Origin of the sequence: Variovorax paradoxus (assembly GCF_000834655.1) — a bacterium.
Lineage (GTDB): Bacteria > Pseudomonadota > Gammaproteobacteria > Burkholderiales > Burkholderiaceae_C > Variovorax > Variovorax paradoxus_F.
This window is the reverse complement of sequence record NZ_JXQQ01000037.1, coordinates 1-45,964: the sequence shown is the minus strand read 5'-3', so window position 1 is coordinate 45,964 and position 45,964 is coordinate 1. Positions and strand designations below refer to the sequence as shown.

42 protein-coding genes and 1 pseudogene are annotated in these 45,964 nt (G+C 68.6%); 20 read left to right on the top strand and 23 right to left on the bottom strand.

Annotation, left to right across the window (positions count from 1 at the left end; translation table 11 throughout):
- Nucleotides 1-469: pseudogene (locus tag RT97_RS16835) on the top strand (MFS transporter); the annotation flags it as partial.
- A 70-nt stretch (nucleotides 470-539) separates the two neighbouring features.
- Nucleotides 540-899, top strand: a complete 360-nt coding sequence (locus RT97_RS16830; protein WP_042579943.1) for a DUF1428 domain-containing protein — start codon at nucleotides 540-542, stop codon at nucleotides 897-899.
- A gap of 202 nt (nucleotides 900-1,101) precedes the next feature.
- Here RT97_RS16830 and RT97_RS16825 read toward each other — a convergent pair whose 3' ends face one another.
- Both RT97_RS16825 and RT97_RS16820 read right to left on the bottom strand, forming a co-directional pair.
- Complete coding sequence (locus tag RT97_RS16825; RefSeq protein WP_042579942.1) at nucleotides 1,102-1,860, bottom strand: sulfite exporter TauE/SafE family protein; 759 nt, start codon at nucleotides 1,858-1,860, stop codon at nucleotides 1,102-1,104.
- Between the two features lie 75 nt (nucleotides 1,861-1,935).
- The gene (locus RT97_RS16820; protein ID WP_042579941.1) at nucleotides 1,936-2,775 is read right to left on the bottom strand and encodes an intradiol ring-cleavage dioxygenase; all 840 of its coding nucleotides are present in this window, start codon (nucleotides 2,773-2,775) and stop codon (nucleotides 1,936-1,938) included.
- A gap of 370 nt (nucleotides 2,776-3,145) precedes the next feature.
- Between RT97_RS16820 and RT97_RS16815 the strand changes: the two genes are divergently transcribed.
- From RT97_RS16815 to RT97_RS16805, 3 genes are all read left to right on the top strand, one after another.
- Nucleotides 3,146-6,073, top strand: coding sequence for a hypothetical protein (locus RT97_RS16815; RefSeq protein WP_042579940.1), 2,928 nt, complete (start codon nucleotides 3,146-3,148; stop codon nucleotides 6,071-6,073).
- A 199-nt stretch (nucleotides 6,074-6,272) separates the two neighbouring features.
- Nucleotides 6,273-7,202, top strand: a complete 930-nt coding sequence (locus RT97_RS16810; protein WP_042579939.1) for a LysR family transcriptional regulator — start codon at nucleotides 6,273-6,275, stop codon at nucleotides 7,200-7,202.
- A 221-nt stretch (nucleotides 7,203-7,423) separates the two neighbouring features.
- Entirely contained in the window at nucleotides 7,424-7,894 is a 471-nt protein-coding gene (locus tag RT97_RS16805) for a DoxX family protein (RefSeq protein WP_042579938.1), read from the top strand.
- A gap of 9 nt (nucleotides 7,895-7,903) precedes the next feature.
- Here RT97_RS16805 and RT97_RS16800 read toward each other — a convergent pair whose 3' ends face one another.
- Entirely contained in the window at nucleotides 7,904-8,626 is a 723-nt protein-coding gene (locus RT97_RS16800; RefSeq protein ID WP_042579937.1) for a Crp/Fnr family transcriptional regulator, read from the bottom strand.
- Between the two features lie 62 nt (nucleotides 8,627-8,688).
- On the opposite strand from RT97_RS16800, the gene RT97_RS16795 reads away from it, so the two are divergent.
- Together RT97_RS16795 and RT97_RS16790 are read left to right on the top strand one after the other, a co-directional pair.
- Nucleotides 8,689-10,359, top strand: a complete 1,671-nt coding sequence (locus RT97_RS16795; protein WP_042579936.1) for an adenylate/guanylate cyclase domain-containing protein — start codon at nucleotides 8,689-8,691, stop codon at nucleotides 10,357-10,359.
- Between the two features lie 114 nt (nucleotides 10,360-10,473).
- Nucleotides 10,474-10,857, top strand: coding sequence for a hypothetical protein (locus RT97_RS16790; protein WP_042579948.1), 384 nt, complete (start codon nucleotides 10,474-10,476; stop codon nucleotides 10,855-10,857).
- A gap of 74 nt (nucleotides 10,858-10,931) precedes the next feature.
- On the opposite strand, the gene RT97_RS16785 is transcribed toward RT97_RS16790, so the two are convergent.
- The 6 genes from RT97_RS16785 to RT97_RS16760 all read right to left on the bottom strand — a co-directional run bounded on the left by RT97_RS16785 (nucleotide 10,932) and on the right by RT97_RS16760 (nucleotide 17,080).
- Nucleotides 10,932-11,993, bottom strand: coding sequence for a maleylacetate reductase (locus RT97_RS16785; protein WP_042579935.1), 1,062 nt, complete (start codon nucleotides 11,991-11,993; stop codon nucleotides 10,932-10,934).
- Nucleotides 11,994-12,090: 97 nt separating this feature from the next.
- The gene (locus RT97_RS16780) at nucleotides 12,091-12,501 is read right to left on the bottom strand and encodes a DoxX family protein (RefSeq protein ID WP_042579934.1); all 411 of its coding nucleotides are present in this window, start codon (nucleotides 12,499-12,501) and stop codon (nucleotides 12,091-12,093) included.
- Nucleotides 12,498-13,889: an MFS transporter gene (locus tag RT97_RS16775; RefSeq protein WP_253278250.1), complete on the bottom strand. Its 1,392-nt coding sequence runs from the start codon at nucleotides 13,887-13,889 to the stop codon at nucleotides 12,498-12,500. Before RT97_RS16775 ends, RT97_RS16780 begins: the two co-directional genes overlap by 4 nt.
- Nucleotides 13,886-15,097, bottom strand: a complete 1,212-nt coding sequence (locus tag RT97_RS16770; RefSeq protein WP_042579933.1) for a 3-hydroxybenzoate 6-monooxygenase — start codon at nucleotides 15,095-15,097, stop codon at nucleotides 13,886-13,888. Before RT97_RS16770 ends, RT97_RS16775 begins: the two co-directional genes overlap by 4 nt.
- 1 nt (nucleotide 15,098) lies before the next feature.
- On the bottom strand, nucleotides 15,099-16,070 hold the full coding sequence (locus RT97_RS16765) for an amidohydrolase family protein (protein ID WP_042579932.1): 972 nt from the start codon (nucleotides 16,068-16,070) through the stop codon (nucleotides 15,099-15,101).
- A 17-nt stretch (nucleotides 16,071-16,087) separates the two neighbouring features.
- Complete coding sequence (locus RT97_RS16760) at nucleotides 16,088-17,080, bottom strand: Bug family tripartite tricarboxylate transporter substrate binding protein (protein ID WP_042579931.1); 993 nt, start codon at nucleotides 17,078-17,080, stop codon at nucleotides 16,088-16,090.
- Nucleotides 17,081-17,153: 73 nt separating this feature from the next.
- Between RT97_RS16760 and RT97_RS16755 the strand changes: the two genes are divergently transcribed.
- On the top strand, nucleotides 17,154-17,603 hold the full coding sequence (locus RT97_RS16755; protein WP_042579930.1) for a MarR family winged helix-turn-helix transcriptional regulator: 450 nt from the start codon (nucleotides 17,154-17,156) through the stop codon (nucleotides 17,601-17,603).
- Nucleotides 17,604-17,625: 22 nt separating this feature from the next.
- On the opposite strand, the gene rtcA is transcribed toward RT97_RS16755, so the two are convergent.
- From rtcA to RT97_RS16730, 5 genes are read right to left on the bottom strand one after another with little or no spacing between them, the layout of a single operon-like run.
- Entirely contained in the window at nucleotides 17,626-18,663 is a 1,038-nt protein-coding gene (gene rtcA / locus RT97_RS16750; protein ID WP_042579929.1) for an RNA 3'-terminal phosphate cyclase, read from the bottom strand.
- Nucleotides 18,660-19,505 (bottom strand): nucleotidyltransferase domain-containing protein, encoded by an 846-nt coding sequence (locus RT97_RS16745; protein ID WP_042579946.1) that lies wholly within the window; start codon nucleotides 19,503-19,505, stop codon nucleotides 18,660-18,662. Before RT97_RS16745 ends, rtcA begins: the two co-directional genes overlap by 4 nt.
- A gap of 20 nt (nucleotides 19,506-19,525) precedes the next feature.
- Nucleotides 19,526-20,170 carry a zinc-ribbon domain containing protein gene (locus RT97_RS16740; protein WP_042579928.1) on the bottom strand — a complete coding sequence of 215 codons (645 nt, stop codon included), beginning with the start codon at nucleotides 20,168-20,170 and terminating at the stop codon, nucleotides 19,526-19,528.
- Nucleotides 20,171-20,219: 49 nt separating this feature from the next.
- Nucleotides 20,220-21,440, bottom strand: coding sequence for an RtcB family protein (locus RT97_RS16735; RefSeq protein WP_042579927.1), 1,221 nt, complete (start codon nucleotides 21,438-21,440; stop codon nucleotides 20,220-20,222).
- Between the two features lie 37 nt (nucleotides 21,441-21,477).
- On the bottom strand, nucleotides 21,478-21,978 hold the full coding sequence (locus RT97_RS16730; protein WP_042579926.1) for a hypothetical protein: 501 nt from the start codon (nucleotides 21,976-21,978) through the stop codon (nucleotides 21,478-21,480).
- Between the two features lie 359 nt (nucleotides 21,979-22,337).
- On the opposite strand from RT97_RS16730, the gene RT97_RS33165 reads away from it, so the two are divergent.
- Nucleotides 22,338-22,652 carry a hypothetical protein gene (locus RT97_RS33165; protein WP_155403828.1) on the top strand — a complete coding sequence of 105 codons (315 nt, stop codon included), beginning with the start codon at nucleotides 22,338-22,340 and terminating at the stop codon, nucleotides 22,650-22,652.
- Between the two features lie 264 nt (nucleotides 22,653-22,916).
- Here the strand turns inward: RT97_RS33165 and RT97_RS16725 are convergent, their stop codons facing one another.
- Nucleotides 22,917-24,476: a vWA domain-containing protein gene (locus tag RT97_RS16725; RefSeq protein WP_042579925.1), complete on the bottom strand. Its 1,560-nt coding sequence runs from the start codon at nucleotides 24,474-24,476 to the stop codon at nucleotides 22,917-22,919.
- 214 nt (nucleotides 24,477-24,690) lie between these two features.
- On the opposite strand from RT97_RS16725, the gene rtcR reads away from it, so the two are divergent.
- From rtcR to RT97_RS16700, 5 genes are all read left to right on the top strand, one after another.
- Nucleotides 24,691-26,304, top strand: coding sequence for an RNA repair transcriptional activator RtcR (rtcR, locus tag RT97_RS16720; RefSeq protein WP_042579924.1), 1,614 nt, complete (start codon nucleotides 24,691-24,693; stop codon nucleotides 26,302-26,304).
- 16 nt (nucleotides 26,305-26,320) lie between these two features.
- Nucleotides 26,321-26,662, top strand: a complete 342-nt coding sequence (locus RT97_RS16715) for a low molecular weight protein tyrosine phosphatase family protein (protein ID WP_042579923.1) — start codon at nucleotides 26,321-26,323, stop codon at nucleotides 26,660-26,662.
- Nucleotides 26,663-26,713: 51 nt separating this feature from the next.
- A complete protein-coding gene (locus tag RT97_RS16710; protein ID WP_042579922.1) occupies nucleotides 26,714-27,568 on the top strand; it encodes an alpha/beta hydrolase in 855 nt (284 codons plus the stop codon).
- Complete coding sequence (locus RT97_RS16705; protein ID WP_042579921.1) at nucleotides 27,565-28,509, top strand: ornithine cyclodeaminase family protein; 945 nt, start codon at nucleotides 27,565-27,567, stop codon at nucleotides 28,507-28,509. Before RT97_RS16710 ends, RT97_RS16705 begins: the two co-directional genes overlap by 4 nt.
- A 254-nt stretch (nucleotides 28,510-28,763) precedes the next feature.
- Nucleotides 28,764-29,033 carry a hypothetical protein gene (locus tag RT97_RS16700; RefSeq protein WP_042579920.1) on the top strand — a complete coding sequence of 90 codons (270 nt, stop codon included), beginning with the start codon at nucleotides 28,764-28,766 and terminating at the stop codon, nucleotides 29,031-29,033.
- 40 nt (nucleotides 29,034-29,073) lie between these two features.
- On the opposite strand, the gene RT97_RS16695 is transcribed toward RT97_RS16700, so the two are convergent.
- On the bottom strand, nucleotides 29,074-29,802 hold the full coding sequence (locus tag RT97_RS16695) for a class I SAM-dependent methyltransferase (RefSeq protein WP_042579919.1): 729 nt from the start codon (nucleotides 29,800-29,802) through the stop codon (nucleotides 29,074-29,076).
- A 101-nt stretch (nucleotides 29,803-29,903) separates the two neighbouring features.
- Nucleotides 29,904-30,329 (bottom strand): hypothetical protein, encoded by a 426-nt coding sequence (locus tag RT97_RS16690; protein WP_042579918.1) that lies wholly within the window; start codon nucleotides 30,327-30,329, stop codon nucleotides 29,904-29,906.
- A gap of 251 nt (nucleotides 30,330-30,580) precedes the next feature.
- Between RT97_RS16690 and RT97_RS16685 the strand changes: the two genes are divergently transcribed.
- The 3 genes from RT97_RS16685 to RT97_RS16675 all read left to right on the top strand — a co-directional run bounded on the left by RT97_RS16685 (nucleotide 30,581) and on the right by RT97_RS16675 (nucleotide 34,035).
- Complete coding sequence (locus tag RT97_RS16685; RefSeq protein WP_042579917.1) at nucleotides 30,581-30,952, top strand: VOC family protein; 372 nt, start codon at nucleotides 30,581-30,583, stop codon at nucleotides 30,950-30,952.
- 72 nt (nucleotides 30,953-31,024) lie between these two features.
- A complete protein-coding gene (locus RT97_RS16680) occupies nucleotides 31,025-33,415 on the top strand; it encodes a DNA polymerase II (protein ID WP_042579916.1) in 2,391 nt (796 codons plus the stop codon).
- Nucleotides 33,416-33,609: 194 nt separating this feature from the next.
- Nucleotides 33,610-34,035, top strand: a complete 426-nt coding sequence (locus tag RT97_RS16675) for a hypothetical protein (RefSeq protein ID WP_042579915.1) — start codon at nucleotides 33,610-33,612, stop codon at nucleotides 34,033-34,035.
- On the opposite strand, the gene RT97_RS16670 is transcribed toward RT97_RS16675, so the two are convergent.
- The 5 genes from RT97_RS16670 to RT97_RS16650 all read right to left on the bottom strand — a co-directional run bounded on the left by RT97_RS16670 (nucleotide 34,013) and on the right by RT97_RS16650 (nucleotide 40,691).
- Nucleotides 34,013-35,071: an RNA methyltransferase gene (locus tag RT97_RS16670; protein WP_042579914.1), complete on the bottom strand. Its 1,059-nt coding sequence runs from the start codon at nucleotides 35,069-35,071 to the stop codon at nucleotides 34,013-34,015. The genes RT97_RS16675 and RT97_RS16670 overlap by 23 nt on opposite strands.
- 80 nt (nucleotides 35,072-35,151) lie before the next feature.
- Nucleotides 35,152-35,784, bottom strand: coding sequence for a hypothetical protein (locus tag RT97_RS16665; RefSeq protein ID WP_042579913.1), 633 nt, complete (start codon nucleotides 35,782-35,784; stop codon nucleotides 35,152-35,154).
- Nucleotides 35,785-35,800: 16 nt separating this feature from the next.
- Nucleotides 35,801-36,148, bottom strand: coding sequence for an immunity protein Imm33 domain-containing protein (locus RT97_RS16660; protein WP_052810681.1), 348 nt, complete (start codon nucleotides 36,146-36,148; stop codon nucleotides 35,801-35,803).
- 18 nt (nucleotides 36,149-36,166) lie between these two features.
- Nucleotides 36,167-38,920, bottom strand: a complete 2,754-nt coding sequence (locus RT97_RS16655) for a hypothetical protein (RefSeq protein ID WP_042579912.1) — start codon at nucleotides 38,918-38,920, stop codon at nucleotides 36,167-36,169.
- An 85-nt stretch (nucleotides 38,921-39,005) separates the two neighbouring features.
- The gene (locus RT97_RS16650) at nucleotides 39,006-40,691 is read right to left on the bottom strand and encodes an InlB B-repeat-containing protein (protein WP_052810680.1); all 1,686 of its coding nucleotides are present in this window, start codon (nucleotides 40,689-40,691) and stop codon (nucleotides 39,006-39,008) included.
- A gap of 215 nt (nucleotides 40,692-40,906) precedes the next feature.
- Here RT97_RS16650 and RT97_RS16645 point away from each other — a divergent pair, with 215 nt between their 5' ends.
- The 3 genes from RT97_RS16645 to RT97_RS16635 all read left to right on the top strand — a co-directional run bounded on the left by RT97_RS16645 (nucleotide 40,907) and on the right by RT97_RS16635 (nucleotide 43,873).
- Complete coding sequence (locus RT97_RS16645) at nucleotides 40,907-41,323, top strand: hypothetical protein (protein WP_042579910.1); 417 nt, start codon at nucleotides 40,907-40,909, stop codon at nucleotides 41,321-41,323.
- 103 nt (nucleotides 41,324-41,426) lie between these two features.
- The gene (locus RT97_RS16640) at nucleotides 41,427-42,035 is read left to right on the top strand and encodes a response regulator transcription factor (protein WP_042579909.1); all 609 of its coding nucleotides are present in this window, start codon (nucleotides 41,427-41,429) and stop codon (nucleotides 42,033-42,035) included.
- On the top strand, nucleotides 42,032-43,873 hold the full coding sequence (locus RT97_RS16635; protein ID WP_042579908.1) for an ATP-binding response regulator: 1,842 nt from the start codon (nucleotides 42,032-42,034) through the stop codon (nucleotides 43,871-43,873). The genes RT97_RS16640 and RT97_RS16635 overlap by 4 nt, the downstream gene beginning before the upstream one ends.
- Before the next feature lie 30 nt (nucleotides 43,874-43,903).
- Here RT97_RS16635 and RT97_RS16630 read toward each other — a convergent pair.
- A partial coding sequence (locus RT97_RS16630) for an autotransporter family protein (RefSeq protein WP_042579907.1) occupies nucleotides 43,904-45,964 on the bottom strand: 2,061 nt, incomplete at its 5' end.

Genomic DNA, 45,964 nt, shown 5'->3' with positions numbered 1-45,964 from the left:
GCCGCTCGCGGCCGGGCTGTGGCTCGCGGCGATCGGCCTCGCGCTCTTCGCGCGCGCGCCGGTCAACGGCAGCTTCGTCGTCGATGTGCTGCCCGGGATGATGCTGCTGGGCCTCGGCGCAGGCATGGCGTTCAACCCGGTGCTGCTGGCGGCGATGAGCGAGGTCGACCCCGCCGATTCGGGCCTGGCCTCCGGCGTGGTCAACACCGCCTTCATGATGGGCGGCGCGCTCGGCCTGGCCGTGCTGGCCAGCGCCGCCGCGGCGCGCACCGGGGCCATGGAAGCGGCCGGCGCACAGATGCCGCTCGCGCTCACCGGTGGCTACAACCTGGCATTTCTCGTCGGCGCCGTGTTCGCGGCACTGGCGGGTTTGATCGGGGTCCTGCTGCTTCGCACCGCACCGCCGGCGCAAATGCAGAACAACGAAGAAGCGGCCCCCCGCGGGGCGGCGGGCGAATCGGCATCGTGATGTGCACGACGCCATGCAGCCGCCGCTGTTTTTCCTTCAACGTTTTTATCTTTCCTTCAGGAGATCTCCCATGGCTCGCTATGTAGACGGTTTCATCGTTGCCATTCCCACCAAGAACGTCGAGGCGTATCGCAAGCTCGCACGCAAGGCCGGCAAGGTCTGGATGGAGTACGGCGCGCTCGAATACGTCGAGTGCATCGCCGACGACGTGAAGCCCGGCAAGCTCACCTCGTTCCCGCAGAGCGTGAAGCTCAAGGCCGACGAGACCGTGGCCTTCTCGTGGATCGTCTACAAGTCGCGCAAGCATCGCGACACGATCAACAAGAAGGTGATGGCCGACCCGCGCATCGCGTCGATGGACCCGAAGACGATGCCGTTCGACGGCAAGCGGATGATCTTCGGCGGGTTCAAATCCATCGTGGAGCTTTGACTCGCCCCCAGGCTTCGCGCACTTCGTGTCGCTCCGCCTACCCCCTACCGGGGGCAACACCTGAGGCCCGGAAGGACTGGGCTCGCCCCCAGGCTTCGCGCACTTCGTGTCGCTCCACCTACCCCCTACCGGGGGCAACACCTGAGGCCCGGCAAAGCCGGTTCCTCGGTGTTTCACGAAGGGGCCGGGCCTGCGGCCGGCCTCAGCCGATGAAGCCGTCGTAGACCAGCTTCAGGCCCGTGAGCAACATCCCGAGATACACGAAGCGATAGAACCAGATCGCGTCGATGCGCCGGGCGATGCGGATGCCCACCCACACGCCCAGCGGGGCGAACGGCATCAGCGCGACTGACGTGGCCAGCGTGCGGAAGTCGATGAGGCCGAGCCACGCGTAGGGAATCCACTTGCTCAGGTTCACCACGAAGAAGAAGTACGCCATCGTCGCGGTGAACACCACCGGCTTCAACCGGAGCGGAATCACGTAGGCGTTGATCGGCGGGCCGCCCGCATGGGCGATGAAGCTGGTGAAGCCCGACACCACCGTGAGCGCCGCGCCCACGCCGCGCGAGGGCAGCGGATCGTCGGGCTTGGGCGGAAACACGAGCCGCTGCGCCAGGAAGAGCAGCGTGAACACCCCGACGATGCCCGCCACCGTGTGCGCCGACAGCACCCGGAACAGCAGCGTGCCGACCACGGTGCCGATCAGGCCGAACGGGATCAAGAACTTGAGCAGCGATTTGTCGAAGTCGCGCCGGAACGCGGCGAGCCCCAGCACGTCCATCAGCAGCAGCAACGGCATAAGGATCGCGGCCGCCTGCGGCACGGTGACCGCGAGCGCCATCAAGGGCACTGCGAGCGAGCCGAAGCCGGCGCCGAAGCCGCTCTTGCTGATGCCCAGCAGCAGCACGGCGGGAATGGCGACCGCATAGAAATGCGGGTCGGTGATAAGGGGGAAGGCCATGGGATGTGACGGAGCGCAGAAAAAAGCCCGCCGTCGCGGCGGGCTCAGAGAGCGTAGCAGGCCTGGTCCGATGCTTCAGGCGGGCTGCTTCAGCGGGTTCAGCACGAAGTCGAAGTCCAGCCGCCAGCGGCCGTTTTCCTGCTGCTTCCACGGCGCGACGAGCGACTGGCGCACCGCGAACACCGCGTCGGAGTCGAGCCACTGGTCGCCTTCGCGGAACACGTGGGTGATGAGGTGCTCATAGCCCGGCGCCTCGATCTTGAAATGCAGGTGCGCGGGCCGCCAAGGATGGCGCCTGGTCGCGCGCAGCAGGTCGCCCACGGGGCCGTCGACCGGGATCGGATACGCCTCGGCCAGCACGCTCCGGAAATGCAGCGAGCCGTCGGCCGCGGTGCGCAGGCGCCCGCGGTTCTCGGCGTGGCCGAGCCCCGCTTTCTGCACGTCGTAGTGGCCGCCTTCGTCGGCCTGCCACACATCGACGACCGCGTTGGCCACCGGCTCGCCATCGAGGCCGCGCACCGTGGCGTACACGTCGCAGGGTTCGCCCGCGGCGCCGTTGGCCACGTCGTCGCCGTGCGCGTATTCGGGCGCGCCTTCGACGTAGAAGGGCCCGAACACCGTGGCCTCGGTGCAGCCGTCCGGCTTGCCGTTGTTCATCGCGATGGTGAGCATCGACAGGCCCAGCACGTCCGACAGCAGGATGAACTCCTGGCGCTTGTCGTCGCACATCTGGCCGGTGGCCGTGAGGTACTGGATGCCCTGGAACCACTCGGCCTCGGTGAGCTTCACCTCGCGCGCGAAGGCGTGCAGGTGCTGCACGAGGCTGGTCAGGATCTCGTGCAGCCGGGGGTCGGGCGTATCGGCCAGGCGCGCAAGCACGGCCTGGGTGATGTTGTCCTGGTTGAGGTTGCGCATCGTGGCTGTCTCCTTGTGCTGCGGTCGCTGTGTGTCTGTATGTCTCGGGGTGCCGAGGAATGTAGGCCGCGCGCCGCGCGCCCGGAAGCGTCACGGCGCAAATGATTTTTCCGCCCAGCGGAACGGTCGGCGCGCCCGGCGTGTTTCATCGCCCATGGGCGCGGCCGGCGTTCCGGGAAAAAAGCGCGCGGCGTTACGTAACGAATCGCGAAAGCAGCCCGTTCCGGCGCTGGGGGTTTGCCCCGGTCTGCGCGAGAAAGTCTTTTCAAATCAAGCAGATAGGTCGTTTGCGGAGGCGCGGCGGTGGGCAGGTGCAAAGGCGGCACGCATGTTGCGCTTTGCAGTCACTTATTCCTCGAGGAGGCCTCCCATGATCACCCCCCAAGCACCCATCCTTTCGACCCCGGCGATGGCCGAGAACGATGCGGCCCCCGTGGTCCTGGCGCAGGCCAGCACCACGCCGATCGCGCCCATGGGCTCGGCCGCGATGGCCTCGCCCTCGATGCCCGCGGGCCTGGGGTCGCTGTCCAACGCCACGCCCGGCACGGTCGTCGTGCGCGACGGCGTGCGGATTCCGGTGGACGGCACCCAGACCCTGATGGCGGGCGACCGCGTGATCGTTCCCGACGGTGGCCATGCCAACGTGCTCTTCCCCGGCTCGGCGGCCAACAAGGCGCCGCTCGCGGGCGTCTTCCAGGGCGGCACTGACGCCACCATCGGATCGACCAAGCTGCCCGGCGGCCTGGAGCAGGTGAATGTCGATGTGGCGGCAGGCAACCTGGAAGTCACGCCGGCCGACAGCGATGCGGACGCCGCCGCCGTGGCCGTGACCAAGAAAGCCGCGGGCGGCAGCGGCATCGGCCTGGGCGAATTCGGCCTCGGCGCGCTGGGCGCTGTCGCGCTCGGCGCCGCGCTCAGCGGCGGTGGCGACGGCGGCGGCAGCGGCCTTTCCTTCTTCGCTCCAGGCGTCGGCGAAACCGACGCTGACGCTGATGCGGATGCCGATGCCGACGCGGATGCGGACGGAGATGCGGATGCAGACGCGGACTCCGATGCCGATGCGGACGCCGATGCGGATGCAGACGCCGATGCAGATGCAGATGCCGACGCGGATGCGGACGCCGATGCCGATGCCGATGCCGATGCCGATGCCGATGCCGATGCCGACGCCGACGCCGATGCAGACCACCTGCTCGACCCAGGCGACGGTGCCGCCGGCCATCTGGTCGGCGCACTGGACGACCTCCTCGGCCTGGGTGGCACGGGCGGCGCGGCCGTGCGGGGCGCCGGCAGCTCCTCCGGCACGCTGGGATCGCTGATGCCCTCGGTCGACGGCCTGACGGACCTGGTGGACGACGTGCTCTCGCCGATCGCGGGCAACGAGTTCACGGCCAACGACCCGAATGAATTCGATCCGGTGGACGACGCCGTCGAGAACGTGGTCGTCGACATCGGCGGCGTGCTGACCCCCGTGGTCGACGGCCTGCTGGGCAACGGCCTGACGGATGCGCTGGTCGGCTCGCTGATCGGCCAGGTCGACTACCTGACCGATGCGCTCGGCAACGTCCTGGACAACGTGCTCGGCAGCGACGGCCTGCTCGGCGGCGTGACCACCGGCCTGGGCGTCGACGGCCTCGTGGACGGACTGCTCGGCGACGACGGCGTGGTCGGCCAGGTGCTCGAAGGCCTGCTGGGCGACAACGGGCTGGTCGGCGGCCTCCTTGGCGACGACGGACTGATCGGGCAGTTGCTGGGCGGCGATGGCTTGCTGGGTGGGTTGCTCGGCGGCGAAGGTGGCCTCCTTGGCGGCGTGCTCGGTGACGACGGCCTGCTGGGTGGTCTGCTCGGCGGCGAGGGTGGTCTCCTTGGCGGCGTCCTCGGCGACGACGGCCTGTTGGGCGGCGTGCTCGGCGGTGAAGGCGGCCTCCTTGGCGGCGTCCTCGGTGACGACGGGCTGTTGGGTGGCGTGCTCGGCGGTGAAGGCGGCCTCCTTGGCAGTGTCCTCGGCGACGACGGACTGCTGGGTGGTTTGCTCGGCGGCGAAGGCGGCCTCCTTGGCGGCGTCCTCGGCGACGACGGACTGCTGGGCGGCGTGCTCGGCGGTGAAGGCGGCCTCCTTGGCGGCGTGCTCGGTGACGACGGACTGCTGGGCGGCGTGCTCGGCGGTGAAGGCGGCCTCCTTGAGGGCGTGCTTGGTGACGACGGACTGCTTGGTGGTCTGCTCGGCGGTGAAGGCGGCCTCCTTGGTGGCGTCCTCGGCGACGACGGACTGCTGGGTGGCGTGCTCGGCGGTGACGGGGGTCTGCTGGGTGGCGTGCTGGGCAACGACGGCTTGGCCGGCGGCCTGCTTGGCCAGGATGGAGTCGTTGGCGGATTGCTTGGCGGCGAAGGCGCACTCGCCGGTGTGCTCGGCAGCGAAGGCCTCTCCGGTGGGGTGCTCGGCGAGGGAGGCCTCGTGGACGGACTGCTCGGAACCGACGGCGTCGTCGGCAACCTGCTGAGCGATGGACCGTTGACCGGCCTGCTGGGCGGTGACGGTGGTCTCCTCGGCGGTGTACTCGGCGACGACGGCATCGTCGGCGGCGTGCTCGGCGGCGACGGCGGTCTCCTCGACGGCGTGCTCGGAGACAACGGCATCGTCGGTGGCCTGCTCGGCGGCGACGGCGGCCTCCTTGGCGGCGTGCTCGGAGAAAACGGCATCGTCGGTGGCCTGCTCGGCGGCGACGGCGGCCTCCTTGGCGGCGTACTCGGCGAAAACGGCATCGTCGGCGGCGTGCTCGGCGGCGACGGGGGTCTCCTCGGCGGCGTACTCGACGAAAACGGCATCGTCGGCGGCGTGCTCGGCGGCGACGGCGGTCTCCTCGGCGGTGTGCTCGGTGAAGACGGCATCGTCGGCGGCCTGCTCGGCGGCGACGGCGGCCTTCTCGGCAGCGTCCTCGGCCAGGACGGCCTCGTTGGCAATCTGCTCGGCGGCGTGCTGGGCGGCAGCGGCCCGACGGCGAACATCCTGGAGCCGGTCGCGTCGCTCACCGATGCGATCGGGCCGATCGCAGCCAGCGTGGTGCATGCCGCGTCCGACATCACGTCGCCCGTGACCGACATCCTGGCCGGCTCGGCTGGGCCCGGTTCGGGCTCGGGGTCGCCGCTCGCCTCGCTGCCCGGCGTGGTGGTGGACCTCGGCCATGCGGTCACTCCGCTGGTGGCCGAAGTCGTGGCACCCATCACCAGCCTGCTCGATCACGGCGCCGGTGGCGCGACGTCTCCCGTGACGAACATCCTGCACGGCCTGCTGGGCTGATCCAGGGTCGCGGCTTCACGGCCGCACGCGCAACGCAAGGAGGGACCGGCAACGGTCCCTTTTTCCTTGCCTGCGCTCCAAGCCCGCGCCATCGCGCCGGCGCGAAGGTCGCCCCTAGAATCGCCGGCTCGATGACGCTTGGGGACCAGGGCCGATTCCCCGCATCGACCGCCCAGGACAAGCCCCGGAGACACCCGCCATGGACCGCTGGACCGAAATCGCCCTGCTCGTGCAGATCGCCGATGCCGGCAGCCTGAGCCGCGCGGCCGAGGCGCTGGGCCTCTCGAACGCCGCCGCGAGCCGCCACCTGAGCGGGCTCGAAGCCCGGCTCGGCGCACGTCTGGTGGAGCGCAACACACGGCGCCTGTACCTCACCGACACCGGCCGCGAGTTCTGCGCACGCGCCAAGACCATCCTGGCCGACCTGGCCGATGCCGAGTCGACGGTGAACGCCACCGCGCTCAACCCCACCGGCGTGCTGCGCGTCACGGCCTCGCTGTCGTTCTCGATCCACCACATCGCGCCGCTCCTGCGCGAATACACGCAGCGCTACCCGGGCGTGACGGTGCACGTGGAGGCGGCCAACCGCTACTTCGACCTGATCGACAACAACATCGACGTGGCGATCCGCACGCGCGAGTACGAGCCCGATTCGAACGTCACGATCCGCCGGCTCGGCGAGACGCGGCGCATCCTCGCGGCGTCGCCGCGCTACTTTGCGCAGCACGGGTTTCCGAAGACGCTGGATGAGTTGAAACAGCACAAGCTGCTGATCTACACGCACGCCAACAACCCGAACGAGCTGCGCTTCACGCGCAAGGGCGAGACGCGCACGGTGTCGATCGCCGGCCTGCTCGAATCGAACGATGGCCAGGTGCTGCGCGCCGCCGCGCTCGACGGCATGGGCATCCTGGTGCAGCCGACCTACATCGTCTACGACGACATCGTGGCCGGCCGCCTCGTGCCCACGCTGGACGACTGGGACCTGCCGCACCTGGCGATCAACCTGGCCTACCCGAGCCGCAAGCACCTGTCGGCGAAGGTGCGCAGCTTCATCGATTTCATGGCCGCTCACTTCCAGAAGATGGACTACGAGCGCAAGTGGACCAGCCACTTCGGCGCGCACTGACGGGCCGTTGCACTCGAAACCAATGATCCGTTCACGCCGAGCGTGTCGAAGCGCCGCGCAGGGCTTCGACAAGCTCAGCCCGAACGGCTGATGCGGTTCGCGCCTTTCGCCCAAACATGTGCGTAAACGCACATCCCGCTTTCCGGCAGATCCGCACACTGGAACCGCAACCGCCGCAATCCGTGGCGGACCCTTCCTTTTTCAAGTTCCAAGGATCTGCCATGAACACCGTAGCCGCCAACACCTCGCGTGCGCCGATCGCACCGTCGTCGCTCGCCTCGCCCTCCCCCGCCGCGCGGGACGATGCCGGCAAGCTGCTGTTGCGCCTGACGATCGGCGTGCTCGTGCTGCTGCACGGCGTTTTCAAGCTGTCGGCGGGCGTGGGCTTCATCGGCGGCATGCTGGCCAAGGCGGGCCTGCCGGGCAGCCTCGCCTACCTCGTGTACGTCGGGGAAATCGTGGCGCCGCTGCTGCTGATCGCCGGCTTCTGGACCCGCGCCGCCGCGGCCGTGATCGTCATCAACATGATCGTGGCCCTGGGCCTCGTGCACATGGCCGACCTGTTCGCGCTCACCAAGCAAGGCGGCTGGGCGCTGGAACTGCAGGGCCTGTACCTGTTCGGCGCGCTGACCGTGGTGCTGCTGGGCGCGGGGCGCTTCAGCGTCGGCGGACGCAACGGCCGCTGGAACTGACCTGCCGGTTCAGCCGGCGTCGCCCCGTACCTGCGAGACCATCGATTCCAGGCGAGCGGCGTCGGACACCAACAAAGCTTTTCCGTCCTTGCGCAGCACGCCGCTGCGCATCAGCACATTGAGCTCGCGCGTGACCTGCTCGCGGTTCGTGCTGATCTGGCTGGCCAGCGCCGCGTGCTTGGGGGCCGGCTCCAGCCGGGCCTCGTTGCCCTCGACGCCGGCCGCGCGTGCGAGGCGCAGCAACTCGGCATGCAGCCGGTTCTGCACGCCCAGGGTGCTCAGGTCGATCACGCGCTCGGAGAGCTGGCGCACCAGCGAGGCCAGCCGCTGCATCACGCGCTCGGCCACCAGGGGCTCGTCGCGCAAGAGGGTCCTGAACGCGGAGCGATCGAGGCTCGCGACCACGCTGGGCTCCAGCGTCACCACGTCGGCGGAGCGCGGGCCGCCGTCGATGGCGGCGATGTCTCCGAAGTACTGCCCGGCCTCGGCATCGCGGAAGGTGACCTGCCGGCCATTGGCCGAATAGGTCGTCACCCGCACCCGGCCCGAGACCAGCAGGAACACCTCGCCCTGCTGCTCGGCGCGCAAGAGCAGCGGCTTGCCTGCTTCCACGCTGTGCCACAGGCATTGCTGGGCGAGCAGGTCCAGGCGCTGGTCGGAGAGACCTTCGAGCAGCGCGATCTGGCGCAGCGCGAGGCTGGAGCGGGGGGTGGGTGGTTCGGGTGTGGCCATGCCGGTCGATCGAGGCGCCTGGGGCGCGCGCATTATGCTCGGGTGCCGCTTCGAACCCGTTCATGGACAGTCGTTCCCCGCCACCTCCTCGATCCTCCTTTTCGCTGAGAACGCCGACCCGGCGCAATCTCCGCTGGGCGAGCGGACTGGTGCTGATGGGCTACGTGACGGTGCACCTGCTGAACCATTCGCTGGGCATCCATTCGTTCCACCTCGCCGAGAGCGTGCTGCGCGTAGCGCAGAAGTTCTGGCACAGCCTGCCGGGCACGGTGCTGCTCTACGGCGCGGCCCTCACGCACCTGGCGCTCGCCGTCGTCGCCCTCTGGGAGCGGCGCACGCTGCGCATGCCGCCGCTGGAGGCCCTGCGCGTGCTGCTGGGCTTTGCGCTGCCGCTGCTCATCGCCACCCACCTGACGGCCATACGCGGCGCCTACGAGGCCTACGGCATCGACGGCTCCTACGTGCGCGTGGTGTGGGGCCTGTGGAGCCTGCCGGGTGCAGCCGCGCAGTTCGGCCTGATGCTCGCGGCCTGGAGCCACGGCTGCCTCGGCCTGCACTTCGCGCTCCGGGCGCAGCCGCTGTACCGGCGCTTCTCGTACCTGTTGCTGGCCATTGCGGTGGTGCTGCCGCTCACGGCGGCGATGGGCTTCATCTCCATCGGGCGCGAGTTCCAGTGGACCGGCGTGCCGACCGTGCCGGTGCCCACGGCCGCGCAAGGGCAGGCGCTGAATGAAGCCGAACAAGGCCTGAAGTGGCTCTATGTGCTCGCATTGCTCGCACTGCTCTCGGCACGCTGGGGACGCAACCGGTTCGCGCGCCTTTCGCGCGAACCGTCGATCGCGCTGCGCTACCCCGACCGCACGGTGCAGGTGCCGCGCGGCTGGAGCGTGCTGGAGGCGAGCCGTTCGCACGGCATTGCGCACGTGTCGATCTGCGGCGGCCGCGCGCGCTGCTCCACCTGCCGCGTGCGCGTGGTCGGCGCGCCCGAGCACATCGGCGAGCCGGGTCGCGACGAGCAGCGCACGCTCGAACGCGTGCGCGCGCCAGCCGACGTGCGCCTGGCCTGCCAGCTGCGCCCGCGCGGCGACATCGAGGTCACGCCGCTCTTCGCGCCGCTGCCCAACGAGGGGCGGCCCGCGCCGGTCGGAAGCTTCGGGCGCGAGCGCGACGTGGCGATTCTTTTTGTCGATCTCCGGCGCTGGTCGGGCCTGTCGGAGCGGCAGTGGCCCTTCGACCTCGCCTACGTGCTCGACCGCTACTTCGCCACCGTCGGCGCGGCCGTGCGCGAAAGCGGCGGCGTGCCCAACCAGTTCATCGGCGACAGCGTGATGGCGATCTTCGGGCTCGAATGCGACCTGCCCACCGCATGCCGGCAGGCACTGCATGCGACCACGCTGATCGCCCAGCGCATGGACGCATGGAGCGAAGGCTTCGAGGCGCAGTTCGGGCAGCGCCTGGCGTTCGGCATGGGCCTGCATGCGGGGCGCGCGGCGGTCGGCGAGGTGGGCTACCTGGAGACCACCACCTTCACCGCCATCGGCGAAGTGGTGAACACCGCGAGCCGCCTGCAAGACCATTCGAAGACGGCCGCATCGCGCCTGGTCGTCTCGCTGTTCGCGGCCGAGCAGGCCGGTGTTGCAGGCACGCTGGGCCCGGCCGAAGCGCTCACCGTGCGAGGCCGCTCCGAGCCCCTCCAGGTGCTGTATCCGCAGCCCGCGCCCCTGCCCTTGTAGTTGACGAAAGCGGTGCGCAAACGCACAGCGCGAACCACGATGCGGTTTCACACTGCATCCCGTGGCAACGACGAATGTCCGCCGACCACACCGTCATCCAAAGGGACCTTGATCATGAACACCAAGCAACGCCTCGCCCTGACCGCCGCCGCATTCGCCATGCTGGGTGCGGCAGGCGCCGTGCATGCCGAAACCTACGAAGGCGTGCAATCGATCGCCTCGCAGGCCAGCCGCGCCGACGTGCGCACCCAGGCCGTGGCCGCCGCGCGCAGCGACAACCCCTATGCCGAAGGCGCCAATGCCGGCCCGGCCCCGGTGATCGCTTCTGCGACCAGCCGCGCCGCGGTCCGCGCCGAAGCCGTTGCCGCCGCGCACAGCGACAACCCTTACGCCGAAGGCGCTTCGTCGGGCGTGGTGTCGCTGGCCGGCACGGTTGATCGTGCGGCGGTGCGCGACGCCGCACGCGCGGCCGCCCGCGGCGACGCACTGCCGCTGTAAGCGGTTCGCGGCGCCCGTCCTGCTACGGCGGGCGTCCGCACCTCAGCCTGCCCTTGCGAAGACCGGGTAGCGGCTCAGGGCCGCACGCCTTCCCACGCGTCCTGCAGCAGGGCACGGATCGCATCGCGCTCCAGCGGGCGCGGATTGGGGTATTGATTTTTTAGCGCATGCGCGCAGGCCACGTCGAGGTCTGCCTCCTTCATGCCGATGTCGCGCAACGCGACCGGCGCGCCGTTGTCGCGCGCGAGGTCGAACACGGCCTGCGCCGCGTTGTCTTTGCCGAGCGCCTTCGCGATGCGCGCCATCGCCTCGGGCGCCGCCGCGGCGTTGTAGGCCAGCGCATGCGGCAAGACGATGGTGTGCGTCTCCGCATGCGGCAGGTTGAAGCTGCCGCCCAGCGTGTGGCACAGCTTGTGATGCAGCGCCATGCCGACGTTGCCGAGCACCGTGCCGCAGAGCCATGCGCCGTAGAGCGCGTCGCTGCGCGCGGCCGCATCCTGCGCCGAAGCACGGATGGCGGGCAGCGCGCGGCCCAGGGCGGCGATGCCCTCCTCGGCCATCAGGTCCATGACCGGATTCGCATCGGTCGCGTACAGGCCTTCGGCCGCGTGCGCGATGGCGTTGATGCCGCTCGTCACGCTCATGCCCACTGGCAAGGTCATCGAGAGCTCGGGGTCGTAGATCACGGTGCGCGGCAGCACCTTGAAGTCCTTGCCGGTCTTCTTCATGCCGGCTTCGGTGATGCCGTAGATCGGCGTCATCTCGGAGCCCGCGTAGGTGGTCGGTATCGCAAGGATCGGCAGGCCCGAGTCGAGCGCGATGGCTTTTCCCAGGCCCGTAGTCGAGCCGCCGCCGATGGCCACGGCGCAGTCAGCGCCCAGGCGCTGCGCCACGTCCCTGGCTTCGCGTGCGGTCTCGATGGGCACGTGCATCACGGCCCGGTCGAACACGCCGGCCGCGTGCGCGCCCAGCATGTCGGCGATGCGCTCGGCCTGCGGGCGCTGCTCGGGCGTGCAGAGCACCAGCGCGCGGCGCGCGCCGAGCGCATCGATCTCGCGCGCCAGGTGCTGCAGCGACCCCGCACCGAAGACCACCCGCTGCGGAGCGCTGTTGTATACGAAGGATTGGACAGGCATCGCTCGATCTTTCGTGAAAAGGTGCGGGCGAGTGTCCACCCGCCCCGCGGGCGGTTCAACCATGCGGGTGGAAAGGAGTTTTCCAGCCTGCACGCGCTCAGGGGGCCGTGCGCTTGCGCTCGCCGCCGGAGGCCTGGACGATCAGCAGCAGGAAGCCGCCCGCCATCGCCACGTTCTTCAGGAAGTTGTTGAGCTGCGCCGAGAACTGCGCCGCATCGGCGGACCAGAACGCATGCGCCGTGAAGGCCGTGGCCAGCGTGAACAGGGCCAGCGCGCTCGCCACCCACTGGAGGCGCCAGCCAGCGATCAGCAGCAGGCCACCGCCGATCTCCAGCGCGATGGTCAACGGCAGCACCACGTCGCCCAGCGGAATGCCGAGCTTGGCGAAGTAGCCGAGCGTCGCGCCGTAGGTCATGAGCTTGCGCACGCCCGCGACCAAGAAGATCGCTGCCATCAGCACGCGGGCCGCCAGGTTCCAGGCGGAAGAATGGTTCGTTGTCGTCGTCATGCCGTTTCTCCTGGGCGCGCAGCGGCGCCCGTGAATTTCAATCGCCCCATGCAGAGCACCATTGCGCAGGACAGCAGCGCCGGCACGGCGGCTGCGATGAAGAGCGCGCTGTTCGTCCAATGCAGCCCGATGAGCCAGCCCGCCAGCACCGGCCCCACGATGGAGCCCGCGCGGCCGATGCCCAGGCTCCAGCCCATGCCGGTGGCGCGCACCGTCGTCGGGTACACGCTCGAGGCCAGTGCGATGAGCGCGGGCTGCGCACCCACCACGCAGAAGCCGCTCACGGCTACCACCGCGAGCAAGAGCGCAAGCGGCAGCGCCGGCTGGCCGATGACGCCGATGGTCAGCACCGCGATCGCGAAGATGGGCACCAGCACGCGGTAGAAGCCGATGCGGTCGATGAGCGGCCCCATCGCCACCGTGCCGACCACGCCGCCCACCTGCAGCAGCGTGCCGACCAGCACCGCCGTGCCGCCGCTGTAGCCCGCCTCGGTCGCGATGGTGGGCAGCCAGTTCGCGAGGAAGAACAGGTTCAGCAGGTTCATGAAGTTGATGCCCCACAGGAGCAGCGTGGCCGGGCCGCGCCCCGCGCGGAACAGCTCGGCGACCGGGGCGCCGTCCTGCTTCGCTTCATGCACCACGTAGCGGGTGCCGGGCCCCATGCGCACTTCGGGCGCGATGCGCTGGAGCCACCCAGGCACGCGATCGAGCTTGCGGCCGCGCAACACGAGGAACTGCATCGACTCGGGCATGTAGCGCCACATCAGCGCGGCGATGACCAGCGGCACCACGCCGCCGAACACGAACACCGCCTGCCAGCCGCCCCGCGGAATGAGCACGGCGGAGATCAGCCCGCCCAGCACCGCACCGCCCGTGAAGCCGCAAGACACCCACATCATCAGCGTGACGCGACGGCGGTGCGGGCTGTATTCGCTGGCCAGCGCGCTCGCGTTGGCCATGATGCCGCCCAGGCCGATGCCGGTGACGAAGCGCATCGCGAGCAGCTGGTTCAGCGTGTGCGCGAAAGCCGTGGCGAGCATGCACAGCGCGAAGAACACCGTGGCGCCCAGCAGCACGGGTCGCCGTCCGATGCGGTCGGCGCAGATGCTCAGCACCAGCGAGCCGACCAGCATGCCCAGCAGCCCCGCGCCGAACACCGGACCGAGCGCGGCCTTGTCGATGCCCCAGGCGTGCACGATGGCCGGCGCGACGAATCCCATCGCCTGCACATCGAAGCCGTCCATCACCACGGCGCAGCCGACCAGCAGCAGGATCCACTTCTGGAAGCTGCTGACGGGGTGGCTGTCGATCAGCGCGGGGATGTCGATGGCGGCTGTCGGGCCGCTGCCGCCCGCGCTCGCTTCGAGCGAATCGGGGAATGCCTTCACGCCGTCGCCTCGTCGAGACACGTGGCGGCCGTCCAGCCGTAGAGCCATTCGAGCGCGTCGTAGAAGCGCTCTTGCGGGCGCCCGTTCCACATGCTGTTGCGCACCAGGCGCTCGACGCCCTTGGCGTGATAGATGCGCCCCATCTCGCGCGCCGACAGCACCACGCGCGCGGTGCGTGCGACGCGGGCGCGCTCGTACAGCGCGAGCGCTCGCGGCCAGTCGCCGCCTTCGCGGCGCAGCGCGAGGCCCAGCGCCACCGCGTCTTCGCAAGCCGTGCAAGCGCCCTGCGCGAGGTACTGCACCATCGGGTGCGCCGCATCGCCCAGCAGCGTCGCGCGGCCGAAGGTCCATTGCTCGATGGGGTTGCGGTCGGCCGTCGAATAGCGCTTCCAGGCCTTCGGAATGCGCAGCAGTTGCTGCACCTGTTCGCAGGTGATGCGGAAGTAACGCTGCACCTCGGCCGGGTCGCCGTCCATCGAGCCCCACTCCTCGGGCTGGTCGCTGTGGAAGGTGACGGCGATGTTGAACTTGTCGCCGCCCTTGAGCGGGTAGTGCACCAGGTGGCAGTTGGGGCCGACCCAGATGCACGGCGCGGTGAAGCGCAGCGCCTCGGGAAACTCGGCCGTATCGACCACCGCGCGAAACACGACGTGGCCCGAGACGCGGATGCTGTCGCCCACGTACTGCTGGCGCACCGCCGAGCGCACGCCGTCGCAGCCGATCACGGCCTGGCCTTCGTGCCGGCCGCCTTGCGCATCGATGAGCGTCACGCCGCGGTCGTCCTGCTCGATGTGCACGACCTTGGTCGAGGTGAGGAACTCGATGCCGTCGGTCGTTGCCTTCACCCCTTCGAGCAGCGCGCCGTGGATGTCGGCGCGATGGATCACCGCGTAGGGATTGCCGAAGCGCGCGCGGAATTTGTCCGAAAGCGAAATGCTCGCCACGCGCTTCGCATCGATGGCGTCGAACATCACCATCTCTTCGGTGTAGACCGCCTTGGCGCGCAGGTGTTCGCCCACGCCGAGCGCGTCGCAGGCCGCGAAGGCGTTGGGGCTCAGCTGGATTCCCGCGCCGATCTCGCCGATCTGGCCGGCCTGCTCGATCACCTTCACGCGATAGCCTTCGCGGACCAGGGCCAGCGCGGCGGCTAGGCCGCCGATGCCGCCGCCGGCCACGAGCACGGGGCGGGTGTCTTTCGCGGCGCTCATGTCACTTCAGCCCGAAGAGCTTGCGGGCGTTGTCGCGGCCGATCTTCTGGCGATCGTTCTCGCTGATCTCGCAGGTGTCGAACCAGCGGGCGGCGTCCTCGTGCTTCTCGAAGGGGTAGTCGACCGAATACATGATGCGGTCCGACCCCACCTCGAGCATCGTCGACAGCAGCGTCGGCGTGCGGAAGTTGCCGCTGGTGGTGATGTGCACGTTGCTGCGCAGGTACTCGCCGATTTCCTTGTCGCACGGCATGCCGCGGCGGCCCTTGCGCAGGATGTGGTCGACGCGCCAGATGTTGAACGGAATGCCCTCGCCGAAGTGCCCGAGGATCATCTGCAGCGCGGGGTGGCGGTCGAACATGCCGCTGGACATGAGGCGCAGCGCATGGATGGCCGTTTCCATCGCAAAGGCCCAGGTCGGGCCGGTGAGCCAGTGCGCGCCGTCGTAGATCGGCTCGCGAGCGAGGAGCGGATCGCGCGGGTGCATATAGAAAGGCTTCTTCAACGCGGCGGCGGCGGTCCAGAAATCGTTGAAGCGCGCGTCGTCGTAGTAGACGACGGTGTTCTCGTCGCCGACCTGCGAGAAGCCGTTGACCAGGAAGCCGTGAAAGCCCAGCTCGTTGACGCAGCGTTCCAGTTCGCGTGCGGCGACCTCGGGGTCTTGCATCGGCAGCGCGGCGAATCCGCCGAAGCGTGTGGGGTGACGCTTGATCTGCTCGGCCAGCACGTCGTTGGCGCGCCGCGCTACTTCGATGGCGCGCTTCGCATCGGGAATGCCCTGCACCGCCGGCGAGTTGAGCGACAGGATCGACAACTCGGTGCCCCACTCGTCCATCTTCTCCAGGCGCTGCTGCTCGAAATCGAGCAGGTTGCTCTTCAAGCCCTGCCACACCTCGGGACGGGCGTAGACCTGCGAGTCGGCGATCGTGAGGTCGATCGCGAAATGCTCTTCCAGGGCGATCTTGTTCTTCATGGGGTTCATTGGGGTGGTCACTCCGGTTTGATGTTCAGTTTGTCCAGCACGTCCTGCCAGGTCTTGCGGTCGTCGGCGATGTAGCGCGCCAGTTGCTCGGGGGTGCCGGGGCGCGGGTAGGTGCCCAGCTCGCGCGACTTGGCGACCACGTCGGGCAGCAGCAGCGCCTCGTTCATGTCCTTGTTGAGCTTCGCGAGCACGAGCGGATCGACGCCCTTCTTCGCGATCACCGCGAACCAGCCGTGCGCCACCGCGCCGGGCACCGTCTTGCTCGCGAGCGGGAACGACTCGAGGCCCGCCTCGACGCGGTCGCCCATGCTGGCCAGCACGCGCATGCGCCCGCCCTGCACGTTGCCCGCAACCACGTTGTAGGTCTCGACCATCATCTGCGTCTGGCCGCCCAGCGTGGCCTGCATGGCCTGCGCGCCGCCGGGGTAGTGCACCTCGAGGAACTGCGCGCCCGATTGCAGGCCGAGCAGCGCGGATGCCAGGTGCGGCGCGGTGCCGCGGCCGTTGTCGGCCACCTCGATGCCCTGCGGCCTGGCGCGTGCAGCGGCGATGAAATCGGCGAGCGTCTTGTAGGGCGAGTTGGCCGGCACGGCGAGCATGAAGGGCGCGACCGCGGCGAGCGTGACCGGCACGAAGTCGCGGTTGAAGTCGTAGCTCACGCCCTTGATCGTGCTCGGTGCGACCGAAATGGCCGAGCCCTGCACGAAGCCGAAGGTGTAGCCGTCGCTCGGCGCCGCGAGGATCGCGTTCATGCCGATCACGCCGCTGCCGCCGGGCTTGTTGTCGACGATGACGCCCTGGCCCCACTTCTCGCCGAGCTTGGCGCCCACGTGACGGATCAACACGTCGGGCGCCGAACCCGCGGGGAACGGCACCACGAACCGCACCGCCTGCACCGGCCACCTGGCGGCAGCTGCGCTTTGCGCATGCGCCAGCGGCGCCGCCGACAGGAGGGAAATCAGCACCGCGATGGCGCTTCGGCGCGTGGGCTTCAGATTCATGGTCGTCTCCGTTTTGCTTGATTATTCAAGTAATTGCGGCGGACTATATACTTGAATAATCAAGCACGTCTAGATGAAAACCCTGCACCCCGATCACGACCTCGAAAAGGCCATTCCGTTCCTGCTCGCACGAGCGGGTGCCCGCATGGGCAACGCCTTTGCGAAGGCGTTGAAACCCTATGGGCTCAGCCTGAGCGAGTGGCGCGTGTGCGCGTCGCTGCAGCACACGCCACGGCAAACGCTGTCCGAATTGGCAACGCACGCCTCCACCGACCTGTCGGCGCTGTCGCGCATCGTCGACCGGCTGGTGGCGCATGAATTGATGGCGCGCGAGAAGTGCGACACCGACAAGCGCGCGGTGCGCATCGATCTGACAGAACGCGGATTGGCGCTGACCTGCGAGCTGATTCCGCTCGCGCAGCACTACGAGGCGGTAGCGACCTCGGACTTCAGCGCGGCCGAGGTGAAGACGCTGCGCGCGATGCTGCTGCGCCTCTACGCCAACGCGACGCCGCTCGCCTGAGCGAGCGGGCGTCGTCCTTCCATCAGGCCGGGGAGACCTGCACCGTCGAGGCCGCGCGGCTCTCGGCGATTGCGAAGCGCACCGGCAGGAAGCGCTCGATCACCGCGCAGTTGGTGCGCGTGTGCGCCGTCACCTCGCAGCAGGTGAACGCGGCGGGCTTGCGGCTCTGCCAGGTGGCCAGCGCCAGCAGCAGCGCGAGCTGATCGGCCAGGTGCGGGCCGACCGCCGCCTCGCTCTTCTGGAACGCGCGCAGTTCCTTGACCAGGCCATGCGCCACCTGCTCGGCGCTCAGCGTCTTCTCGCCGAAGGCCGTGAACACCTCGGTGACGTGCTCATACGCCAGCGTGGCGAGCAGCGCATTGCCGGGACCTTCGTTCTGGCGCGCCGAACCGACACGCAGTTGCTCGCCCGACCAGCCCATCGCAGCCCCCAGCGTCTCGAGCTCGCGCGTCGATACATGCCGCGGCAGGCCAGGGGCCAGGCACTCCGCATGGTCCGATTTCTGCGCACCGCGCACCATCAGGTCGAAGGGCTGCAGCGCGCCAACGGCCGGCACGATGGTCGCCTCGACCTCGCCGCCGCCCGCGGGGTAGAAACCGCAGCGGCGCAGCGTGAGCTGCAAGTCGGCACCGAGACGGCGCACCAGCGGCACGAACGCACGCTCCAGAAAGTGGAACGGCGGCGCCATCGGGTTGTGCGTGCCGCCGCTCAAGTGCAGCCGGCTGGTCGCGCCGGCCAGCAGCAGCGTCGGCAGCACGGTCTGCAGCACCAGCATGCAGCTGCCCGCGCTGGCGATCGCGAAGCGGTAGTCGCCCGCGCGCACCGGGCCGGGAACGAAGCGCAGCGCTTGCGAGCCGAGCTCGGCGCCTTCGACCTGCGCGCCGCTGATCTCGGCCGCGGCCTTCACGCATGCCAGGTGCTGGCGCATCAGGCCGGGCTTGGCCCGACCGGCGCGGATCTTCTCGATGGCAAGGGGTTGACCCGTCACCACCGACAGCGCGAGGCTGGTGCGCAGGATCTGGCCGCCGCCCTCTCCTTGGGAACCGTCGAGTTCGATCATGCGCGGCCTCCTACCTGCACCGCCGCATCGAAGCGCAGTACCGTCTCGCAGAGAAACGCGTCGAGCCCGGCCTCTTCGGCCTGCGGCAGCGGCGTGATCGGCTCTGCGGCGTTGGCCGCGAGCTCGCCTTCGATGAACGCGTGGATGCCGGGCCAGCGCGGGCTGGTCGCAGCTTCGCCGGCGCGCATCTTCACTTCGAGCAACGCGTTGATTTCGTCGATGAGCGCGGCATCGCGCACAACATCCAGCGTGTGCTGCGCCAGGTCGGCGAAGCGCATCGGCGGCACGCCGGGCTGCGTGCGGATCCAGCGCGCGGCCAGCAGCGGGCGCAGCACGTAAAGGTATTTCTTGTAGCGCACTTCGTCGGCCTGCAGGTGCTCGCGAAAGTTTTTCCTTGCCATCGAGCTGTAGTGATGCCAGGCGCGTGCGTTGGAAAACACCGCCTCTGACAGCGCGCGGAGACGCGGCATCGCCACCGCGTCGTCGCAGTACACGATCGGCGAGCGCAGCCATTCGAGCAGCGTCGGGTTCGACTCGCGCATGAGGCCCAGCGCCTTGCGCAAGTCCCAGCCGTTGATGTCCAGGTCGCCGCTGATCGGCACTTCGATCACGTCGCGGCGCGGCGTCACCGTGAGGTACCACGGCAGGTGGTTCACGTAGATGAAGCGCACGTCGTAGTCGCTGTCGGGCGAGGCGAAGCCCCAGCCGCGGCTGCCGGACTCGCAGGCGAAGAGAACGGTGACGTCGTGCGTCGCCTCGATGGCGCGCAGGTTGGCCATGATCTCCTCGCGCATGGCGGGGTCGATGGGGTGGGCGGAGCGGAGGAATTCCTTGTTCGTCATCAGCTTGTCTTTTTCTGTCTTCACGTTGCGTGCGTTTCGCGCAGCGCGTGGGCCGCGGTGTCGGCCGCGACGCGTTCCCAAGTCGAGTATCGGCGGCCACCGGAGGGTCGCGCCGCCACGAGTGCGAGGAGTCGCCCGATGCGCTCGGAGTCCCCCCAGCGGGCCATCGCCTGGATGGCGACGGTACGCAGGCTCCACCATTTGCTTTGCAATGCCGCCTCCAGTTCGGCGGCGGCCTCGGCATTGGGCGCGGCGGCACCCAGCGCGCGCAGCCGCATGGTCTGCACTCCCAGCAGGTTGGCCCCATCAGGCGCCTGCGATGCATGCAGCCGCGCACGGCGCGCACGCCGGCACCGCAAGCAGCGCACGGCCGTGCTGTTGATGTTGCCGTGCATCGACTCGTACCACCACTTCTGCTGCTTTGCCGTCCAGACCTGCTCGGCGTCGCAATCCCGGCAGGTGAACGCCTTGTCCACGTAGTACACAGGCAGCAATCCGTAGGTGTTGTTGTTCGCGGCCAGCAATGCGGTATCGGCCGCGACCTGGCCGATGGCTCCGCGCACGAGGCGCCCATCGACATGCGCGCGCTGGCGTGCCGCAGCACGCGCGGCGCGTTCGAGACGATGCGCCTTGATCTCGGCGCGGCGTTGCTTGTTGCTTTTCATGGCCATGTTTCTCCAACGATCGGCCGCAGCGAACGCCGACGGCCTTTGTCTAACCTTTCACGCAAACCACCTGCTTGAGCGTGTAAACCACCTGCACCAGGTCCTTCTGCGCCTCCATCACCGCGTCGATGTCCTTGTAGGCCATCGGGATCTCGTCGATCACGTCGGCGTCCTTGCGGCATTCGACCCCTTCGGTCGCGGCGATCTGGTCGGCGACGGTGAAGAGCTTCTTCGCCTTCGTACGGCTCATCTTTCGACCCGCGCCGTGGCTGCAGCTCATGAAGCTCTCGGGGTTGCCCTTGCCGCGCACGATGTAGCTCTTGGCCCCCATGCTCCCGGGGATGATCCCGAGCTCGCCGGCCTTCGCGCTCACCGCGCCCTTGCGCGTCACCAGCACGTCTTCGCCGAAGTGCGTCTCGCGGCTCACGTAGTTGTGGTGGCAGTTCACCGCTTCCACGTGCGCCTCGAAAGGCTTGGCGATGACCTTGCGCGCGGCCGCGACCACGCGCTGCATCATCACTTCGCGGTTCGCACGCGCGAACTTCTGGGCCCAGCCCACCGCACGCACGTAGTCGCCGAAGTACAGGGCGCCTTCCTCGAAGTACGCCAGGTCCTGGTCGGGCAGGTTGCGCTGGTGCAGCTCTGCGTCCTTCTTCGCGAGTTCGATGAAGTGGGTGCCGATGGCATTGCCCACCCCACGCGAACCCGAGTGCAGCATGAACCACACGGCGCCGGCTTCGTCGAGGCACACCTCGATGAAGTGGTTGCCGGTACCCAGCGTTCCCAGGTGCTTGTGGTTGTTCGTGTTCTTGATGCGCGGGTAGTCCTCGCAGATTGCATCGAACTCGTCCACCAGCTTGGCCCAGGCCGCGTCGGTTTCGTCGGGCGGCGTTTCCCACGAGCCCTTGTCTCGGCCCATGCGCTTGGGGTTCGATCCGTGCGGCACGGCCTTCTCGATCGCCGAGCGCAGCGAGCCCAGGTTGTCGGGCAGGTCGCGTGCGTTGAGCGTGGTCTTGCAGGCCATCATTCCGCAGCCGATGTCAACGCCCACGGCGGCGGGGATGATCGCCTTGAAGGTCGGGATCACCGAGCCCACGGTCGCGCCGATGCCGTAGTGCACGTCGGGCATGGCCGCGATGTGCTTGAACACGATCGGCAGGCGCGCGGCGTTCTCGAGCTGCTTTTTCGCCTCGTCTTCCACGGGCACGCCGTTCGTCCACATCTTCACGGGCACGCCGTTGGCTACTTCGTGCAGTTTGTAGTTCGTCATTTCTTTCTCTTCCTTCTCTTTTTTCTTTGTTCGTTTCTTATTTCCAGGAGGCCCACGGCCACTTCTTGAATGCGGCGATGAGCTCTTCGTAGGTGCGCAGCGGAAATTCATGCTCCATCCAGAGCTCACGGTATTTTTCCGGCCCCACATCCACGTACATACGCCCCAGGATCGCATGGATGTTGCGCACCAGGTCCACGCGCCCGATGGCTCCATGGTCCAGCAGCTCGTAGTCGTCCATGGCGGTGATGCCCCAGCTCGCCCAATCGCGGTAGCGGCGCAATTCGAATGCCAGGACGTCCGAGTCGCCCGTCACCAGGAGGTGGACTTCGCCGGGTTCGTCCATGAAGACGGCCGCAGCGGCAGTCGCGCCCTTCACCAAGTCGAGCGCCATCCGCGCGAGATCGCCCAGCGAATCGTGCAGGTACGACACGGCGAACGCCATCGGTCCGGCCTCCGCGCGAAAGCTCAACGTGGCCCAGCCGGCGCCGCTCAGCGCGTAGCCGATCCGCTCCTGGGGGCGATGCTCATCCGACATGATCTTCTTTCTCTCTTTTCAACAACATGCAACTGACTGGTGGACACGGCGGGATTCGAACCCGCATCAATACGGCGACCGTGGTGCTTGAATCCAGCGGCCCAGTCGACGATTGGAAACGCGCGCCAGTGACAGACCCGTCATCGGAGCCAGCACCTGCATCCTCAACCTTGCCCGTCGACCGACTTGCCCGCCGTACCTGGTCTTACCCAGGCTGCCGGCAATTCAAAACATTTTTGGCAGTGGCGCTCCCTTCTGTGCCTGCGTGCCCGATATGCAAAAAAAGAGGTGACGAGGAGCGACGGGTTCTGAACTGAGCTATCTGCCGAAGCAGACCGGGATTCGGACCCGGGACCTTCGTGGCCAAGGCCATGACGCTCTTACCTGTAAACCCGTCTGCATTCACCTCACAAACATCAAAGCGTTTTCCTTGCGACAAGGAGGAGATGAAACCGCTCTACCTGCTGAGCTACCGCCTCTTTTCGGAAGCGGGCGGGATTCGAACCCGCGACACTTGTAGTTCCATCAACATTCGCAAGGAGAACACCAACCTCCCTGACCAATACAAAAAAAAGCAGCGACAAGAATCGACGAAACGTCGTGCTCTACCACTGAGCTACGGTCTTTCGACCGGCGGGATTCGAACCCGCGACCCCGAGCGTTGGAGGCTGTAGTTCCGTCAGCATTCGCTGCAAAAAAAAGTGCGACGAGGATGGCAAGACATGCCCACCGGCAAGCCGGTGTTGGGGTTCGACCCCCGGGCGTCCAGATGTAGTCCTGCCTGCATTCGCACAACAACTTTCATCCCCGTTCGGCGACCAACAGTCGATGCGAGGAAGCACATGGTTGGATGTACTCGCATCTGCATTCGCCGAACGACGACGTTCAATTTCTTCGGATCGGGCACCGCGGGCCAAGGCCCGCGGCACCCTCTCGCTTCACTCTCCGATCGAAGTCTCTTCGATCACTCCCACCCAGTGGTCGGCGCCCAGGCCACCCGCGGCATACACCGCCAGCAGCCTGAACACTTCGTCGCTGAAGCCGCCGATGTTCAGCACATCGTCACGCTCCTGCGCCTGGGTGGTCGCACAAGGCTGGATGTCGATGCACACCAGCCGCGCCTTCGGGTTGCGCGCCTTGAACGCCGCCCATTCCTGCATGGTCGCGGTGCCGCGGCCACGGGCGCGGTCGGCCCACGATTCGTTGTCCGACACCAGCACCACCAGATCGGCCTGCGCCTTCTCCTTGTTCAGCAGCGCCAGCGGCGCGCTGCACGAGGTACCGCCGCCACCCACCGCCGCCAGCTTGGCCGCGTTGGTCATCACCGAATCGTGCGGATTCAGCTTCAGCGACACCACCTTCGTCTCGAAGGGCAGCACACGTGCATCCGCATTGCGGCGCAGCACGGCGGCAGCCACCAGCGCGGCCACGTCGATGCAACGCACCGCCGAGGTCGCGGAGCCGCGGTGACCCGTCACCGGCGAGCTCATCGAGCCCGACACGTCGGGGCACACCACGACGCGGCCCTCGAACACCGGCACGTTGGCCAGCGCGAGTTCCATCGCGTCCTGCAAAGCCTCCTTCACCACGTGCGGCACCTCGGCGCCGGTTGCGGTGAAGGCCGCCATGAGCTGGTACGGCAGCACACGCGCCTTGGCCACGGCCTGCGGGTCACGCAGCTTGGCGGCCACCGCTTCGGCAAGGCCGGGCAGCTCGAACACGCCGTGGCGCGCAAAGGTGTTCAGGTTCTGACGCACCATCTGCCACGATCCACGCTGCGCGATCTGCGCCCAGGCCTGGGCGTCCAGCTCCAGCGCGGTCAGCATCTGGAACGGCACGTCGGGCACCTCGAGCGAACGGTCGCGCTTGAAGCGTTCGAAGGCCTGCGTCAACGGGGGCAGTGCCTCCAGTACATACGGACGATCGATCAGCCATGCGAACCACGCGGCGCGCCAGGCTTCGGCGGGCTTGGGGTGAACCATCTTTACCACGTCGGCCAACGAAGGCGCGTTACCCACCGAGGCGTTCAGCAGCTGCGCCTCGGACGCTTCGAGCAGCCATTGCTGCACGAGCTTCTTCGGACGCGTACCGAGCGACTTGCGGCCGACGGCACCCGAACGCAGCATCTGCACGAAGTTGCGCAGCATCTTGCCGTTGTCCACCACGCGGGGGAACACCTTGGCGAGCAGCGACACGTCGCGCACCGCCAGCGTTGCAGCGAGCAGCGCAGGCATGTCCTTCATGTGACCGGCGCGGCGTGCGTACACGGCCGTCTTGGCAACGAACACCGGATCGACTTCGCGGGCCAGGTCCAGCACGGCGTCGAGCTGGTCCTGCGCTTGAGCGTAGAAGGTGCTGTTCAGGCAACCGGTCGCGGCGAGCTGCGCCAGCCGGTGCTTGGGCGACAGCGCGTAGGCCGCGCCGCCTGCTTCGTTGAGCGCGGTGGCCGAAGGCAGCAGCGCGCCGCGCAGGGTCTGAAAGAGTTGAAGGTTGGCCATGTGACTTCTCCTTGTGGGGTTCTTTTTGTTTGTTCGTTTCTTGGATGTGTGATCCTTATTGCAACGGGTGTGCCAGTTCAATGCGGCTCGGTGCAGGAATCGATCAAGTCATTGATCTGATTAGGATTTTTTCGATCTCCAGCCGTCGACTGAGGAAAAATCCGGAGATTTCACCAGCATTTCTTATAATTTTGGATAGTCTTTTATCCAGAAAATGAAGAAACCCATTGTCGTCATTGGCTTCCTCGGCACCCAGCTCGATGCCGGCCAGGGCGCGGGCCGCTGGAACAAGTGGCGCCCCACCATCTCGCTCGCGCAGCACGACGACATGGTCGTCTCGCGCATGGAGTTGCTCTACACGCTGCGCCACAAGGCGCTCGCCGAAGTGGTGAAGGCCGACATCGCCACCGTGTCCCCCGAGACCACCGTCAACCTCGTGCCGCTCGACCTCGCAGACCCGTGGGACTTCGGCGAGGTCTACACGCGCCTGTACGACTGGGCCCGCAGCTACACCTTCGACACCGAGCGCGAGCAGTACTGGACGCACATCACCACCGGCACGCACGTCGCGCAGATCTGCATGTTCCTGCTGTCGGAATCGCGCGTGGTGCCGGGCGTGCTCGCGCAGACCTCGCCGCCCGGCAAGCAGCGCGAGGGCGAAGCCGGCAAGTGCACGCTGATCGACCTGGACCTCTCGCGCTACGACGTGATCGCGCGGCGCTTCGACGCGGAGCAGCGCGATGCGGTCGCGTTCCTCAAGAGCGGCATCGCCACGCGCAACGCGCGCTTCAACGCGCTCATCGATGAAATCGAACGCGTGGCGGTTCGCTCGCGCGCGCCGATATTGCTCGTGGGGCCGACGGGCGCGGGCAAGTCGTTCCTGGCGCGGCGCATGTTCGAGCTGAAGCAGGCACGGCACCAGATGACCGGGCCGTTCGTGGAGGTGAACTGCGCCACGCTGCGCGGCGACGGCGCGGCGTCCACGCTGTTCGGCCACAAGAAGGGCTCCTTCACCGGGGCCGCGAGCGATCGCCCCGGCCTGCTTCGCACTGCGAACCAGGGCGCCCTTTTCCTCGACGAGATCGGCGAGCTCGGGCCCGACGAGCAGGCCATGCTGCTCAAGGCCATCGAGGAGAAACGCTTCTTCCCCGTGGGGGCCGACAAGGAAGTGGAGAGCGACTTCCAGCTGATCGCCGGCACCAACCGCGACCTGCGCAGCGACGTGGCCGAAGGGCGGTTTCGCGAAGACCTGTTCGCGCGGATCAACCTCTGGACGTACGACCTGCCCGGCCTCGCGCAGCGGCCAGAGGACATCGAACCGAACGTCGATCACCTGCTGGCCATACACGCGGCCGAGAACCATCGCGTGGTACGTTTCAACGCCGAGGCGCGCGCGGCCTACCTGCGGTTTGCGCAGAGCGGCGAGGCGATCTGGAGCGGCAACTTCCGTGATCTCTCGGCGAGCGTGACGCGCCTGGCCACGCTCGCCGACGGCGGCCGCATTCCGGTCGCGCTGGTCGAAGCCGAGATCGCGCGGCTGCGATGGCTGTGGAAGCACGGCGGACCCGCGGCGGCTGCGAAGGCCGGTGGCGATGTGGACCTGGATGTGTTGCTGGGCGAAGAGCGCGCGGCGGCGCTCGATCTGTTCGACCGGCTGCAGCTTGAAGCGGTGGTGCGGGTGTGCAAGCAGGCGCGCAGCCTCTCCGATGCGGGACGCCAACTCTTCCAGGCATCACGCGAGCAACGCAGTGTCGTGAACGATGCAGACCGCCTCCGCAAGTACCTGGCGAAACATGGCGTCGAATGGAGTCGCCTCGCCGAAGCCTGAGCTATCCTCCGCGCCGATGACCACCCCTGCGCGCAACGTCCTTTTCATCTGCGGCCGCAACCAATGGCGAAGCCCGACCGCGGAGCAAATGTGGCGCCGGCATCCGCTGGTCTCGGCGCGCTCCGCGGGTACCAGCCCGAATGCGCGGCACAAGGTCAGCTTCGACGACATCGACTGGGCCGACGTGATCCTGGTGATGGAAGAAAAACACAAGTCGCGGCTCGTGGCCGAGTTCACGCGGATGCTGGAAGGCAAGCCGATCCACGTGCTCGACATTCCCGACGAATACAAATACATGGACCCCGAACTGGTCGAAGAACTCCAGCGCTCGGTCGGCTCCATCCTCGAGATCGATTGACCTCATGACAGAGATCCACATCAGCGCCGACGTCGAATCCGGGGGCTCGCAATGACCTGCCCGATCCGCCGCTGGTGGAGGCTCGCGCTGTGCGCCGTGCCGCTGTTCCTGGGCGGTTGCGTGCAGTCGATGTTCTATTACCCGGACCACGTGCGCTACGAGACGCCCGATGCGCTCGGCCTGCGCTACGAGAGCGTGCAGTTCAAGAGCGCAGACGGCACGCAGCTCACCGGCTGGTTCATCCCCGCGGTGGGCCGGCAAAACCCGAAGGAGGCCAAGGGCACCGTGGTGCATTTCCACGGCAACGCGCAGAACATGTCGACGCACTGGCGCTTCGTGGCGTGGCTGCCGAAGCGGGACTACAACGTGTTCGTGTTCGACTACCGCGGCTACGGCGAGTCCGAAGGCGTGCCCGAGCCCAAGGGTGTGTTCGAGGATTCCGGCGCCGCGCTCGACTACGTGCGATCACGCGGCGATGTCGATGCCGAGCGCCTCGTCGTCTTCGGGCAGAGCCTGGGCGGCACCAACGCGATCGCGGTGGTCGGCTCGGGCAACCGGGCCGGCGTGAAGGCGGCGGCGATCGAATCGACCTTCTATTCGTACTCGTCGATCGCCAACGACAAGCTCTCGGGCGCAGGCCTCCTGGTGAACGACGACCATGCGGCGTCGAAGTACGTGGCGGCCATCTCGCCGATTCCGTTGCTGCTGATCCACGGCACGGCCGACGGCGTGATTCCGCATGCGCATTCGCAGCGGCTCTTCGCCGATGCGCGCGAGCCCAAGCGGCTCATCGAAGTGCCGGGCGCCGGCCACCTCGAGCCGATGTCGGCGCCCCGGTTCGGCACCACCTACCAGCAGGCGCTCGCGGATTTCTTCGACACCGCGATGCGTTCGCCGACACCATGAAGCACTTCGACGAAGCCGCCACCCGCGCACCCTTGGGTTTCGACAAGCTCGTGCCCGCGCTGCGCGCGGCGTTCGCAGCCGATGCGCAGGTGCCGCCACGCCATGTGCACAGCGTGGAGACCGCGGGTGCGCAAGGCGACGGCAAGGGCACCGTGCTCATCATGCCGGCGTGGAGCGACGCGGGTTTTCTCGGCATCAAGACCATCAACATCTTTCCCGGCAACAGCGCGCGCGGCCTGCCCGGCCTGCATGCGACCTATGTGCTGTACGACGCGCGCACCGGCGTGCCGCTGGCGATGATGGACGGCAACGAGATCACCGCGCGCCGCACCGCCGCGGCCTCGGCGCTCGGGGCCTCGTTTCTCGCGCGCGCGGATGCGCGCCGGCTGCTGGTGCTGGGCACCGGCCGCATCGCGCGCATGCTGCCGGCCGCGCATGCGGGCGTGCGATCCATCGACGAGGTGACGGTGTGGAACCACCGCCCCGAAGGCGCCGAAGCCCTGGCCGCGCAGTTGCGCGCCGAGGGCTGGAACGCGCAATCCGCCACCGACCTGGCGGCCGCCGTGCGCCGCGCCGACATCGTCAGCTGCGCCACGCTGGCCACCGCCCCGCTGGTGCGCGGCGAATGGCTCGCGCCGGGCTCGCATCTCGACCTGATCGGCAGCTTCACCCCCGCAATGCGCGAGGCCGACGCGCAGTGCTTCGCGGGCGCGCGCACCTTCATCGACACCAACGAAGCCCTGCAGAAATCGGGCGACCTGCTCGATGCGATCGCGGCCGGCACCCTGCACGCGCAAGCGGTGCAGGGCACGCTCGCCGACCTTTGCCGCGGCGAACGCGCGGGGCGCAACGGCGATGCGGAGCGCACCGCGTTCAAGGCCGTGGGCAGCGCCCTCGAAGACCTGACCGCCGCCACGCTGGTTTGGCAGCACGCGGCCTGACCGAGGGTCCGGTTCAGGGTAAGTCCTGATCGTGCGGAGGGGCCCCCACCCCATTTGGGGGTCATGCGCAAGAGACACTTCATGCAACGAACGCGCGCCGCCGGGAGGCCGGCCGATTCGTTCATGGCACGAAACTTGAAAGCAGCAGAGCAGGACCCGGTGTTGGACGACAGGCGCATACGTCATTCGGCTGATAGCGCCCGGCACCGAGTAGCACTAATCTGCTAATGTGAAGAAATCAGAGAGGCAACCGCATGCTCACCATCCTTCAGAAAGCCAACATCCTCAGCAAGGTGGGTTTCGACGTGCCGGCACGGCCGGACGACGATCTATCCACCAATGCAGTGACAGGGTCGGCCGTCAAGCCCGAAGGCATTTCCCAGAAGGCGCACGACTGGGCCAAGGCCATCGAAACCCTGTACGTGGCCTACGTGGCCGCCCGTGCCGCCAAGAGCCTGCGGGATTCCGAGGAAGTGCGGCAGAACGCGATGCTGCAGAAGCTTTCTTCCAAGGCGTACGCCTGAGCAACCGATTCCGCATCGCGCCGCGCGCGATGCAACAGCGCTAGCGGTTGGCGCTCACCAGCAGCATCATCGGCCGCTCGCGCTCTTCCGCCAGCGACGGCAATGCGGCCACCTGCGCATCGGTCGGCCCCCATTCCTGCACATGACCGATGCTGAAACCCGCCTGGATCAGCGCATTCAGCAATGTGCCCAGCGTGCGGTGCTGCTTGACGACGCCTTCGGCCAGCCAGTTCGTGGTGCGCGGCCCTTCCATCTGGTAGCCGTCGAGCGGCCATGACTTGCGCCCCTGAGCATCGACATGCCAGCCCGGGGTGCGCGGCGCCATGAAGACCGGGTGCTCGATCGAGAACACCAGCCTGCCGCCCGGCACCAAGGCGCGGTGCACCGTGCCCAGCAGCGTGGCGAGGTCTTCGATGTAGTGGAACGCGAGGGAGCTGTAGGCGAAGTCGAACGACTGCGGCGCGAGCGCCAGCGCTTCGAGGTCGGCGCGCTCGTAGGCGATGCCGCTGTCGGTGCCGAGCGTCGCGGCCTTCTCCAGCATGCGCTGCGACACGTCCAGCCCCAGCACCGACGCGGCGCCCTGCGTCCGCGCCCAGCGGCAGAACCAGCCGAGGCCGCAGCCCAGGTCCACCACGCGCAAGCCCTGCAGCCGCGGCACCAGCGCGCGAAGCGCGGGCCACTCCGGTGCGCCGTCGAGGCCGAGCACCGAGCGCGGCAGTTGCTGGTAGCCCTCGAAGAAGGCGGGCGTGTCGTAGATGTTCTGGGCCATCGGGCGTCCTTGCAGGGTTGCGACGCCATTATTCCGCCGCCGATGCGGCCGCCGCCCATCGATCCGCGCGTGCGGACCGGCGGGCTGGCTTGCTTGCCCGCTTACTTGCCTTGCGCCGACTGCAGCACCGGGTTCTGCATGGTCGAGACGACCTTGCTGTTCACGCGCGAGCCGCTGGTCACGTTCTGGTCGGGTGCGGCGGCGGTGGCCATGGCTTCCTGGTAGACCTGGGCCGGGTCGCGCTTCGAGGTGAACGGGTCCGGACCGCGCGAGCCGCGGGTCACGTTCTGGTTCGGCGCGTGGGCGGTGTCCACGGCCTGCTTGTACATGGCTTCGGGGTCGGCCGAGGAAACGAAGGGGTCCGCGCCGCGCGAGCCGCGGGTCACGTTCTGGTTCGGTGCATGGGCTGCGGCGACGGCTTCGGCTTCGACTTCCGCGCGGCTGCGGCCAGACGATTGCTGGGCCTGGGCGGTGGTGACGGCGAGCACCGCGAATGCGGCGGCGAGGGCGAGTTGCGAGGTCTTCATGGTTGGTTCTCTGCGAGTTATTGGAGGGAGTCGGCCCGTGGATGCGGGAAAACCCTGAGCGAGTCTCGCGGGGCCAAAAGGCAGATCCGTGACGGCCCCAGGCGGCGCCGGGTTGCCGGGCCGGGCGGCGACGCGTCGTGCGCACTTCTGGTACGGGGGTTCCCGCACCCGTTCGGCACGGTGCCTGACAATCCGGGCGCAACCGGTCGGGAGAAGGGCAATCCCACCGCACCCTCATCACGGAACACCCCATGGAATCGCCACTCGGAACCGTCATCCTCTACGCCAGGGACATGCAGAAATCCGCGGCCTTCTATGCTCGGCATTTCGGCTTCGTCACCAGCGGCGAAGTCGTCGAAGGGCTGATCGAACTGAAGCACCCGGACGGCGGCGCGGGCATCCTCATCCATCAGGCCGCCAAGTCCGTGAAGCTCGGGCAGGTGGGCGTGAAGCTGAGCTTTCATGTGAAGGACGTGAAGGCGTTCGCCGCGCAGGCAGCCCTGGAAGGCCTCGCGTTCGGCGCCGTGCACGAAGCCAACGGGTATGCGTTCGCCAATGCGAAGGACCCCGACAAGAACTCGGTCAGCATCTCGAGCAGGGCGCACCGGGGCGCCGCGGCTTGATGCGGCCCTGACCGGCCGAAAATCGGTCGCGCTCAACGCTCCTCCCGCTGCACCCCGATTCTTCAAGCGCTCGTGACATCCACCGAACTCAAGGGCTTCATCCTCACCCGCCACTGGCGGGATGCGCCGGCCGGCACGGAGATCGAGTACTGGCTCGCAACCGATGCCGGACCGATCAAGGTGGTCCTGCCCTCCCAGACCTCCGTCGCCTTCGTCGCAGCCCGGCACAGGGTGCAGGTGCAAGCGCACGTCGCGGCCATGCCGGGCGTGGAGGTCCGCGAGCTCGAGTTGAAGACCTTCCAGCAGGAACCGGTCGTCGGTGTCTATGCGAAGCACTTCCGCCAGCTCGGCCGGCTGGCGCGCGCCCTCCAGGCAGAGGGCATTCCCCTGCTCGAAGCCGACGTGCGCCCGCACGACCGCTACCTGATGGAGCGCTTCATCACCGCCGGCGTGCTGGTGGAAGGCGGGCAGGCAGACGGCGCCACCCGCATCGACTGCAGGCTCAAGCCCGCCCCCGACTACCGGCCCGTGCTGAAGGTGGTGTCGCTGGACATCGAGACCAGCCAGCACGAGGCGCTCTATTCCATCGCGCTCGACGGCTTGCCGGAGCGGGTGGTCTTCATGCTGGGCGAGCCGCCGGGCGAGTCGATTGCGCAAGGTGAGCCCGATGAGCCCGCGGGCTTCTCGCTCGTCTACTGCCCGACGCGCAAGGCCATGATCGAGAAGCTCAACGACTGGTTCGAGCGGAACGATCCGGACGTCCTCATCGGCTGGAACGTCATCCAGTTCGACCTGCGGGTGCTTCAGAAGACGGCCAACGAAGGCGGGGTGCCGCTTCTTCTCGGGCGGGAGCGCCGGCCCATCGAATGGCGCACGCACCCCGGCAAGCAGGGCTACCTGTTCGCGCCCATGCCCGGCCGCGTGATCATCGACGGCATCGATGCGCTCAAGGCCGCGGTCTGGAGCTTTCCTTCCTTCAGCCTGGAGAACGTCTCGCAAGCGCTGCTGGGCGAAGGCAAGGCCATCGGCGACGACTACGACAAGATGGCCGAGATCGAGCGGCGCTACCAGGAAGACAAGCCCGCGCTCGCGCTCTACAACATCCGCGACTGCGAGCTGGTCCTGCGCATCTTCGAGAAGGCCAAGCTGCTGCAGTTCGTGATGGAGCGCGCCCAGACCACGGGCCTGCAGGCCGACCACTTCGGCGGCTCCATCGCCGCGTTCAGCCACCACTACCTGCCGCGCATGCACCGCCTGGGCTACGTGGCGCCGAACGTGGGCGAGATTCCGAGCAAGGCCTACCCCGGCGGCTACGTGATGGACTCCAAGCCCGGGTTCTACGACTCCGTCGTGGTGCTCGACTACAAGAGCCTCTACCCATCGATCATCCGCACCTTCCTGGTCGACCCCGTGGGCCTCGTGGAAGGCACCCATGCCGCCGACCCGGCGCTGGCCGTCAAGGGGCCGCAAGGCACCGTCTTCTCGCGCGAGAAGCATTGCCTGCCGGAAATCGTGACCACGCTCTGGCGCGCACGCGACGAAGCCAAGCGGGAAAGAAACGAGCCGTTGTCGCAGGCGCTGAAGCTGCTCATGAATTCCTTCGCCGGCGTGCTGGGTGCGGCCGACTGCCGCTTCTTCAATCCCAAGCTCGTGTCCGCCATCACCCTTCGCGGCCACGAGATGATGAAGCTCACACGGGAGTTCGTCGAAAAACGCGGGTATTCGGCGATCTACGGCGACACCGACTCCATCTTCATCTGGCTCCGGCGCACCCACACCAACGAAGAAGCGCACGCCATCGCGGCGACGCTGGCGCGAGACATCAACGCCTGGTGGACGCAGTCCCTCCGGGAGCAACACGACCTCCCGAACTTCCTGGAGATCGAGTTCGACACCCACTACAAGAAGTTCTTCATGCCGACCATCCGCGGCTCGGAAGTCGGCAGCAAGAAGCGGTATGCGGGCCTGAGCGTCGATGCCAAGGGCAAGGAAGAAATGGTCTACCGCGGCCTGGAGATGGCCCGCAGCGACTGGACCCCGCTGGCGCGCCAGTTCCAGGAGGGGCTGCTCTCGCGCATCTTCCACGGCGAGCCCTACAAGGCGTTCGTGGCGGACTATGCACAGGCGCTGCTGGCCGGCGAGATGGACGACCTGCTCGTCTACCGCAAGCGCCTGCGCCACCGCCTGGACGCCTACCAGGTCAACGTGCCGCCGCAGGTGCGCGCGGCGCGGGTTGCCGACGACTACAACGCCCGCGTCAATCGCCCCAGGCAATACCAGAACGGCGGCTGGATCCGCTACGTCATGACCCGGGGCGGGCCCGAGCCCATGGAGGCTCGCCAGTCCCGCATCGACTACGAGCACTACCTGAGCAAGCAGCTCCAGCCGATTGCCGACGCCATCCTGCAGCCGATGGGCGAGAGTTTCATGGCGCTGACGACGGCGCAGCAAGGTCTGTTCTAGCGAACGGCGCCCGGGTTCAGGCGCCATCGGAGCAACTCGATAGAAGCCCCCTTGCCTTGCCCCACCAGATGGACGCCCAATCCGTATCGAGCGCGTCAAGGGGTAATTTTCAACCCGGAGTTGCCGCATCGCGGGACCTGGGCGGACGGCTCTCGCGCAGAACATTCCATCGCAAAAAATGGAGAAGAACCAAGATGCCCGCAGCCATGTTCGCCGCCCTGTTCTTCACGGTGGCCCTCCTCGTCACCACGGCCTACTTCATCATGGGCTCCATCCCGCTGCTGGTGCTCAAGCACGACACGCCGCTCGATGCGCGCTTCGTGCGCGGTTTCTTCAACCTCTACTACGTCGGCGCGTTCATCACGGCCTCCGCGACGGCGATCAGCTTCGCGCTTGCGGGGCGTTTCGGTATCGCGGCGGGTGCCGCGGCACTTGCGGCGATGGCCATCGTCCTGCGCAAGAAGGTGATTCCCAAGATGGACGCGCTCGGGGAGCAGATCAAGTCCAACTACATGGACGCGATTCCGGGGTTCCGCAAGACGCACATCACCGCCATCCTGATCAACCTCGCGCAGCTGGTGGTGATCGTGTGGACGCTCATTGCGGTGAGCCAGCAGTAGCAGCAGTCGCAGCACCTCGTCGCAGCACGACCGGCGAGCCGCCTGCGGCACGCGCCCTCAACTGGCCGCAGCCGCCGTCGACATCCTGCCCCGCCGAATCGCGCAGCTTCGTGAGGATGCCGCGCTCGTGCAGCGTGCGCGCGATCTGCTCGCAGCGCTCCCACGACGGGCGGCTGAACGCCACGCCGTCCACGGCGTTGAATGGAATCATGTTCAGCACGCCGTACTTGCCCGAGAGCAGCCTGACGATGCCTTCGATCTCGTCTTCGCCGTCGTTCACGCCTTCGAGCAGCGCCCACTGGTACTGGATCGGATAACCGGTGGCCCGCGCATAGCGCTCGCCCGCATCGACCAGCGCCTCGGGCGTCATGTCGGGCGCGCGCGGCAGGAGCGTCTTGCGCAAGGCGGCCTTGGTCGTGTGCAGCGAAAGCGCGAGCGCCGGCTTCACGCGCTCCTGTTGCAGCCGCTCGAACGCGCGCGGATCGCCCACGGTGGAGAACACCAGGTTCTTGTGGCCGATGTTGCCCACGGTGCCCAGGAGCTCGATGGCCTCCATCACGTTGTCCAGGTTGTGGGCCGGCTCGCCCATGCCCATGAACACGACCTTGCGCACCTTGCGGCGCATGCGTGCGAGCGCGACCTGCGCAATGATCTCTGCGCTGCCCACCTGGCGCAGCAACCCGCCCTGGCCCGTCATGCAGAACTGGCACCCCACGGCGCATCCGACCTGCGACGAGACGCACAGGCCATCGCGCGGCAGCAGCACGCTCTCCACGGTCTGGCCGTCCGCCAGGGCCACGAGCAGCCGCTCGGAGCCGTCGGCGCCGGGGTGCACCGTGTGGATGCGCGCGAGCCCCGCGAGCTCGGCTTCGATGGCCGGCAGCGCCTGCATCAACGACGACGGAAAGAAGCTGTGCGGCAGGCGCCGGCCGCTGTCGCGCGGCAGCGCGTGCGACCACAGCCGCAGGATGCGCTGCTCGTGGCTCGGGCCCGCGCCGGCTTCGCGGAGTCTTCGTTTCAGTTCGTGGATGCGCATGCGTGCGTGGCGATGTGTGAGGGGATGGCTGGCAGAGATGGCGTGCGGGCGGCGTCAGCGATCCGGTGCCCGATTTTCCATCAACCCCTTCGCGCCGATTTTTCGACCTGCCCGACCGCGCGCCGCCCCGCGTTGGCCACCTGGCTGTGCGGGTGCGTGGCGCACATGCGCGCAATCGGTGCGAGCGCCGGGAGCGGCCGCCGCGCGATCTCGATGGCCACCGCTTCGCCGAGATAGAAATCCTCATCCCTCGCAAGCCGCTCCAGCAGCGCAAGGTCGCGCAGGTCGAGCGACGGGATCAACGCGGTCGCCACATCGGTCTGCGTGCCATCGTCGAGCAGGCGATGGACCAGCTCGCTCAATGCGGGCTGGTCGCTGGCTACCGGCGAGCCTTCGGGATGCAAGTCGGAAATCTCGCCCCCCTGCTCGCCCGCCTCCCGCGCCGCAGCCAGAAAGCCTTCGAGCGAATCGAAGACCACGCGGCTCTCGCCGTCGTGCGCCAGGTAGAACACGCACCCTTGCAGCGGCGCCTTGCCGATGAGCAGGTGGTGGTCGCTGGTGTCGGGGTCGTCGAGCACAAGGCCCTGCAGCGCATCGACGACGGGTTGCCCGCTGAAGGCCTCGGTCAACTTGCTTGCGCCTTCCATCGGCAACAAGCCGAGCGCGGAGAAAAGCGGATCGTCGATTGCGCCGAAATACTCGTCGAGCGTCATTGTCTTGGCAACCTCGTCAGCCGGGCGGCTTGAAACCGAACACTTCGTTCCATGCCGCATCCGCGCTGTCGCGCTCCCACGCCGAGCCGACGGGCTTGTCCGTGACCGCGCCCAACGACGGGTCCATCTTGAGGAACGAATTCAGGGGGCAGATCTTCGGCGGGTTGTCGTCGAGCACGCGCTGGCTCTCCCTGCCGCTCAAGAAGATCCAGCCCGAGTCGTGCGGATTGTTCGGCTTCACCCGGTAGGCGAAACACACGGGCAACCGGTTCGGCCCCATGACCTGGTCCGACGCCAGCACCAGCGGCGCGAGCGCGGCGAACTTGTCTTCCCACGGTTCCTTCTTCTTTTTGAATGGCCACATGCGAATGCTTCCTCCTGTTCAGTGTTTGTTGCCCTTGACCCGATCGATCAGCTTGCGCGCGAACCGGCCCAGCGTCATCGGCCCCAGCCGGTGGCTGAGCCGCGCCCTCTGCGCTTCGGGCATCTGGCTGCCGAAGCGGCGCAGCGCATCCCTGATCGTCGTGAACTCCTCTTCGTGCCGGCCCAGCAGGCCCTGCGCCTCGGCGAGCCATTCGCTCGCGTTGAAGACGCGCTCGCGCATCTGCGCATCGGTGCTCTCGCCGTAGCGCGCGATGAGCGTCTTGTAGACCTCGGCCCGCCCCGCCTGGTCGCCTTGCTGGCCGAGCAGGCTCGCCTTGTTGATCATTGCCTTGGCCACCCAGAGTTGCAGCGCGGCGTCTTTCGCATCCCCGTCACGGCCGAGGAGCTGCGCATAGCTTGCCAGTGCGGCGTCGGCGTTGCCCAACTGGCGGTGCGTCAAGCCCTGGCAATAGAAGGCGCGCGCCACGCGACGGCGAAGGTCGATCACGTTGGAGCCGCCCCAGCGGGCAATGATGTCGCTGTAGACCGCCTGCTCCTGCTCATGCCGCCCGAGCTTGTCGAGCGCTGCGCTCTTGTAGCCCAGGCACAGCGCCACGCGCTCCTGGATCGACATCGACAGCTCTTCGCCGTAGCGCGCGTCCATTTCGTCGGCGCACGCGATCACGCGTTCGAGCTGGCCCAGCTGCTGCAGCATGTAGGTCTTGTTGGTCAGCGCACGCGAGCACTGGTTGCGCAGCTCGGGGTGGCTGGCCTCGACGTGCTCGGCCAGCACCCGGTCGGTCAGTTCGATGCCCTCGCGGTGCTTGCCGGCCTCACCCAGCTCGTAGCCGCGGGTGATCGTGTCGCGTATTTCATCGAGCTTCTCGACGGGGAGGTCCGCGAAGTCGCCGCCGAAATCCGCGCCCGAGAGCCTGTCGAGCGTGACGAGGCAGGTCTGGCGGCTCGCGGCGGCCTTCGACAAGGTGTCGCGCAGCGACTCCGAGGTGATGTTGCGAAAGCGCGCGACGATCTCGTCGTACACCGCCAGCGCCTCCGCCGGCCGGTCCACGAGCTTGAGCAGCAAATACCCCTTGTTGAGCAGGGCGCTCGCCACGATCTCGAGCACCTGCTCGTCGCTCTCGTCGGCCGTGAGCGCGAGCAGCCGGTCGTAGGCCGCGATCGCATCTTCGAAGGCCTCGGCCTCGCGCAGTTCGTGGGCATGGGAATACAGCACGTCGATGACCTGCCTTCGCAGGTCCGCCACCGGGTCGCGCCCGAAGTCCGCGGCCAGCGCGTCGAGCATCGGCCCCTGCGCATCGGCCGGCTCGTCGCGCAAGGCCAGGATCTGCAGGCGCGCGTGAACGGCCTCCTCGCGCAGCGCCTGGCTCGCGCTCGCATCGACGCCCGATGCGGCGGCCTGGTACAGCGCGATCGCCTCGCCGTTGCGGCCTTCCCCGCGCAGCACGCTGGCGGCGGCCATGGCCGCACGCGTCGCGGTCAGGATCAACGCGGCGTCGGTCTCGCCGGTGTGCTTGCCGAAGCGCGCGTGCACCGCACCGAACTGGGCGGCGGCTTCTTCCGCGCGGTCCAGGTCGCGCAGCGCCTGGCCGCGCGCCACGCCGGCGCGCGCCACCCAGCGCCGCACCGGCAGGAGCGGCGATTCGCCGAAGCGCGCGTCCAGCGCGTCGCAGGCGTGCAGCACGTCGTCGGGCTCCTCGGCGTCGTAGGCGGTGCGGCACATCACCTCGGCCATCAGCTCCTCGATGTCTTCGCCGGTGTGATGACCGAAGCGCGCGATGAGCGCGGCGCGCACCGCCGGCACTTCGTCTTCGCGGTCCAGGCGATACAGCACATGCGTCTTCAGGGCCATCGCGCGGCAGGCGCGCAGCGCGACACCGGGCAGCTGGTCGGCCAGGTGCGCGGCCAGCACGTCTTCGCAGGCAGCCAGCGCCAGCGCGTGTTCGCCGGCGTCGTCGAGCATGTCGGCGCGCAGGAACCCGGCGCGCGCATGCACTTCGCGCAGCGCCTCGCGCGGGTCGCCCGCGTAGGCGGCGAGCACTTCGCCCAGCATGGGGATGGCCTCTTCGACACGCCGGCCGGCGTCGGCCAGGCGCATGGCCTGGGTGATGCGCGAGTGCCCGACCCAGCCGGCCACGGAAGGCTCGGGCGCATGGGCCAGGTCGCGCCAGGCGGCATCGAAGGCTTCGCGCGATTCGGCGGGGTAGTCCAGGTCGGCGAGCAGCTCGCCACGCCAGATGCGGGCGCGCGCGACGGTCTCGCGCGTGGCCTCGGGCGCATCGTTGGCGTAGCGGCGCACGATGTCTTCGCAGCTGCGCACCATGTCAACCTTGGCGAACGCACCGCCGAAGGAGCCGGCCACCACGGCGCGCTGGAAAGCGGCGCGGGCCACCCAGATGCGCACTTCAGGGGTGCTCGCATCGCCGAAACGGCGCTCGACTTCTTCGTAGGCCTGCACCTCGCGCCTCGATTCGCCGAGCGCACGCAATGCGCTGCCCTTGGCATTGAACGCCTGCACGATCCAGACGGCGCGGCCCGCGGGCGCTGCATCGGCATGCGCGATCAACGCATCGCAGAGTCCGGCGCGCTCGGCGTGCCGCCCGAGCTGGGCGAGCGCCTCGCCCTTGCGCAGCCACGCTTCGTAGAGATGCTCTTCGAGCAAGGGGTCGTTGGCGGCCTGCAGGCGGTCGATGACCTGCTCGGCTTCGGCGATGCTGGCCAGTGCTGCGGCTTCGACTGCGTTCGTCGTGCTCAATCGGATTCCCTCCCTTGCGTGCCGCCGTGGCACGCCGTGCGCCTGCCCGTTGCAGGCAGGCGCACTTTAAAGGAAGGACGGCGCGCTACCGGCCGGAGGCGTAGCGGCGGACCAGGATGCGCGTGCCCGCGCCCGGCTCGAACTGCTGCCACGCCAGCACCGCATTGCCCAGCTCGTTCATGCCGATGTCGGGCGTGTTGGCTGCTTCGTCGGTGGCCTCCTGCGGCGCGGGCGCACCCCAGCCTTCGGCCGGTGCGTAGCGCGCGGCGTGGAGGTCGCTCGTGCCTTTGCCGTTGGCCTCGGTCCACGCGGTGAGGGCGTGGCTCGCGTCGTCCACGCCCAGCGCGGGCAGGCTGGCGAGCGCGAGCGAAGCGGCGGGCCGCACCGCGTGGCCGGCGCCGAATGCGGCGCCGGGCGCTGCCGTCGCGGCCATGAGCGCCTGGTCCTGACGGCCCCAGCTCACGACGGCCGAACCGGCCGCGTTCATGCGCAGCACCGGCGTGCTCAGGAAGGCCTGCGTGCCCGTGAACGGCGCATCCACGCGCGCGGTCCCGCCCTGCCAGGCGCCTGCGGCATAGCGCTTGAACCACACGGCGCTTTCCCACTGGTTGCTGCCACCGGGCAGATCGGCCTGGCCCCAGGCCAGCAGCGCATTGCCGCCGGCGTCGATCGCCAGGTCGTGCGCGCCGATCGACTGCCCGGTGCCCGCATCCGGCACCAGCTCGGCCGCCGCGGCCCAGTTGCCGCCCGCGTCGGCGCGATTGGTCCAGAGCGATGCGCTGCTGCCGGTGGAGCGCTTCCACACGGCCACCGATTCGCCCGAGCCCGCCACCACCACCGCCGGGTCGCCGTCCACCGTGCCCACGACCTCGTCGGTCTCGATCAGCCCGGCCGTGCCCCAGCCGCCCGCCGGCGTGTAGCGGTTGGCATAGATGCTGAAGCGCGTGGCCGGGCCGATCTGCGACCACACCGCCGTGGCGTTGCCGTTGGCATCGATGCCCGCGCTCGCGAAGCCGACGGTGCCGCCGACCGTCTCCAGCAGCGCGGGCGCGCCCCAACCGGTCGATGGGTCGACCTGCAGCGCCCACAGGTCGTAGGCCCCCACGGAGCTCAGCTGCGTCCACACCACCACGGCGCGCCCGCTGGCCTTGTCGATGGCCACGCGGATGTCGCGCACGCCGCCGCTGTTGGCCTCCAGGCGCTGCGGCGCGCTCCAGTCACCGCCCGGCCGGTAGAGGCTGCCCCAGAGCCTGTCGGTGAGCTGGTCGGCTTCGAGCTGGCGCCACACGAGCAGCGCGCGCCCTTGCGCATCGACCGCCACCTTCGGCTGGCTCGCGCCGCCGGCGGACACCGTGAGCGCATCGCCCCAGCCGACGACCGGCGGCGCGGCGACGAAGGTGGCCGTCACGGCGAGTGCGGCATCCATCCGCACGGTGCACGTGCTGGCAGCGCCGCTGCAGGCGCCTGCCCAGCCGCCGAGCACCTGCCCCGCCGCCGGTGCTGCGGTGAGCGTGACCTGCGTGCCCGCCGCGAAATCCGCGCCGCAGCTGTCGGCGCAGTCGATGCCCGCCGGTTGCGAGGCGACGCGGCCGGCCCCGGCGATGCCCACATCCAGCCGATACGCCGCACCCGCGGGCGGAGGCAAGCCGATGGGCGGGAACAGGCCGCCGCCGGAGCCGCCGCCGCCTCCACCGCCGCAGGCCGTCAACGTCATCAGGGCCAGGGTCCACGCACACGCCATCCATCGCCTGCAGGTGCTCTTCTTCGTCATGTCTGCCATTCCTCCGTTCGCTGACGCCGGGGCCCGGCGCCTTCTGTGCTCGTTCAAGAGGCACGGATCGTAGGAACGCGGGTGGCCGCGGGCCATAGCACCATCGGGCACCTGCCCGAAGGTGCTGTTTCGCCGCGCGCGATGTCTGGCTAGGCTGGATGCTCCCGTGCGGGCTCGCCCCCACGTTCACGCTTTCACGAACCTCGCGGCGCTGCATGACACCTTCACCCACCTCCTTCGCTTCGCTTTTCTTCGCGCTTCTCGCGGCCGCCCTGCTCGTGGGCGGATGCGCCTCGCACGCGGTGACCGACGACGCCATCGTCACCAACACCTCGCGCGCGCTGGGCCTGCCGCCCAGCGCGTTCACCATCTCGAACCGCGCGGACAGCGGGGTGCAGACGACCTTCATCGCCAGGACCGATGGCGGGCGCACCTTCAACTGCTACGTGGAAGGCTCGGTGTCGGTGGTGGGCCGGGTGGTGAGCGATGCCATCTGCCAGGAGATGCGGCAGAGCGATGCCCCTGCTTCCTCGCGCCGCGCCAACGCCAGGCCCGCGAGCGGCACCGCACCGGCACCGGCACCCGCACCGGCCTGCAACGCATTGCTGCGCGCCGCCGGTCGTTGCAACTGAAGCCGCTGCGCGCCACCACGCCGCGCCGCCGGGCGGTGTGGACAATGGCGCCCTACGAGGAGATGGCGCGGCCCGCCGGGCCCGCGCCGAGGATCACGGCACCATGAAACTTCTGCTTGTCGACGATCACCCGCTGTTCGGTGTCGGCTTTGCGCATGCGCTCGCGCACGCGCGGCCCGACTTCCAGGTGGAGACCGCCCTGTCGCTCGGGCAGGGCGTGGAGCGCGCCTCGCAGTGCCCGCCCGACATCGTGCTCATCGACTACCGCCTGGGCGGCGAAGACGGCCTGGAGGGCCTGCGCCTCTTCGGCGTGCGGCACCCGCTGGTCTCGCGCCTGCTGATCTCGGGCGACGAGGAGCCGGCCCTCGCTGCACGCGCTCGCGCGGCGGGGGCGGCCGGCTTCATCGGCAAGTCGCAGCCGGTGGCGCGCATCGCCGCCGCGCTGGACGAAGTGGCCGCCGGCGGCGAGGCGTTCGACGTGCTGCAGCCGCGCGCGGGCCTGGCGGCCTCGGGCCTCACGCCGCGGCAGCTCGAAGTGCTGCTGCTGGTGGCGCAAGGCCGCCAGAACAAGCAGATCGCCGACGAGCTGCAGATCGCGGAGCGCACCGTCAAGCTGCACATCACGGCGCTGCTCGATGCGATGGATGCGCGCAACCGCACTCACCTGCTGGTGCAGGCCCGGCGCGCGGGGCTGATGCTGGACGTGCGATGAAGCCCGCGCCCTCCGACGCGCCGCGCGAGCTCGGTGCCGGCGGCACCCGCGGCTTCATCGCCTCGCGCTTGGCCTTCTCGCAACTGCAGTACCAGCAACTGGAGCAGATGATCCGCTCCACGCCCTGGGCGTGGCTACTGGCCGCCGCCGCGGGGCTGCTGTGCTACCTCGAATACAAGGACGGCGCCGACGGCCAGCGCGTGAAGGCGTGGTTCATCGTCTACTGCGCCATCGTCGCGGTGCGCATGGGCGTCTGGCTGGCGTGGGTGTTGCGGCCGGGGCTTCGCGCGAACCTGCCGGCGATGGTGCTGCCCGTCATGGCCACCAACCAGCTCATGGCGTTCTCGCTGGGCGTGCTCTGCGCGCTGCTGCAGAACGACGGGCCCGCGCAGGCCGAGGCGATTCTTCACATCACCATGGTCACGGTCTCGCTGGGCGGGGCGATCCGCCTTTCGACGATGGGGCGGGCGGCCCATGTGTACGTGGCGCTCATCCTGGGGCCGCTGGTGCTGCGCGACCTCTGGTTCGGCGGCAGCTACCACGTGGCGATGGCGCTGATCGTGTCGCTCATCGGCATCTACACGCTGCTCAGCGCCAGGGAGCTGTCGTCCGCGCTGCACGAGATCCAGTCGCAGCGCCGGCGCAATGCCGAGCTGGTGATCGCGTTGAGTGCAGAAAACGAACGCAGCACTTCCGCTCGCCGGACCGCCGAAGAAGCCGTGGCCGCGCGCATGCGCTTCTTCGCCTCCGCCAACCACGACCTTCGCCAGCCGCTCAATGCGATGGCGCTGCTCGCGCAGACCGTGCACAACGTGAGCACCGAGCGCCATGTGAAAGAAATGTCCGGCCAACTGGTGGCCTGCGCCGACGGCATGACCGACGTGGTGGACGACCTGCTGGACATCACCCGCGCCGACGCCGGCTCGCTCAGCCCGCAGTGGTCGTCCTTCGCCCTCGACGAACTGTTGGCCGAGTGCTGCCGGCCCTACCAGGCGGTGGCCGCTGCCAAGGGGCTGCGCCTGGACATCGCCGCCGGCCCCGTGGCCGTGCGCAGCGACCGCGCGCTGCTGGCGCGGGTGGTCACCAACCTCGTGGCCAATGCCATCCGCTACACGCGCCAGGGGCAGGTGCGCATCGGCAGCCGCATCGCCGAAGGCCGGCTGCACCTGTCGGTGGAAGACACGGGCATCGGCATCGCGGCCGAGCACCTGCCGCAGGTCTTCGAGGAGTTCTTCCAGGTCGACAACCCGGCCGGCGACCGGCGCCTGGGCTACGGCCTGGGGCTGGCCACCGTCAAGCGGTTGAGCGAACTGCTGGACCTGCGGGTCGCGGCGCACTCCGTGCCGGGACAGGGCAGCGTGTTCGAACTGCAGCTGCCGCTGGCCGATGCCGCCGCGGGTCAGCGGAACAACGAGGCAGAAAGCGTCTCCGCATCCGCAACGAACGCAGCCCTCTCGCTGCGCATCCTGGTGGTGGACGACGACCGGAGTTCGCTGCAGGCGCTCGGCGGACTGCTCGCTTCCTGGGGCATGGACGTGCGCTCCGCGAGCGACGTGCAGGGCGCGCTCGGTGTCCTTCAATCAGGGCAACCGGGCTTCAGGCCGCAGGCGCTGGTTGTCGACTTGCGCCTCGGGCCGCAGGCGAGCGGCATCCAGGCCATCGAGACGCTGCGCTCGGCGCTGGACGACGCCGAACTGCCCGCGTTGATCGTGACCGGCGACGTGGGTGGCGACTACCTGGATGCAGCACGCGCGGCGGGCCTGCCCGTCATCGTGAAGCCCGTGCGGCCTTCGCACCTTCGGGCGTTCCTCGGGCACGTGCAGGCGCTCGGGCGGTAAGGCGCCGAGGCACCGCCGTGCCTCATGCCATTACCAGCGCACCTTGAAACCGACGCTCGCATTCACGCCGCTCTTCACGCGCGAATCGCCGCTCGAGCTCCAGAGCTTGCCCAGCTCCGCATACACGCCGACGTTCTCGCTCACCTGCAGCGTGCCGCCCACCGCCAGCTCGGTGCTGGTTCCGCCGGTGCGGGTGGCGATGTCCGCGAAACCGGCCGGCCCGACGAAGCGGGTGACGTCGGTGCCGCGGCTTCCGCGATACACGTTGGCGCGCACATACGGCTGCAGCAGTCCGGCGCCCGTGGCGATCTGGCCCTTCACGCGCACGCCGGCGCGCACCAGCGTGCCGCCGTGGCTGTCTTGTTGCACGAGCGCGCCGGGGATGCTCACGTCGCCCAGGTTCACACGCTGGTGCACCAGCTGCAACTGCGGCTCGATGGACCAGTTCTGCGCGATCGCGAACGACTGCCCCACCTCGATCGACGCCAGCGTGCTGTTGCCCTTGCCGCCGCTGGAGATGCCCAGCGTGGGCGACGCGGTGTAGCGGTGGCGCCCGGCCTGCAGCACGCCATCGACGTACAGGCCGCCGTCGTTCTTCCAGGTCGCATAGGCGCCCAGGAATTCGCTCTTCTGGTCGGTGCTGCCGACCGCGCGGTTCGCCAGGCCGCTGGCGAAGCCGTTCACGCGCATGTCGCCGTCGAGCTGGCCGACGTACACGCCCACGCGCCAATTGGGGTCGGCCCACAGGTCGGTGCCGGCCTGGAAGCCCGTGAGGCGCCCCTTGCTCGTCGGGCTCACGGTGCCGCCCTGCGAGATGGTGCGGTCGGTGCTGATGATGCGGCCCCAGGCCTGGCGGTAGCCCTGCGTGGGCGAAGCGGTGTTGGGGCCCGCGGCCAGGTCGTCGCCCGTACGCTGGTGCATGTTGCCCAGCATCGCGAGGCTGGACTGGCGCAGCTGCTCGGGCAGCGCGGCGTAGAGCGGCACCTCGGCGCGGTAGGTGGGCACCGGCACGCCGCCGATGCCAGTTCCTGTTCCGGTGCCGGTTCCCGTGCCTGTTCCGGTGCCCGTTCCTGGTCCCGTGCCGCCTCCGCCACCGGGTGGCGTGACGGGCGCGGCGGTCGAGCGCAGGTACCAGTTCTCGCCCGCGCCGGCGGCGTCGGCCGCATAGAGCCGGTATTCGTAGGCGCCCGCATCGACGTGCGTGCCGGCCAGCGCGAAGGCGCTCTTGGTCGTCTGCGCGGTGGTGGTCGCGCCGTTGATGGCGCTGATCACCTCGATGCCGTTGCCGGTCGTCAGCGCGCCCAGGCCGCCGAGGTTGGTGATCTGCACATTCGTCGTGCCGCTCGCGACGGCGGTGGGGCCGCTCAATATGAGCCGGTCGCTCGCGCTCGCGCTGCCGCCGAGCGCCGTGCCAAGGCGCAGCGTGCCGCCGTTGCCCACCCAGGGGCCGTTCACGGTGAGCGTGGTGCCCGGCACCGTGCCCACCAGCGACACCGTGCCGCTGTTGGCCATCGAGGCGATGGTCTGGCTGTTGCCCGCGAGGTCGAGCGTGGCGCCCGACGCCACGGTGAACGCGCTGACGGCGCTGAGGTTGTTGGCCGCGCCGGCGCGCAGGGTACCCACCGCCACATTGGTACCGCCGGTGTGCGTGTCGGCGCCGCTGAGCGTGAGCACGCCCGCGCCGGCCTTCACCAGATCGCTGGCGCCGGAAATCGCGCCTGTCCACGCCAGGTTGCGCCCGTTGGTGTCGATGGTGCCCGTGCCGCCGAGCAGCAGCGCGTTGTCGACGGAAAGGCCGTCGGCACCGGCGATCACGCTCGCGGCAGCGCCCGCGCCGATGGAGATGGCGCCCGTCATCGCCGAGCCCGTGTTCAGCGTGAGGCTGTTCGCGCCGCCCGTGAACTCGACCGCCGCGGCGCGCGTCGCGCCATCGCCGCCCAGCCCGCCCGAGATGGTTCCGCCGTTGACGATCGCGAGGTTTGCGCCCGTGACGCCCGCACCGCCCAAGCCGTTGGCGCCGAGCGGCCCGCCGTTGCTGTTGGCTCCGCCGACGCCGCCCGCCCCGCCCGTGATCGAGCCGGTGTTGTTGAT

Coding starts and splice junctions, on each gene's coding strand:
- RT97_RS16830 (WP_042579943.1), top strand. CDS start 540: ATGGCTCGCTATGTAGACGGTTTCATCGTTGCCATTCCCACCAAGAAC.
- RT97_RS16825 (WP_042579942.1), bottom strand. CDS start 1,860: ATGGCCTTCCCCCTTATCACCGACCCGCATTTCTATGCGGTCGCCATT.
- RT97_RS16820 (WP_042579941.1), bottom strand. CDS start 2,775: ATGCGCAACCTCAACCAGGACAACATCACCCAGGCCGTGCTTGCGCGC.
- RT97_RS16815 (WP_042579940.1), top strand. CDS start 3,146: ATGATCACCCCCCAAGCACCCATCCTTTCGACCCCGGCGATGGCCGAG.
- RT97_RS16810 (WP_042579939.1), top strand. CDS start 6,273: ATGGACCGCTGGACCGAAATCGCCCTGCTCGTGCAGATCGCCGATGCC.
- RT97_RS16805 (WP_042579938.1), top strand. CDS start 7,424: ATGAACACCGTAGCCGCCAACACCTCGCGTGCGCCGATCGCACCGTCG.
- RT97_RS16800 (WP_042579937.1), bottom strand. CDS start 8,626: ATGGCCACACCCGAACCACCCACCCCCCGCTCCAGCCTCGCGCTGCGC.
- RT97_RS16795 (WP_042579936.1), top strand. CDS start 8,689: ATGGACAGTCGTTCCCCGCCACCTCCTCGATCCTCCTTTTCGCTGAGA.
- RT97_RS16790 (WP_042579948.1), top strand. CDS start 10,474: ATGAACACCAAGCAACGCCTCGCCCTGACCGCCGCCGCATTCGCCATG.
- RT97_RS16785 (WP_042579935.1), bottom strand. CDS start 11,993: ATGCCTGTCCAATCCTTCGTATACAACAGCGCTCCGCAGCGGGTGGTC.
- RT97_RS16780 (WP_042579934.1), bottom strand. CDS start 12,501: ATGACGACGACAACGAACCATTCTTCCGCCTGGAACCTGGCGGCCCGC.
- RT97_RS16770 (WP_042579933.1), bottom strand. CDS start 15,097: ATGAGCGCCGCGAAAGACACCCGCCCCGTGCTCGTGGCCGGCGGCGGC.
- RT97_RS16765 (WP_042579932.1), bottom strand. CDS start 16,070: ATGAAGAACAAGATCGCCCTGGAAGAGCATTTCGCGATCGACCTCACG.
- RT97_RS16760 (WP_042579931.1), bottom strand. CDS start 17,080: ATGAATCTGAAGCCCACGCGCCGAAGCGCCATCGCGGTGCTGATTTCC.
- RT97_RS16755 (WP_042579930.1), top strand. CDS start 17,154: ATGAAAACCCTGCACCCCGATCACGACCTCGAAAAGGCCATTCCGTTC.
- rtcA (WP_042579929.1), bottom strand. CDS start 18,663: ATGATCGAACTCGACGGTTCCCAAGGAGAGGGCGGCGGCCAGATCCTG.
- RT97_RS16745 (WP_042579946.1), bottom strand. CDS start 19,505: ATGACGAACAAGGAATTCCTCCGCTCCGCCCACCCCATCGACCCCGCC.
- RT97_RS16740 (WP_042579928.1), bottom strand. CDS start 20,170: ATGAAAAGCAACAAGCAACGCCGCGCCGAGATCAAGGCGCATCGTCTC.
- RT97_RS16735 (WP_042579927.1), bottom strand. CDS start 21,440: ATGACGAACTACAAACTGCACGAAGTAGCCAACGGCGTGCCCGTGAAG.
- RT97_RS16730 (WP_042579926.1), bottom strand. CDS start 21,978: ATGTCGGATGAGCATCGCCCCCAGGAGCGGATCGGCTACGCGCTGAGC.
- RT97_RS16725 (WP_042579925.1), bottom strand. CDS start 24,476: ATGGCCAACCTTCAACTCTTTCAGACCCTGCGCGGCGCGCTGCTGCCT.
- rtcR (WP_042579924.1), top strand. CDS start 24,691: ATGAAGAAACCCATTGTCGTCATTGGCTTCCTCGGCACCCAGCTCGAT.
- RT97_RS16715 (WP_042579923.1), top strand. CDS start 26,321: ATGACCACCCCTGCGCGCAACGTCCTTTTCATCTGCGGCCGCAACCAA.
- RT97_RS16710 (WP_042579922.1), top strand. CDS start 26,714: ATGACCTGCCCGATCCGCCGCTGGTGGAGGCTCGCGCTGTGCGCCGTG.
- RT97_RS16705 (WP_042579921.1), top strand. CDS start 27,565: ATGAAGCACTTCGACGAAGCCGCCACCCGCGCACCCTTGGGTTTCGAC.
- RT97_RS16700 (WP_042579920.1), top strand. CDS start 28,764: ATGCTCACCATCCTTCAGAAAGCCAACATCCTCAGCAAGGTGGGTTTC.
- RT97_RS16695 (WP_042579919.1), bottom strand. CDS start 29,802: ATGGCCCAGAACATCTACGACACGCCCGCCTTCTTCGAGGGCTACCAG.
- RT97_RS16690 (WP_042579918.1), bottom strand. CDS start 30,329: ATGAAGACCTCGCAACTCGCCCTCGCCGCCGCATTCGCGGTGCTCGCC.
- RT97_RS16685 (WP_042579917.1), top strand. CDS start 30,581: ATGGAATCGCCACTCGGAACCGTCATCCTCTACGCCAGGGACATGCAG.
- RT97_RS16675 (WP_042579915.1), top strand. CDS start 33,610: ATGCCCGCAGCCATGTTCGCCGCCCTGTTCTTCACGGTGGCCCTCCTC.
- RT97_RS16670 (WP_042579914.1), bottom strand. CDS start 35,071: ATGCGCATCCACGAACTGAAACGAAGACTCCGCGAAGCCGGCGCGGGC.
- RT97_RS16665 (WP_042579913.1), bottom strand. CDS start 35,784: ATGACGCTCGACGAGTATTTCGGCGCAATCGACGATCCGCTTTTCTCC.
- RT97_RS16660 (WP_052810681.1), bottom strand. CDS start 36,148: ATGTGGCCATTCAAAAAGAAGAAGGAACCGTGGGAAGACAAGTTCGCC.
- RT97_RS16650 (WP_052810680.1), bottom strand. CDS start 40,691: ATGACGAAGAAGAGCACCTGCAGGCGATGGATGGCGTGTGCGTGGACC.
- RT97_RS16645 (WP_042579910.1), top strand. CDS start 40,907: ATGACACCTTCACCCACCTCCTTCGCTTCGCTTTTCTTCGCGCTTCTC.
- RT97_RS16640 (WP_042579909.1), top strand. CDS start 41,427: ATGAAACTTCTGCTTGTCGACGATCACCCGCTGTTCGGTGTCGGCTTT.
- RT97_RS16635 (WP_042579908.1), top strand. CDS start 42,032: ATGAAGCCCGCGCCCTCCGACGCGCCGCGCGAGCTCGGTGCCGGCGGC.